We start from the raw sequence: 57671 nt of genomic DNA on the forward strand, positions 1-57671 counted from the left end.
GATCGTGACGATAAAACGGTAAAGTATATACTATCGCACGAACGCGACAATGGTTTTAGTCTTTCCGAAGATAAAGCGCAGTTACTATACCAGACACGTGACCATGTGATATGGATTGGTACGTTTGGTTACGGACTTAATAAGTATAACCCGGATGTGAGCGCATTCTCCTATCTCGGGGAGCAGTCTCCATTGCCGTTATCCACCAACTATATCTCCACTATTTTTACACATGACGACTCCACATTGTTCATAGGAACATCGCGTGGACTAAATCTTGTGGATATGCGGAGGGGCGTAGTGAACACTTTCTTCTCCGACAAGGAGATGAACCTGGTGTATAAGATCAAGGCCGATGCACGAGGTGATATATGGGTATCTACAGCAGCGGGGTTTTATAATTATCGTGATAGCAGATTTATACCAATAGCGTTTAATCCCGGCCCGATGTACGACATTGCCGATTGGGACGAACAGACTATCGCACTGGCTACACGCATGCAGGGTATATATTTGTTCAGCAAAGCGACACATGTATCGGAGTTATTAATCCCGGCTTCTCAATTACCGGATGTAGTATTTGCTATACAGGTAACAAAAAACAATCTGTGGGTTGCCGGTAAAGACGGGCTGCGTGTTTTTACAAGGGATGGTAGATTACAGAAACACTTTAGAAGCCGATCGGGGGAAGTACATGGATTGCCGGTTGATAATGTGAAATGTATATTCTCCGATCACCTGCATAACCTGTGGGTAGGCACCTGGGGAGGCGGGCTGTGTAAATTCAATGAAGGCGACAGTACTTTTACGACTTACGATCTGGGCGATGGTTTACCCAACAATGTGATCTACGGTATTATCGAAGACAACATGGGTATACTCTGGCTGAGCACGAACATGGGAATTTCTGCATTCGATCCGCGCAAGAAAACCTTTCGTAATTTTGATTACCTCGATGGTTTGCAGGGGAATGAATTTAACACGGGTGCATACTTTCGTTCTATCTATGGCAAGATATACTTTGGTGGTATAGATGGCCTTACGTTCTTCGATCCGGAGAAAGTACTGATACCGAGCAATGCACCCACCGTAATGATCAATGAGCTGGCTATAAATGATCACCCGCCACAGGAACACAATTATACCCAGCAGGAAAGTATCCATGTTACAGACGAATTGATTTCTACCTGGCGACTTAATGATATAACACTTGAATTTACTTCGGTAGATTTCAAACAGCCGCGGAAATTGAATTTTCAATATTCCGTTGATAATGGTGAGTGGCATGATATAGGCAACCGCAGAAACCTGGAGTTCATCAATCTTCCGATGGGACGCCACCAGGTAAAGATGCGCGCGCGCAAGCCCGGCAGTTCATGGGGTATAGCGTGTAGCCTTACGATAAATATATCCCCTCCGTTCTGGCGAAAGACTCCGGTGATCGCGTTGTTCTTTATTATTGCACTGGCCGGTATATATGCGACCTATCGCATACGACTCAAGTATCTAACGCATGTAAATCTTACACTGAATAAACTGGTAAAGGAACGGACGCAGGAAGTGGAGATAAAGAATGATCAGATCAGTGCCCAGAATGGAGAGCTTACGCGACAAACCGAATTACTGGTTGATAAGAATCTGCAACTGGAACAGCAGCAATTGCAACTGATGGAGCTAAGCAATGAACTGGAACGCAAGGTAGACGATCGCACCAAAGATATACAGTTGCTTAACCAGGACTTGCTGGAACAAAATGTGCAGCTTGAGCAATTCTCCTTTATAACAGCGCACAATTTCCGAGGACCGGTAGCACGCATTAAAGGACTTACAGAGTTGCTATCGCAGCGGGAGTTGAGTAAAGAAGACCTGAACTCATTTCTTGTACACATGAAGAGTTCTGTAAATGACCTGGATGAAGTAACAAAAGACCTCAATAAAATTCTCAGTATAAAAAAAACTTCTCCCGATTTCTTCGAGGAGGTGGAGTTAAAGCCGGTGCTGGATAAAGCACTGATGCTACTGGAAGAAGAGATACGCACCAGTGGTATATTTGTTGACGTTACAAAGTTTGAGTTCCATACCATCCGTGGATCGAAGTCATACACGCAAAGTATATTTTACAATCTTATTCAAAATGCAATCCGCTACTCTCGACCAAAGGCAGGGCCGTTTATAAAAATAACCTGTACTATCGTTGGCAGCCAGGTAAGAATACAATTTATAGACAATGGTATAGGGATAGATCTGAAGCTGGCCATGAACAAAATATTCCGCCTATACCAGCGCTTCACCTATAACTCCAATGGTCGCGGCCTGGGCTTGTTCCTCGTAAAAACACAGGTAGACATTATGGGCGGAGAAATTTCTGTAGAGTCGTCATTAGGAGAGGGCTCCGTGTTTACGATTACATTTCCACAGTAAGAGAAGCTGAAAGCGTAAAGCAGAAAGTGTAAAGTGAGATGCCGTTCGCTTTCAACTTTCTGCTTATACTTTAAGCTTGCATTTAATCTGCGTTGATCAGCGAGATCTGCGGGAAGCAAAAACTTTACTATATATAGCACAAACTTCTTCCCGACTTCCTGTCTTCCGGACGTTCCGTCTGTTAATGAAACTGTTCGCTCCCCGTTCGCTATCGAACAATCACTCAGCATCCATACGCGATTTCTGCCTCGTATTCCTATACTTTCAATTTGGCATAATTATTATTCCTACATTTAGGAAAATAACCTCGATGCCATGAAGAAATATCAACTGGGTGAATTTGAAGAGATCGTCATCCTCACGATAGGTGTGCTATATAATGAAGCCTATGGCGTTTCTATTAAGAAAGAGATCGAATCACGACTGGCGCGTAAAGTAAGTATGGGTGCCCTGCACACAGCACTCAAACGACTGGAAGACAAAGGCTATATCAAATCGCACGATGGAGAAGCGACAGAAGAGCGTGCCGGTCGCCCCAAGAAATATTTCCAGATAACTGCCCTCGGTAAAAGAGCGATGGAGTATACCAAGAGTACCCGCGATGATCTCTGGCGTGCTATACCAAAGGTCGCGCTGAATCCTATAGTCGTTAATCGTTGACCGCTAATGGTTAATCGTTAACCGTAAAGAACAACGATAATCATTACTTCTGCATTCGGTGTTCCTTGTTCGATATTCGATATTCAGTTTATGGCCTGAGTTTAAAGTTCAAGGTTCTCCTGCTAATAAAGATGATCGGTATATATACTTCTTATAAAAAAAATTCTCCGTCACTCACACTTCCCACACCCACAATTAACTGTTAACGCTTAACCAATAACGGATATGCATCCTCCCAGGCTTTTTCTTCGCTTCTTCCGCTGGTATTGCCATCCGAAGCTGAGAGATTATATAGAGGGTGATCTGATGGAGCTATACTATGAGCGGTATGATGCCCGGAGTAGCAAGCGATATGCAGATATACAGTTCATTATTGATGTGTTATTGCTTTTTCGTCCTGGTATAATACGGCCCGCTGAAAAATACACGCACATAAATCATTATGGTATGTTAAAAAATTACTTTAGAATTGGTTGGAGAAACATCGTCAGAAATAAAGGTTACTCCTTTATTAATATAGGTGGACTGGCGATTGGTATGATGGTGGCTATACTGATTGGCCTCTGGATTTCAGATGAGGTTTCGTTCGATTCATACTTTAAAAATCACAGTAAGCTTTCGCAGGTAATGCTGCTGCAAACCGGAAAGGGGGAAACCTATACCGGTGGAACAATTGCACCTGTCATTGTTGATCCGCTGCGAACAAAATATGGTAACGACTTCAAAGCATTGTCGCTCGTATCGTGGAACGATGAACGAATCGTATCCGTAAAGGATATAAAATTAGCAGAGCCTGGACGATGGGTGGAACACGCGTTTCCTGAAATGTTCACGCTCGATATGTTGTCCGGAAGACGCGATGCGTTGAAGGATGCCTCTACCATGCTGCTGAGTAAATCATTAGCCAAAGCGTTATTTGGTGATGAAGACGCATTGAATAAAACCGTGCGTATTGACAATCATTTTGATATGACCGTGGGAGGTGTTTATGAAGACCTCCCTGCCAACACTACATTTGCCGGAACAAAGTTCCTGCTATCTTGGAACAACCGTCAGAACTGGGTAAATAGTATAACCGAGTGGGACAACCATTCATGCCAGTTGTTTGCCCAGCTGGAAGAACATGCTGATATAGACCAGGTAAACCGGAAGATCAGAAATATACCCACGCCCTATGTGTCGGAAGTAAAAGAAGAACTTTTACTCCACCCGGTGGATAGACTGCATTTATATAGTGAATTTGAGAATGGTGAAGTATCAGGCGGGTTGATTCAATTTGTATGGCTCTTTGGTATCATCGGTATATTTGTATTGCTGCTGGCGTGTATCAACTTCATGAATCTGTCTACCGCCCGCAGCGAGAAGCGCGCAAAAGAAGTTGGTATTCGTAAAACCATTGGTTCGCTTCGTAAGCAGATTATAGGACAGTTTCTTACAGAGTCTGTAGTAGTTGCACTTGCTGCTTTATGTATTGCATTGGTATTGGTGCAGGCTGCGTTGCCCTTTTTCAATACATTGGCAGGTAAGCGAATGTCGGTTCCGTGGAGCAGCCCTGTATTTTGGTTGCTGCTGACAGGCTTCACGTTGTTTTCGGGTATTATATCCGGAAGTTACCCGGCCTTCTACCTCTCCTCGTTCAAACCAGCGAAAGTGCTGAAGGGAACATTCCGTGCAGGACGACTGGCGTCACTTCCGCGCAAGGTATTGGTAGTAGTACAATTCACCGTATCCATTACACTTGTTATCAGTACGATCATCGTATTTCAGCAGATACAGTTTGCGAAAGATCGCCCGGTTGGATATAGCCGCCACGGACTTATATCTTCCAATATCAATACACCCGAGCTCTATAATCATTACGAAGCATTGCGCACAGACCTGATGCAGACAGGTGTGCTGGAGAACATGACGCGTGCATCACAATCACCGGCTAAGTTTGCAAATAATACTTCGATTGATTGGCCGGGCAAGAATGAGCTTACTCCTTTCTTCCGTAATGTGAGTATAACTCCGGAGTTTGGTGTCACGGTTGGCTGGACGGTCAAAGAAGGTCGTGATTTCTCCAATGAAATGGCCAGCGATTCATCGGCTGTGTTGCTCAACGAGACGGCTGCACGCATTATAGCATTTAAGGAGCCCATTGGTAAAACCGTAAAGCATGGAGAGAAAGAGTATACCATTGTCGGTATAGTGAACGATATGGTTACACAGTCTCCGTACGATCCTATCGAGCCCACTATATTTTTTACACGCGGCTGGCTGGGTGTTATAACGATGCGTATCAAACCAGATGCACCCATGCGCGAGGCATTGACGAAGATCGAGAGTATATTTCGAAAACATAATCCCAGTGCACCGTTTGTATTTCGCTTTGTAGACGATGAGTATGAATACAAGTTTGCCGAAGAAGAACGCATCGGTAATCTTGCCAGCTTTTTTTCTATACTCGCTATTTTCATTTCGTCTATGGGTTTGTTCGGGTTGGCGTCATTCGTAACGGAGCAGCGTACCAAAGAGATTGGTATACGTAAAACCATGGGAGCATCCGTAGCCAGCCTCTGGCAGTTGCTGTCGAAAGACTTTATTATACTCGTTATTGTCTCGTGCGCTATCGCTATACCGCTGTCAGTTTCCTTTATGCAACAGTGGCTGCAGCACTATAATTATCGCACAGCATTGCCCTGGTATATATTCGTGCTTACCATAACCGGAGCCTTTATTATAGCGCTGGTAACGGTAAGTTTCCAGTCGATCAAGGCTGCAGTAGCAAGTCCGGTAAAGAGCTTGCGATCCGAGTAATTATTGGCAATGTGTAGTTTACTTTTACATTCGGTGTTCCTAGTTCGATATTCAGTTTATGGTTTACGTTCAATGTTTCAGGTTCACGGTTTATAGTTCACTGCCAATAAAATGTTCAGTATATATACTTTCATAAAAGCTCCATCACTCACACACTCGCGACTAACGCTTAACCAATAACGACTAACGACTATGTCTCCTCCCAGACTTTTTCTTCGCTTCTTCCGCTGGTATTGCCATCCGGATCTGAAGGATCATATAGAAGGTGATCTGATGGAGCTATACTATGAGCGATGCGAAGGATCGGGTAAACGAAAAGCTGACGTTCAATTTATAGCAGATGTACTGCTGCTGTTTCGGCCGGGCATTATCAGGCCGGTAAAAGAATATAATCACGTAAATCAATATGGCATGATCAAAAGTTATTTCAAGATCGGTATCAGGAATCTCCTGAAGAACAAAGGATATTCGGTAATCAATATAGGAGGTCTGGCGGCAGGTATGACGGTCGCTATTATAATAGGACTATGGGTATATGATGAGCTGTCGTTCAATCGCTATTATGAAAACTACGATCGCATAGCGCAGGTAACAAAGGCGGGTAATTTTGATGGTAAATATTATAAAGGTCAGAAGTATCTTCCTTATCCGCTCATAGAGGAACTCGAAACCAGCTATGGATCAAACTTCAAACACGTAGTGCCTATATCCGGCCCGGGCGGATGGAGAGGCGTGTTATCTACTCCTGAGAAGAAAATTACCAAAACCGGTATGTATATAGGAGATGAGGCTCCGGAAATGTTTACGTGGCGAATGAAGTATGGAACTACCACTGGACTGAAAGATCTGCACTCCATTATGATATCAGCGTCTACAGCTGAAGCAATGTTTGGTAATGTAGACCCTGTAGGACAAGCGATGAAGATAAACAACAATACGGATGTTGTAGTTACGGGAGTATATGAAGACTTTCCGAAGAACACGGAGTTCTATGGTATACAATTCTTTGAGCCCTGGGATTTTTATGTAGAGGATGCTTCGTGGATAAAAGACCAGGGATGGGATAATCACTTTTTGTTTGTGTATGTAGAGCTGGCGCCCAATGTTACTATGGAGCAGGCCGGTGCTAATATCCGCAAGGCGGAGATGAAGGTGATTAAAGATATAGACTATATGAAAGATGAGCTGAAGTATGATATGGATATACTGCTGCTCCCGATGGCTGACTGGCATTTGTTTTCGGATTTCAAGGATGGCGAACTGCAGAGTGGCCCCGTGCAGCTTGTGTGGTTCATTGGTGCCATCGGTATATTTGTATTGCTGCTGGCCTGTATCAACTTTATGAACCTGAGCACTGCGCGATCGGAGAAGCGCGCCAGGGAAGTGGGCATTCGTAAAACGATGGGTTCTATACGCAGGCAGCTGGTGAGTCAGTTCTTCAGCGAATCATTCCTGGTGGTGGCGCTTGCCTTTGTAGTGTCTGTCTCGATCGTAATGCTCATGCTTCCCTGGTTTAATGAACTTGCCGGTAAAGATGTGAGCATGCCCTGGCAGCAGTCGTGGTTCTGGGCAAGTGTGGGTATATTTATAGTCATTACAGGTTTGCTTGCCGGGAGCTACCCGGCCTTATACCTCTCCTCGTTTAATCCGGTGAGCATCCTGAAAGGAACATTTCGTGCCAGTCGTTTCTCCTCTGTGCCAAGAAGAATATTGGTAGTAATACAATTTACGGTCTCGGTTGTGTTGATTGTATGTACTGTCTCTATATACCATCAGCTGATGTATGTGAAAGATCGCCCGGTAGGATATAGTCGCGAGGGATTGTTGATGATCCGCAAGAAGTCGAATGACTTCAATACGAAGGGCGATGTATTGCGTGCGGAATTGAAGAATACCGGTATGGTAACAGAAGTAGCAGAATCAGGAGGCGATGTAACAGCGATATGGTCTAACAACGGTGGCTTTACATGGGAAGGCAAAGACCCCGACCTGGAAGAGAGCTTTGCTACATTAAATGTATCTCCGGAGTTTGGCAAGACTGTAGGCTGGCATTTTACAGAGGGGCGCGATTTCTCTGCAGATATAGCCAGCGACTCTTCCGCAATAGTGCTGAACGAATCGGCTGTAAAGTATATGGGACTGAAAGATCCCATTGGTAAAGTTATTCATTGGGATAATCGCGCCTGGGGAACCAATACCAATTTTACGGTGGTAGGTGTAATCAACGATATGGTGATGGGTTCTCCCTTCGAGCCGGTGAAACCTACTATATATTTTACCATCGGGTATGAACGTGTGCTGCTGGTAAAGATCAATCCTGCAGTAAGTGTAAGCGAAGCCTTGCCGAAGATCGGACAAGTGTTTGCCAAGGTAATTCCGGATATACCATTCGATTATACCTTTGCTGATGAAGAATATGCAGCCAAGTTTTCTACGGAAGAACGTGTTGGCAAGCTGGCAGCAGTGTTTACCTGCCTGGCTATTGCTATCAGTTGCCTGGGTTTGTTTGGGCTCGCTTCTTTTGTAGCAGAGCAACGCACCAAAGAGATTGGTATTCGTAAAGTGTTGGGCGCATCAGTAATAAGCCTGTGGCGTATGCTGTCGCGCGAGTTTGTTATACTGGTAATACTTTCATGCATCATTGCTACGCCATTAGCTTACTACATATTGTATAAAGGTCTGGAACACTACGCCTATCGCACCAACATAGGGTGGTGGGTGTTTGCAACGGCAGGCTTAGGCGCATTAAGTATTACGCTGCTTACTGTTAGCTACCAGGCAATTCGCGCAGCGCTGGCCAACCCCATAGAGAGTCTTCGTTCAGAATAACCACTGTTAAACAGCAAGCTCCTGAAAGGCGCAAGGTTCTTTTTCACAAAGAGCTTTGTGCCTTTTTCATTGGGAGATAGTGATAGTTTATAACAGGATCGAGGTATTATAACGGGAGGAATAGTGCTCACTCGGAAGATTTTTTTATGATTTTCTCCAATGAAAGACGGTGCAAGAACATTTTCTGAAAATATTTTTTCATTGGGAAAAACGCAGTCGGCTGCTATGATCAGCATAGTGAAAAGCAAATGTCAGCAAGCATTTGCCGAGAGTGTGATGCACGTTTCTCCAATGAGAAAAGTGATCATTCACCTTGTTTTCATTGGGAAAATCGAGTTTTTCATTGGGAAATGCGCGTTGTAACGACACGTTTGTGGGGTGTGAACAGAAGTTGATAGCATGTGTTTTCCCCTATGAGAACACTTCATTTCTCCAATGAAAACACCGGAAAGTCCTTTGGATATTGACTTTGCCGAAGGTGATATTTATAAAAGTAAAATGATGGTGTTGGTGTAACGATAAAACTTTCATTACTTTAGTGCTGGTTATTTTGAATGTACCATCTTTAAAAACTGAAACGCTATGGCAAAAACAGCGAAGAAGAAAACTGCTAAGAAAGCAGTTAAGAAGGCGGCCCCTAAGAAGGCTGCAAAAAAATCAGCTAAGAAAGCACCAGCAAAAAAGGCCGCTAAGAAGCGCAAGCCTAATGCTGCTTTCATGGCACCTCTTACTCCCAGTGCTACACTTGCTGCAGTGATTGGCAACAAACCTTTACCAAGAACTGAGATCGTGAAGAAGATCTGGGATTATATCAAAAAGAACAATCTCCAGGACAAGAAGAACAGACGCATGATCAACGGAGATGAAAAATTGAAAGCAGTGTTTGGCGGCAAAGGCCAAATCTCCATGTTCGATCTGGCAAAGATCGTAAGCAAACATGTGAAGTAATCGCTGCTGCTTGTTCAGCTATAGCTGAACGAGGAACACATGCTTTGAAAAGCCTTGCATCCGTGCAGGGCTTTTTCATGTATATAGTATTTAGCGTTGACCCGGTGAGCCGAATATAAATCCGCAGTTTACACCAACGAGCGGCTGGAAGGAACGAATAGCATCATGACTGAGTGATCCTCTCACGGAAGTTTCTACATATACACCCCCGATATAAGTATCGATCGTAAGTCTTTCCGCTATTACCCATTGCCAGCCAAGATCCAACCCACCGCCTACCTGGTTAATGTGTGCACTGTTGCCACGGCTGGTGTCAGTAACTTTAAAATCGGAATATATAGCAAAGGGCTGTGCATAGTACCCTGCGGGTGGTTGCCGGTTTTTATTGAGATAATAGCGCAGTGCCGGTTGAAATGATACTCCCTTGAAATCAAATTCTTCATAGGAGAATATATCATATTCGGCAGTAAGCACCAGGCTTCGCGGTGCACGTTGTGCAAGACGCTCGTAAGTAACGTTAAAGTATCCGCTCATAACACCGAGCACATCGCTCTTGATTATATTTCTCTTGCGGGTCAAAGCCAGACTATCCGCTTCACGAAGTCGCTGCCGGTATTTATCGCGATACTCATCATTGCGCGACTGTGCGAATAACTGCGAGGAACAACCATTCCCGAATAACAATACAATGGTAAAAAGCACTGCCGGCAACAGCACTATACCCGAACGACTTTGAGAAACAGACATGGTAAGCAGGGGTTTACTACCGGGTGCAATATAAGGTAATTCGGCTAATGTGCCGGATGATTGATACGCCCGCAAGGTATATAAAGAGGAAATGACTGTTGTTGCTGACGCCCCGGCTGATAACGGTGGGCCTATTGCCGGGAAGTACAGAAGCTGCTTCCGGAAACTATATTGTATGCTTCGGAAGATCAGGTTTGTCTATCGCCATATTCCCGGCAGTTTTGGTTCACGTTAAGTATACTATAACGAGCGCAACAAGCTATGGGCTTCTGGTTTCAAAGGCGAATCAATCTGGGGAAGGGTGTTGGTGTTAACATCAATAATACCGGTGTGTCTGCCAGTTATAGAACACGTTACGGTTCTATAGGCTCGCGTGGGTTTACTTTTAAAACCGGTATACCAGGCCTTCGCTATCGTGGAGGTGGAGGTAAAAATGCGCTTCCGTTTCTATTGGTATTGGGTATAGCCATAGTAGGTGTGTTGATTGTATACAATGTTGTGCGATTAATAATCTTTCTTGTAGCTAAAGCCTGTTATGCGCTGAAGCGAAAATAGTTATTCCTGTTATCTGTAAATATATACTTTGTATGCAGCAATTTTTTACTTCTGTGTTTTTCCTATCTAAACGTTTACAAATCATCAGATCGGTATATATACTGGCCATGGTATATTTGATTACCTCCTGCGGAAATCGGGCAAAAGAACTGGCTCAACAAAAGATGCGCGAAGATTCTATTCGTATAGCTACTGAACATGCTGTGCGTATGCGATTGGATAAAATACAATCGCTGGAAGATTCGCTGGCTGATATTGAATCTGAGCAGGAAGGACTCGACAACCGGCTCATGATCTTTAAAGCAGACCTGGAAGCTGCGAAAGATAAACTGGCTACGATAAAACAATATCAGTTGCTACGAACGGCTGATGAACGCGAACAACAGGTAAGAGATCAGGGTATAATTATTGAAAAACTCGAACGGGAAGTTGAATCTATACTCGACCGGATAGATGCCAATGAAGAAGCGGTAAAAAACATTCGGCTCGAACTTTCAAAAATAAAATAATGGTAGTTATCACAATCACTTATCTTTCATCGACAAGTAGTGATCCCGTTGTTTTTTGCTGAGGTGCTCTATAGAATAGCGAAGCGCAACGCGGGGCATATGCGCAGCGTGCTTATCAAGAAATGCGAGCAGTTGCTTTTGATCTTTTGAACCGGCAAAGCGCAGCATCCAGCCCATGCCTTTGTGCACAAGGTCTTCCGGCTCCTGCATCAATACTTCGGAGATCTGAAATGCATCGGCCAGATCACCTTTACGAATAAAGTGCGCAGTGCTTACAATAGCTGTGCGGCGTTCCCACGTGTTTGCAGATTTAGCCAAGGTATAGAGTATATCCCGTGTTTTATCTTCCAGGTAGCGCCCTACTACGTGATAGGCTGCCAGGTCTACCAGGTCCCAGTTGTTGATGCGATCATGTCGCCTGATATATAGGTTGTATAATTCCTCTAGTGTGTTTACCGGATTTTTACTGCGAGCCTGTTTCTCCATTATACTAAGCGCACCGGCACGTGCTTCGTGAATTTTACTTTCCAGTAATTTTTCCAACTCAGCCAAAGGCATACCGATAAACTCTTTCGCCAATGCAAATACTTGCCCCATGCGTACACCTATAAATACATCATTCTTCAATGGCGCACTCTCGCTGAAACGAAAGTAGCGCTCGTACTTTTTTAATTCTGCCGGTGATTGATAAGTCTTTAATCGTTCAATGAATTGTTTGGCAGTAACAGTTACAGGTGTTGGAGTAATAATCTTTTTACTGGCTGTTTTCTTGCTGGCAATTTTCTTAGTGGCTGTTTTCTTTGCTGCGCGCTTTACAGTTTTACGAGGGGGCATAGGCTGGAGGGTAAATATAGAAGTAATATACAACCTTCGGACGATAGAAACATAATACGCTGCACACTTCGCGTTGTACAGCGCATTATCAAAGTATATATTCGCTATATATTATTTACCATCGAATGCATCCTGCATCGCTTTCATGTCGAGCTTTACCATTTTCATAACAGCCGCCATTACACGATCAGCCTTCTTACGGTCTTTGTTACTGAGCCACTCACCTGTTTTACTGGGCATCACTTGCCAGGAGAGTCCATATTTATCTTTGAGCCATCCGCATTGTTGCAGCGAACCTCCTGCTGATAATTTATCCCAGTAGTAATCGATCTCCTGTTGTGTTTCACAATTTACTGCGAGCGATATAGCTTCGTTAAATTTAACGTATGCTCCACCGTTAAGCGCCATATACTCCTGGCCATTTAATTGAAAGGCAATAACCAATACAGTGTCTTTCGGCATCGGACCACCTTCACCATAATATGAAGTGCTGATGACCTTAGAGTCTTTAAAGATGGAAGTATAAAATTTTACAGCTTCTTCAGCCTGGCTGTCGAACCATAAGAATGGGGTGATCTTTTGCATATCTGTTTGTGTTTATCCGTTATTGATAAAACAAAACTACGCTGCAAACACCACCACGACAGGGTGTGATTCTGACAATATAAAGGGTGAAGCGCGAACAGGATTCGTTAATCGTTAACAGTTATCCGTTAATCGTGATTGAATTCCAGTGACACAAAGTTTCACGGAAAAGACACGAAGAAATACAAAGAGTTAACCGGATAGTATACTCTTTAAGCTTTATGCTTTGCATTTCTTCTGTGAAAATCTGTTCCCGGATAGTTGTATTTCATCTGCGTTCATCCGCGTGATCTGCGGGAAACAAACTTATCTTGCCAGAGTTTTAAACTCAAACGGAACGTCTACCTGTTCTGCATATTCCTTTCCGGCATCGAGAATTTCTTCGTCATCTTCTTCGGAGTACCAGAGTATACGCATGCCTTTAATGTCTTTGAGAAGATAGAGCAGGTCGAGTATAACTTTCGATGACGCTGTGTTGAAGTAATCGAGTTTAAACGTAAATGTAGTGGAGGCATTGGGAGCAGCACCATATACCTTTAACCATTGAAAGATAGGATCATAGAATGCCAGGGCATCTTCCGGCAGCGATCGCCCCGACAATTCAAAAATTGCATCTGCTTTGTTGAGTGTTACCGTGGGCGTATCGTCCGTTCCCGCGATCTTCAAAGTATCCATTTCCAGTAGCGTTATCAAAGTAGTGAACAAACCGCGAAGCTTAAACAATCCCGATTCACAAAAAAATCTTTCAGCTATAAACGGACGAACACATAATTTATTTGCTGATAACCTGCTGGTTGAAGAAATAAAGTTTCTACAAACTGCAACGGGAACCTGCAGACTGCGTGCTACCGGTATTCGCGTTATTATGCGAGTGTGAAATAATAGTGATGTATACTTTTTGAATTTGTAAAGGAGGAGACGGGAAGTCAGGAAAGTCGGGAAGTCCGGAAGCCTGGCTATATATAGTTTTGTTTCCCGCTGAACTCGCAGACAGACGCAGGAATATTTCCCGCAGAAGAAATGCAAAGCTAAAAGTTAAAAGCTTAAAGAGTATGCTTTCTCTTTGAGTTCCTTTGTGTCTTCTCCGTGAAACTTTGTGCCACTGGATTTCTGATTTTGAATGCAAGTTGAAATCTTAGTACATCATGCTTTGTACTTTCTGCTTTCAACTTTACGCTTCTAATTGCACGTAGCGCAACTGATAGGCTCTTCCTCCGGCCTGCGCGGTTCGTAGTATACTCCGGGTTTGCCGCTTAGCTTGTCGCCCAGCAGGCAGCCTTTTACCTGCTTGCGATTAATTACAAAAGCAGTATCCATACCGTTGAGGGTGTACTTTACGTGGATCAGACTATCAGACGAGCAATAGCTGTTCAAGAGCTTCATCGGTTTTTTAGGGTCTTGTGTTCCGGCAGTTACAGTGTATGTTTCGTGTACCTCGCCTGCATCAATGTCGAGCACCATTTTAGAATCGACTGCTACCGACATTACGTTGAAATATACCGGGTGCTCGCAGCGATTACAGCCCGCGAGGCCGAAGGCCAGTAATGCAAAAAGTAGCAGAGAAGTTCTGTATACCGTTACGAGAGAGCTTGTGTATTTCATGATTCTGAAGTCCTTGCAGGTTTGGGGCGGTAAGTTAAAGCGAAAAGCGAATTTTTCCCACATCCCGATAGCTATCGGGAACAGATTTTCACAGAAGCCTGAAGTGAAAATTGAGTTTAGCTCTTTGTGTTCCTTCGTGTCTTCTCTGTGAAACTTTGTGCCATTGGATTTATCCCCCGCGTAACGTTCTGCTTTCAGCTTACACTTTCAGCTTCTTCTCCATCTTGCAACTTCCAAACTTCATATTTATCTTAACATTATGACACCCCTGGAGCAACTCAAAAATATACAGCACGAGAAATATACCACCGAAGAAGGTGATGTATACCAGCTCGAACTAAAACCCGGATTAACCGATGCACAGATCGATGCATTTGCTGCTAAATTACCGGGTGGTAAAATTCCGGAAGATATACGTGAGCTTCTGAAATATACCAGTGGTTTTGCCGTAAACTCTTTACTGGAAGAAGTAATCTTTACCGGTACGGACGAGTTTGGCTTTGAAGAATTTTTCCCCTATACGGTTTCTCTTGCGGGTGATGGTCTCGGTAACTTTTGGGTAGTGAGTATTGATGAGAATGGCCATTGGGGAAATATATACTTTGTGTGTCACGATCCGGCTGTTATAGTAAAGCACTCCGATAACCTGGCGCAATTTCTCTTTCATATAGATGAGTCGGGTAAGAGGGGAGATAAGTCGCACCATGATATCGTGCATGAGAAGACTGTATGGAAGATATGGCGCGAAGAACCTGGTCTTACTGATAAAGCCACTGCTATAAATAGCGAAGATGAAACACTGCGACAGTTCGCAGCATCGTTGCCCGATAACTATTTCATTGCCGACTTGCGTAACAAACCTATAGGAGCTGGTTTTGCCTGGGGTAAATTTGGTGCCGACCTCGGCACAGCCAGAGTACACAATCATGAACCTATATGGGGCGTTGAAAAAAAAGTAAAGAAGGGCCTCTTCTCAAAACTCTTCGGGTGATGCCCGGTATATTTGCTCTTCACGTTTAGTGTTACCTATAAGCTTCGGGCGACTGCCAGAATTACTACCTCGCCAAAAATTCGTTGAAGTTTTAGCCGCTCTGATAGGGAGCGGAAGAGTATTTTGGCTTTACCGTCATTTCGAAGGAGGCACGACTGAGAAATCCCCCGATCGCAGCACCTGTACCTATATATAGCTTTTATTCCTTCGAAGATCAAACTTAGTCCAACTATTCTTCGAAAGATTCTATTAGTATAATGGATGGAGAATATATATTCTCTGAATATAATTCATCAGGCCGTATCGGTGTGTTAATGATATCCTGGTTGAAAGGATTATAGTTATTATTATTAATTGCACTTTTGAGAATGCTCTTTGCGTGTATTGAATGCAATGTAGAGCTAAAGCTTAAGAGCCCGTTATAATCGGAGAAAGTTCTTTTTGGACCGCTTCCTCTTGGAAAACCTGACTTGGCTCGTGAAAAACCATTTTGCAATCCTGTTACGAGTAGATCCCATATCATTTTACTCCAATCATCGGTTTGATTATATAAATCATGCTTATCAAAAGGAGAACCGGTTTCAAACGCGAGTAGATTGACTAGTTCTGTCGAGAGGTTATTTTTTAAAAAGAGTTCACGATTTGCTACAGATGTTCCAAAAGGAAAATCTTTTTGATTTGATGATGATTTACTATCTATCATAAGATACTGGGCGCCCATATGTGGCTGTTTGGGTTTAATATCTCTTTGAGTGCCTACTAAATCAGATTTAAATTTAAAATATTCGAATAAAGGCCAATCTGTGTATATTTTAAGTTGATTTAGGTCTCCTGGCTGAGTAAGCAGATGTATATTGGTAGTCGCGATTTTTGATTGAAAGAGGATACACCTATTTGTAATTGAGCCCTTGTTATGATTGATGTGGCAGAGTAAAAGGTCTCCAATTTCACTCCCTTTGTTGCCAGTTAACGGCTTTACAATCGGTGACTGATGGCAATAGACCGATATTATATTAAAATCTATATTATAAGAATGAAGCATTGTTTGTAGCAGATTTTTGGCATGCATCGGTAAGAATTGCGCAAGCGCCAATATAAAATCAGGTTCTTGCGGTGCTCCTGTGGTTCTCGTTTGAGCGATAGCAAATATGTTTCGTAGAGCGAAATGAAAGACGAATTCTAGGGGGTGCCTTGTAGAATTTATGATTCTATTAATCATATTTAAAATAACACTAACGTTTAACTATTAATCAATTCTTTGGTATTTACTTTCAATGCTTTTGCAATCTCAAATAATACCTCAAGTGAAGGTTGTCTATGATTATTTACATACCTAGTAACAGTAACAAAATCCTTATCTAATTTCTCCGCTAACCAAGTCTGTGTTTTACCTTGCTCTTCCAATACCTCTTTGATACGGTTTAACTTTGGTTTTTCTGATTTGGATTTTCTCTTTGCCATTCTATCCAAATATCTACCTATCCAATTTGGTTATATATAACCGATTTGGTTATATTGGGTCGTTGTTTGAATAGCAGTATGAAAAAGAGTGCATCGAAAGTAAATCTTCGTAAAAAATTAGAAGCCCGCATCCACCATCTCGAACGCACCCTCTCTCAGCACCACGAGGCCCAACTCCAAAATATACCTTATACCAACCAGCGCGAGATATTGGAAGCACTATGCGAGGTATCGGCTGGTGTGGATACGTATGCGTTTCTGGGAGAGCTGTTCTTTGAGTTTCTGGCGCAGGAGGTGCGCAATACGTCACCGTCAGATGAACGGCTCAAACTATATATCAATACCCGCCACGAGATACACGAACTCTATACTATAGCGCGTGCTGCCCGGGCGTTGCGGCAAAAGGGGAGTGGTAAGTGAGGTATAGATAGTGCTTATGGTATAGCGGAGTCCCCGAGGGCGGGAGACGCTGCTCATAATAGAACTTTATCTATGTTCTGGCAGGGTACTTTCTATTCTCCTTTCTCACTATAAAGTATATGATAATACCGGGAAGTTGCAGAGTAAAGATCAACAACAACCACAAAAGCGATTCTTTGTTTTTTACCGCCCGGGTATAAATTAAGTAGGTAGTCAATATCAGGAGTATGGCATATACAATAAAGTAGCTGACCAGTAATGCTTCCATAGTAGTTATGTGTTTTGAATCAGTGAGTAATCTACGAAGTGTATACCTTCGCGTCAATCACCCGGTTGGGAGATGTAGGTGTATTAAAGTTTAGTGGTGCAACCGTTTAAATCATAAGAATTATATATTTGTAATAATCGTCCATGGCCCGGGTATTTGTCCCCGAGGCTGACGCGATTAAAATTTCCCCTTGGTATATGAGAACAATTACGAAGTATAGATTTACCCTGGCAATAGTCTTGTTCATCACTTCACTCAATATCACTTACGCCTGCCTGAATGGAGAAACAATGGTTCTCAAAAATGGTATGCTTCTGTATGAGGATGCACAGACTAATGTTCCCTATGGTCATGATTTTTATTCTTATGATTTAGATATCGAAAACATCCGGGAATTGGATAGCCTTTACCGGGCAACGAATGATCTCGACTATTTATCCGACAAAGGTGTTATTTTGATCATATTTAACAAGTATAAAGAAGCCATCGATCTATACCTTGAAATTGAGAAAATGCAACCTGGCCGATACGCCACTGCTTCTAATATAGGCACTGCTTACGAGCTTATGGGTGATAATGAAAATGCCTTAAAGTGGATTAAACGTGCTGTAGAAATTGACAGCACTTCGCATTACAATTCTGAATGGATCCACGTAAAAATTCTGGAAGCCAAGATCAAAGGCGAAACCTATATCACCACACAACATTTACTGAACGCAGATTTTGGTGATGACGAATTTCCAACATCCGAATTAACTAAAAAGGAACTTGGCGTACTCTCACTTGCTTTATACTATCAGCTAAACGAAAGAATTTCCTTTATTAAATCGAACGACAAGATTGTAGCGCAGTTGCTTTTTGATCTGGGTAATATAGCATACCTGTCAGGTCATTATGAAGATGCGTTGGAAGATTATCGATTGGCCGAGAAGTATGGCTATAACGGGAAATTAATTGAACAAAGAATTGCTCTCGTGCAAGATCCTTTAAGACGAGGTCCTGCCGATGCAGATCATTCGCCCAAGCAAAACAAGCTTTTTGTTTTGATAGGCAGTGCAGGCTTGCTACTCGCTGTTTTGTTTGTAGGTGTCTATATTCATAAACGCAATAGTTGATGGTTATGCGTAGGAATATATACTCCCTATAAATGCAAAGCACCCGACAACAACTCACACTATTTGTTACGCACGGTGCAAAAGAGATTGAAAAGATACGTGCTGCCTTCAATCCACAGCAACATGCGCTGATCGCTGCGCACGTTACGCTTTGCCGTGAGGATGAAATTACCCCGATAGAAAAAGTTATTGATAATATACATGCACTACAGTGGAGCGCTCCGCTTCGTATTGCGTTTAACCCGGTGGAACGATTTGAAGGTGGCAAAGGTGTGTTGATTCCGCCACGTGGTAACAATGAAGCATTCCATACTTTACGAAGAGAAGTATTGAAGGGAATACATCAGCCCCCGCGACTGCATCAACCTCATATAACACTGATGCACCCGCGAAACGCAACGTGTACGGATGCTATATTCGATCAGTTAACGAAATATAGTATACCCTCGGAGTTGATGTTTGATACGATCTCTCTCATCGGGCAACATCAGGGTGGTAAATGGATTGTGCAGGAAGAGTACAGGTTTTTACGTGTTTAGGTGTGTATGTTGATGCGTGTTTATGTTTGGCCTTGTTGCTGGATTTTTCGCCTGATCTTGCTTAGAAACTCGTGGCTTATGCCGAGGTATGCAGCTACCTGCAGGTTGGTTAGGCGTTGAGCAATGCCGGGGTTTGTTTGTATAAAATCTATATAGCGCTCGTATGCAGACTTGCTCATGCTGTCGATCATTCTTCTTTGCAATACAGTGTGCGTCTTTTGCGTCATGGTGCGGAAGAGTTTTTCTATGCCAGCAATGTTCTCGTATGCATACTCCTTATCTTCTTTCGATATCAATAACACTTCCGAATCTTCCAGCGCTTCTATAAATAGTTGTGATGGTGTTTGATTATTGAAACTATCAATGTCGGTAAGCCACCAGTCTTCCATAGCAAAATATAGTATCTGCTCAAAGCCGTTGTGGTCAAGGTGGTATATGCGAAACAATCCTTTTGTAACGAACCCTTCAAATCGGCAAATTTCATCTTTACGCAGTAGAAAACTTTTTTTCTTTACGGTACGCTGCGCAAACAGATCGCAGAATTTATCGGCTTCGCTATTGGAAATAGCAACGCGATTTTGAATATGCTTTTTTAACAACGCTTTCATTCGCTGGTGGGTAATCTCTCTGCGAGTATACATAATTTCTTTATCAGCTATATACCACAGTTGGGCTACAAGGTTTTTTGAGCATAGGCCGGCACTTTATTGAACTTGTTCAATGTGCAGCGTGGCGAAATTCTTTCCCTTTGTAGCGCAAACGGAAAAAAGCTATGAGCTCAAAGAGAATTGTAATACTCACTTTATTATTCAACTTAATACTGATAAATATGCAAGCACAAACTTTTAAAACGATCGATGCCGGGAAGCTAACGCTGCAGGTATATAATGCTGCCGAAACCAGTTTTGGAGTGGCATCAGTTATCGTTGCCGGACCAACGGAAGCCATATTGGTTGATGCACAATTTACATTGGTAGATGCTGAACGTGTAGCGCAACAGGTGAAAGAATCAGGGAAGAAATTAATAGCCATCTATGTATCGCATGGCGACCCTGATTTCTATTTCGGTGCGGAGATATTTAAAAAATATTTTCCAGAGGCAACTATATATGCTACCGTACCCACCATTGAACACATCAAAACTACAGCACAAAAGAAGCTGGATGTGTGGGGAGAACGCCTGGGTAAAGCTATTACTTCTAATGTAGTGCTGCCGCAATTGCTAAAGACAAATACGCTTACGGTAGATGGCGAACGTATTGAGATTATTAATGCCGATGGTGCAGCGGAAAAATCTTTTGTGTGGATACCGGCTATTAAAGCCGTTGTGGGTGGTATAAATGTATTTGGTACTACATTTCATTTATGGATGGCTGATGCACAGACTACGCAGGCACGCAACAACTGGCTGGCTGTGCTGTCAAAAATGGAGAGCCTGCGTCCGGAGATTGTTATACCTGCCCATGCAAAGTCAGATTCACCTTTCGATATGAAAGCTGTGCAGCATACTAAAGAGTATATAAAGTTCTATGAAGAAATTCTCAAGAACTGCAAAACATCAGAAGAACTGATCACCAGGCTAAAGGCAAAATATCCTGCGCTTACATTTGATATAGCTTTACAAATAGGAGCAAAGGTTAATACCGGTGAAATGAAATGGTAAAAAGCAAAGCATTTTTTTATAGTATACTTCTTGTAGCCACATATTGCTTGTGTGGCTGCGAGGCTACGGATATAGCTATGACAAACCTGGAAATTATAAAAAGCACTTACGAAGGAAAGACTTCGGAAGAGAATGGCAGAAATCTGGCGTTGCATGTTTCTAAAGATATCCGCTGGACGGAAGCACAGGGCTTCCCCTATGCTGGCACATATATAGGTATAGATGCTATAACAAAAAATGTGTTCAGTCGTTTAGGCAGCGAGTGGATAGACTATAAACTTACGGTGGAAGATTATGTAGCGTCTGATGATCGCGTGATAGCGTACGGTACATATTCCGGAACATATAAGGCTACCGGTAAATCTTTCAAGGCTCGTGTAGCACATCTCTGGAAACTGGAGCATGGCAGGATTGTGAGCTTCGAACAGATCGTGGATAGTAAACCGGTGGCAGATGTGATGATATAATGTGTTTACGTTTATACGTGGGTACGTTGTGTAGGAGAATGTTCTGCTAAAAATGAATTGGCCTGAAGTTTGGTTGAGCTGAAACGTGAAACTGATAACTTCAGAAGGAATAAAGCTCAGGGAGTTTTATATACCTCCATTTACTATACATCGCGGTGAAATAGTAGTAATAAGGTTGCCGGAAGGTGCATATTTTCGTGAGCTGCTCTTTGAGTTGGTTCCTATATTAACCGGGGAGAGAATTTATCCGGGTGTTGAGCCCGATAAATCTTTTCGTTATGTGCGGCATATAGAGGAGAGCCGTTGGCGTAGCTTGCTTTTCCCGCTGCTGGTTAAGCGGTATATATCGCGTAATGCAAATCCTCATAGTGAAATTTCCAAATTGGCGATCGATGATCGCGTTACTCCGGATACTAAAATCTGTTCACTTGCCTGGACACAGCGGAAAAAGGTAAGCTTATTTACGGAGCTCTCATGGTCTGACAGAATTATTTTTGATTTGATGGGAATAGATCTCGCAGGTGCTGAAGAGATATGTACTTTGATTAAACGCTATACCATTCCATCAGGTGCTGCTATACTGATTGATTATTATGATGAGTTGTCGGATGTGCGCACGCAACTCATAGAATTTCAATACCAACCAGACGCAGGCTAAAACTCTTCCAGCATATTTCAACCGGGCCTCATCCAATCTTCGGTCAGGCAATGGGTGCGTGCGGATTGGATGCAGACCGGGTGGAATATGCGAGGCCTCGCGGCCCCGGAGCGGACTATGGAATGCACTAAAAAACATCAGGTAAATATTCTATCTTATACAGCCTATTGGACTTGAGCAAATATATACCATGAAAAAAAATTATCCGCGAGACTTGAAATGCTCTTTAAGAAACTCAAATACCTCATCAAAATGTTTTAGTGGTTCTGTATGTCTGCCATCTATAGGTATATGTTTATAGGTATAGGGAAAGTTTTGCTGGCAATCGTTCCACTATTTTTTTTTCGTCATTTCGGTTGATGCCACATCTCAGCTGTGTTGTCACACGCTATGCTGCAGAAAGCCGAATGTTTCAAAGTAGTAGTATGACTTGCTTACTACAAAAACAGATGAAGTATACAATCAGAAATTTATCGGCAGCCAATGTGTTCTTTTAGTTAGTAACAAACTCAGCAGAAAAGATGAAAGGCGATTCATAAAAAAAATGAAATTAGCTCAAAGCGCAGGTATAATATCGCTTATGCGGCAGGCATACTCACTGGAATGAACGCATCTATTTTTCTGTTTATATAGGTATAACAACGTATTACCCGTAAATTAACCGTTAAGCACTTTTTTCGCCTGATCTTTGCGCGATTAAAGCATCTTAGTAGAATGGCTGCAAGAGCCTGTGGCATTTTTTCCCCTCGCCCCCTATGCTAAAGAAGATATTATTGGTAGACGATGATCAGGACGATGCTGATCTTTTCTGTGAAGCATTAAAGGATGTTAACCCTGCTGCCATTTGCAGTTGGGCAAACGATGGTTCTGACCTGGTGAAGAAGATTGAGAATAACCGTATCGATAATCCTGATCTTGTTTTTCTGGATATAAACATGCCGCAAATGAATGGCTGGGAAGTGCTCGACTACCTGAAGAAGAACGATCGTTTTGCGGATGTGCCGGTTATTATGTTTTCAACAACATCATCTGTATATGATGGGCGTAAGGCACTGGATAAAGGAGCTTTGTGCTTTTACGAAAAACCTACCAGCTTTCTGGATCTGAAAGATTTTCTACGATCTATTTCCGAAAAGAATGTTAACCGTGCAACCCTGCTATCGGCCATAGAGCTTGTTGCCCGCAATAAGAAGCACCGGATATTTACCGGTCATTGATGCCATGTATATAGCAGCGATGGGCACGGTTATTTACGTTGCGATCGCTTAACCTTCGGAGCTTTTTTATTCGAAAACTTTGTCTCTTCTTCTTCAAAACAAAGGAACGATTCCCTTTTATCTTGAAAAGAAATCAGATGCAGCAATGGTAAAGATGCCCGATCATTTCGCTGTAAAAAAGGAGTTTTGAAATGCTTGTGAAAAATTCTGTTCCCCCTTTTCAAATCAACGATGACAGGTTTGACCGCATGATCGCTGAAGTAGAAGACTATGCCATTATAGTACTGGATAAGGCAGGGATTATATCATCGTGGAACAGGGGTGCCGAAAATATAAAGGGCTATAGGGCTGAAGAAATTATAGGGAAGAGTTTTCGTATTTTTTACCCGGTAGAAGATCAGGAAACCAAATTGCCTGATATACTCTTGGAGCAGGCCCGAACAGTGGGTAAGGCTACACACGAAGGATGGCGCGTAAAGAAAAATGGTGCTCGCTTTTGGGGAAATATTACCATCACCGCTATACATGCCGACAATGGAGAGGTTGAAGGATTTGTAAAAGTAACGCGCGACCTCACCGAGCGAAAGATGCTGGACGACAAGCTCAGCAACTACGTGGAACAACTGCACGTAAAGAATGACGAGCTGCAACGCAGCGAAGAGAAATACCATAAGATGGTTTCGGAGTTACAAGGGTATGCTATTATACTGCTCGATAAAGACGGTAACATTCAGGACTGGAATAAAGGAGCTGAAAAAGTAAAGGGTTATTCGCCAGAAGAAATACTCGGTAAAAACTTTCGGGTGTTTTATACAATAGAAGATAAAGAATCAGATTTGCCGGGGCGCCTGCTGCAACAAGCTATAGCGTGGGGAACCATTACACATGAAGGCTGGCGCATTCGTAAAGATGGCAGTCGCTTTTGGGCCAACGTTGTGGTTACAACACTTCGCAGTGATAATGGAGATATACTCGGATTTTCGAAAGTAACAAAAGACCTTACCGATCAAAAGATAGCACAAGACCGGCTCAATGTAGTAGCAGAGGAATTGCGACAGGCAAACGATGATCTCAAGAAGAGTGAGGAGCGCTATCACAAGATGATCTCGGAAGTGCAAGACTATGCTATATTATTGCTGGATACCAACGGTATAATTCAAAACTGGAATACCGGGGCAGAGTATATTAAAGGATATAAAGAGAGCGAGATTGTAGGGCGAAGTTTTAAAGTGTTTTATACTCCGCAAGATGTAGCCGACCAATTACCTGACAGACTTCTGCAGCAGGCTGCCCGCAACGGCAGGGCTATGCACGAAGGTTGGCGTGTGCGTAAAGATGGTTCCAAATTTTGGGGCAGTATAGTAATTACTGCACTGCACAACAACGAAGGTGCAATTATAGGGTACTCGAAGGTTACCCGCGACCTCACCGAGAAAAAGAAGATAGATGATGAGTTGAGATTCAACGCAGCTGAATTGGAAAAGAAGAACAAGGAACTGCAACGCCTCAACACCGAATTGTCGTCATACGCGTATGTGGTAAGTCACGATCTGAAAGAGCCTGTCCGTAAGATACAGGTATTCGCCAGCAGGCAGCGTGAACCGGATAAACCACTGGAGCAGGTACTGGTGTATTCAGAAAAGATCTCCGGCAGTGCTGCGCGCATGCAAAAGTTAATGGAAGATTTGCTCGCATACTCGCAGCTTGAACAAGGCACCGAATTTTTTACAGAAGTAGACCTTCATAAAATAGTGTATATGGCCTGGAACGATCTTGAACTGATTGTACAGGAAAAATGCGCGCAGATATACGTTGCCGATCTGCCGGTTATCAGCGGTATATCTTTTCAACTGATACAGATATTTCTCAACCTGCTTTCCAATGCCATCAAGTTTAGCAGGGAAAATATACCACCGGTGGTTCGTGTTACTTGTCGGTTGGTTACAAAAGAAGATACAGGTATAGTATTTGACCAGGCGGAATCTGAAATGTATTATGAAATTTCCGTTGTCGATAATGGAATCGGTTTTGACGAACAGCATAAACAAAAGATATTCGAAGTATTTCACCGCCTCAACAAAACCACCTCCAATGGCTCCGGTATAGGCCTCGCCATTGTAAGACGCGTAATGGCCAACCATCACGGCTATGTTACGGCACAAAGTACATTCGGAGAAGGATCTGCTTTTCGCTTGTTTTTCCCAATGAAATAGCTGCTGAAGGTTTATGTGAACAGTTACGGGGCAACCGAATTTATTTTTTAGGTTTATAATCTGCCGACATGTTTACTTTAATATCTTCTGCAATTTTGGAGAAGACCAGTTTGGGTATTTCAATTTTAAAATCGGCTGTATGAACCATCAGTTCGGCATCCAGGTGAATAACATTATTTTTTATAGTTAACGTACCCGGAATAGTTGTTGTCTTCTCAACACCGTGAAGCATAAACGTTCCGGTAGCTGTTACAGAATACACTCCGTCTTTCGCATAATCTATATTCTCATTGATCTTTCCCCGAAAACTGTCAATAGGATACTTTGTACTCTCCATATAGTTTTCATTAAAGTGTTCCTGCATCAATGCATTCTTGAATACAAATGCTGTGTTCTTCATGCGAACCAATACAGAATCGGTATTGGTATTAATCAAAGAAGACACATTTGAGTTGATGGCAGAAATATTTTCGAGAGGGGTTTCTGAGAAGAATTGCACTTTGGCAGTGGTGGTTATAAAGATCTGGCCATGGCCGGAGAGGTAAAGGCACGACAATAGTAAACTAAAACAAAGTGTTTTCATTTTCTGTTAAAAGTTAAATGCTCGCGAAATATTAAAGCCTAAGCGAATGCCACCATCTTTCCACGAAGTGGCTGTGTGAAAAAAGTATTGTGGTTCTACGATACCACTTGAGTTCGTGAGGAACATTTGAAACACGTGGCCTCCGGTTTCGATCTCCCATCCGATACCCATTGTATTATAGTATGTTTGCGCAGTATAGGAATTATACTTTAATCCATACTCCAGTGTAACAGCCATTCGCTTACTGAATTTATAGCGACCTGCAAAGCCTACGGCCAGCGCATTATTTTTGTCGCTGATATTATCCACCAGGTTATAGTGTATGAAGATGGGATTTATCTGTAGCGAGAATACATCCGAGAACTTGCGGGCAATGATCGTTTGAAACGAATAGCTTAAACGGTCGCCAAAATAATGATACTTGTTATAGCCATTAGCAACGGCATCCGGATCTTGTACTGTAGTGCAGTATGTAGCTCCCATCAAAGTCATGCTGATGGGCATTCCTGATCCTTCTGTTTGCCTTAGCAGTCTGTATTTTACATAGCCATCAACAAGCTTCTCATAACTCGTGCGCCCTATACCTACTTCCAGTCTTCCATTTATACTATATCCAAGACCAAAACGTATTGTTGCGCCATTATCTAATCCGAAGAAGGAGTTAGCCCCACCGTTTATATCGCCAAAGCGATGTTGAATCATAAATTCCAAAACACCTTTACCAGGTACTTCTACGCTCTGGAAATTAATAATGCGTGTACCTTTAAATGTAGCACTGACATATTCTTTTACACTGTCTTTTTCTTCTAACAACGCCATGTCGTCTTGTGCCCAGGCCATCAATGGGAAAAGAAAAAGGAGTAAGCCGGTTAAGCATTTCATCGTGCAGGAATTTTTATGATAAGAAGATTTAGTTATTCAATGCACCTGCATCGACCCATTTTTGAATTTTGATAATGTTGCAGGAGTTCATTTTAGAGCCGTTCTCGGGCATCCTGGTGGCAGAGCCTGTCCAGGTTATTGAGCTTATCAGTTTTCCGCTTACGGCAACCGAATAAACGCCTGTATAACTGGATAAATCATACCCGCTGGTATTGTTATGATTGTGACAGGAATTGGAACTCCCGCAATTACTTCTCAGTATAGGAGCAATGTTTACACTATAAGACATCACCCCCGTTGTATCACATGATCCGCCACTTACTCCTGATGATGGTGTTAACTCGGACAGATTATCGTTATAGCAAGAGAAAAGGATGCTAAGTATGAACAGTAGCAGTGCTATTGAATATATTTTTTTCATGACATCAGTTATTAGTAGCCCCTTGCGCAATCCACAAGTAGATAGTTTTGATTTCAGTGTCGGTCATGTGGGGGTTGGGCTTGGGTGGCATGGCTCCTAGAGCATTCGCAGTAATAACTTTGTATAGCTTGCTGCTGTGAGGTTTGCCGGCACTTACCTTGGCGACTATATCATCGTAGGTTATTAATTGAAATTCCCGTCCATTCAGTCCATGGCATCCTGCTTGTGTACAGTTTGAAATTATAAGCGGCTGTACATCATCTTTGAAACTCATAACCGGAGCCTCTTCCAAAGGAGTTAGAGGATCGTGTGTACAGTGCGATAGTATGCCAGCGAAAAGCATAACCGCGCAAAAAAGAATTGTAAACGATTGTTTCGTCATGACTATAGCTATAGTGCTATTGCATTTGCAACAGCAAATAATTTATAGCGCAATAAGAAAAATAGATTCTGAGGAAATTCTGGATTTAGTGTCATGGCATGACACTTCCGAAGTATATTTAATTTATTCCTGCACTCGTAAAATTTGCAGGCTCAAATTTCGTTTTCACCTTTTATTCTATTGTGTTTATCTGTGGTAAACAAAATGGCTGAAGACGAAGTCTTTATAAAGCAGATCGCTGAAAAATAGTTTATATAGCCTGGAGCGATCTGGAATTGGTCCATATGAAAGTATAAATGATTAATAAGTCCGGGTAGATTTTTTTTAGTATAAGCGATCTGTTATATACTAATCATTATACGGATCCATAATGCCATGCGGATAGTATGATTCTTTTCGCCAAAACTGGCCCGGATTTATACTGCCTTCATATTCATTACTATATATTGTGACTGTATTTTGTTCACCGCGTTTTTTCGGTCTGTCTATATAGGTAAGTGCAATGCGAAGCCGGGTTTTGATATCGCCTTCGTATACAGGTGTTGTAAATTCCCAGTAATTATGGGCATCCAGTGTTAACGTGTGGTAACTATTGCCACACCAGCTGCTGGGTAAATATTCAATATCCCTCCATTCGCCATTGGTATCGCGTGCCTGCACCAACATATACAGGCGACTGTCTTGTGCATCAAACAGAACGGATTTCTTCGTTGCATTAACAATATATACTGCTATACCGGGGTAACTGCCAATGGGTCGTTTCTCGTCAGGCCGCACAATAACATGGAGACCGCTCTCCGGGAAATGATTTCCCTTCGCTACTTTTTTGGGAGAATTGTCGGAACCACCAAATCCACCCAAATCGTTTTTATGGCGCTTGGAAAAAGCACAGAAGTAGCCACGATTCATAAAGTCGATATTGAAATTGACAGATTGATTTTGTTCGCCAGATTCCTGCCAGATAATTTTACCTTCCTTGTTGATATAGGTAAACTTTCGGTCTATCACACAAAAAAGTAGTCCGTTACGAAAACCTCTCGAGTCATATTGTTCTAATTGGGGTTCTATTATTATGTTACCGCTGGCATTGGCAACACCGGTAAGTGTTGTATTATTTCCTGTAAAGAAGAAATAATCTTCTATCATGCCGGGAGGTTCTATAGAATTGAATGATGGTTTGATGGTGAAGTTGCCCGATGTATCAATGCGCCCCCACTGATCATTTACTTTTACAAAGGCGAATCCATCTTTAAAGCCGGGATCGAATACATCCTGAAAAACAGTTTTTGTTACAAGCGCTCCCTGGGTGTTGATGAGGTAACTTTCCCAATTGTCATTTTTAACAAAGGCACGGTTATCATAAAAATCACTGGCGTATTTATAGGTTGTATCGTTAATAATGATCTCGCCATTCAGGTTGATATATCCCATATAACTCTTCTCGGTAGTAAACGAAGTTCCGTCTTCTTCCGGCAACCAATTTTTATACAGGTGTATATTTGCTATTCCACAAGACAGGTTGTCTCCGATCCAGGAATTATTTCGATGATCTTTGGCCAGCACCAGAGTATTGTTACGATCTATAAATCCGGTTTGTGCTGTAAATCCTTCAACAGAATCCCATGGCTCTGCCGGTATCTCTACTTTGAAATAGCCATTGGCATAATCTCCAATCTCTTTGTATCGGCCGTATGGTACAACAAAGTTGCCGAGTGAATCGATAACTCCCACTTCAAGGTTTTTCTGTATCCCTTTTTCTTTATCACTATAGAGATGATGATGGATACCTTCTACAACAGCCACGCCCTTTACAAAACTGTTGATTTGTGAATAAACTGTATCAATAAAAAGCTCTCCTTGCTTATTGATAAATCCGGATTTCTTACTGGCGGTTCGCACCATCGCTCTTCCGTTTTTAAAAGATGTTGCATGCGGAAAGGAAAAAGCAAAAGCAGGTATACCCTGGCGATTGATAAAGAAAGGCCGACCGTTTTTATAAACCAGCGCGAGCCCTTCTGCAAAAGGTAAAGCATAGTCAAACTGAGGTTGAATCACGAAGTTGCCGGTTCTGTCTATATATCCGTAGGCTCCATGGATACGGGCAGGGGCAACTCCCTCGGAAAATTCACCTGCATTCAAGAATATAGGTTTAATAATCATGACGCCCGATGCATCCATATAACCTATCTTGTTATACTCTTTGACTTGAAAAAGAGCATTGTCTGCAGAATGAATCGGTTGGCCGTAGCAAAGGCGGATAACAAGTATACATGTTATCGATAATAGATGTCTCATAAAATTGATAGGTAGGTTGCCGATGTAACATTACAAAAGTCTCCTCAAGGGAGTTTCTTTCTATAATGCATACCGGTAAGGATAGTAACGAAGATCGGTTAGATATATTATTTAGAAAGCCGGTTAACATAGAACCCTGGTCTTCTTATCATCCGATATATACTATACATACACTACTGATCCCGCTCTACCTTTATCTGCTGTTTTTCTTCGCGCTTGGGCAGCCGCTTTTTCATTAACAGAATTTGGCCGAGGTGACTGGATTGATGTTCCATAACATGGAACCAGCAGAAATGATTATTGATGTCGGCTCCGGGACGTTCCTGTGCAAGCCATGCATCATTGCGCTTCTGTAACTCCTCAATGGTCTTCTTGCGTACTTCCCGATATATAGCAAGATAGTAGTCGATATCGTGTCCTTTAAATTGTTCGCGGGCTTCTTCTCCCAGATCCAGTGCTACCTGCCACTTCTTTTTTTCTTCTTCATTAAATTCGCGGTTCTCGAAAGTATATACCTGGTAATATGCTTCGGCTGCAGCAAGGTGCATAACCAAAGCTCCTATGCGATTGGCTTTGTCGTCCATCAGGTAATCGGTTTCTTCCTGGTTCAGTAATTTTACTGCATTCTCCACGCGCGAACTCAGATTGTTCAACATCGTAACTAATGTACCTATCTGCGGTGTAAATCCTTTTACCGGACCGATCAGGTAGGTAGTGTCGCGTTGTATACCTTTTCCCTCAACAAGCAGAGAATATTTACCCTGTGTTCCTTCCGGTGCCGCGGTATATGTAAATTCTTTTACACGCACAGGCGTTGTTGCATTTGTACCTTCACTCCAATCGGGTATAACATTTTTGGCAGGCTGCGATTCAAAGCTTGCGTTCTTTACAGGAGCTTTTTGAAATTTACCGGCATCGTTCTGCACGAAGAACTCAAAATTGTCAAAGTAAAATTTCCCATTGTTTTGGCACAGTCCTCCAAAGTATATCTTGTCTGCATTGGCATCCATCTCGCCTTCTACAATATACGTGCGCCATTCCGCTGCGCGTATAGGCCGGGCCGACATGTTTTCGAAAAAACCTACTTCACCATTTTTATTGTCAACCCGAACCCATATACCAGCACTGGAGGTGGAGTCGGCAGTGATAACCCTGGCAGATGCTGATACTTTAAACTTCACTTTCTTCTTTAAGAATGATGCATCGGCCGATTGAAAAAATGAAGTCCAGTTACGGGAGATCTCTTTAGGTTGTGCATACACGTGACTGGCAATAATAGCAATGACGGTGGTGATGATAATTTTTTTCATGGTGGGGAAGGATGATGTTCAACGTTTAAAAATTTATAGATGCTAAGTTAACGAAGGATTACTTCGCAGAGATGTGTGTTACGTTTGATTTTGTCGTGCACTTTTTGAATTACTCATGAATTTACAGTAGCTTTCTTTACTTAACTCCACGAATATGAAATATGGAATGATCGGTATCTTCATTATAGCTTCTTGTTTGTTTGCAAAAGCACAAGATAGCACTGCCACCAAACTGGCTGTGCGGCAATCTTTCCAACCCACTCTGCATCCTCAGCCACTTTATGTAGTGAACAACGTTGTAGAAATTCCGTACGATAGCCTGAAGAAGATTGATCCGGATAAGATCAAATTTATTCAGGTGTTAAAAGATCAGGAAGCCATCAAGCAATATGGAGAGAAGGGCAGGAACGGAGTAGTGGTAATCATTACAAAAGATATAGGTAACGACAGGCCATCTTTCTCAGATGAGTTTCAGAAGAGTCGAAGCAAGCACTAGAGGCTGAAAGCTAAAAGCGTAAAGTAGAAAGTGAGTTTGGGATATACTCCTTATGCTTTTTGCTTTCAACTTTAAGCTCTCAGCTATTGGTGTATTATTAACAGTTAATCATCACGCTTACCGCGCAGTACGATATACATTTCTGTTGTTGCTGCATATAAATCATCTATTCAAAAAAAATTTTTATTGCACAGATATTGCGCAAAACCTGTCTCTCGAAGACTCAAAACATAGGCAGAATATACCCCTCGCAAGTCTCCTTCCAGTGTGTGGATCTATAGGGAGATTTACTGAAATCACGCACTTTTTCAAGGATACTTTATATACTGCGCAAACGGTTGAGAATTGTTGCGCAAAATCACAACATCGGTTTGCAATCGATGTTTCACCATGTTAGAGCAGTAGGGGAAGTAAAAAGTGATTACGTCATACTCTATATGGCAGTACTCTATATCCTGTCATGTATAACCCAAACAAAAAGCGTTTATGACGAAAGCTCTACTCAATCGCAAAGCCTGGCTATCTCCGCTCTTAGCCTTGCTTTTATTGATCCCAGTTGTTGTGCAGGCACAGAACCAAACTATAACAGGTGTGGTAATGGCCGATGACAATTCTCCGCTACCGGGAGTATCTGTGTTGGTAAAGGGTACAACGGTTGGTACCGTGACCGATGCTGACGGTAAATTTTCGATCAGTGCTTCTCCCTCCAGCACACTCGTGTTCACTTTCATTGGTATGAAAACCCTGGAAGTAGCCGTGAATAACCAGTCTACAGTTGATGTTGTTATGCAAGGCGACATCTCACAACTGGATGAAGTTGTTGTTGTTGGTTATGGTACTCAGAAGAAATCGGATGTTACAGGTTCTGTATCATCGGTAACTGCGCGCGACATCAAAGCTATACCAATCACTTCTATGGCGCAGGCTTTACAAGGTCGCGCGGCCGGGGTGCAGGTATCGCAGGCATCGAATGCACCTGGTGGTGGTGTTACCATTCGTATTCGCGGAGGTAACTCTATACAAGGTGGTAACGAACCGCTATATGTACTCGATGGATATCCGATCAGCAATGAAAACGGTCCGAATATAAATCCGAACGACATCGAGTCAATGGAGATATTGAAGGATGCATCTGCCACCGCTATATATGGTTCACGTGGTGCAAACGGTGTGGTGATGATCACTACCAAAAGAGGTAAGCCTGGCAGAAACACATTGCAGTTTGAAACATACTATGGCGTGCAAAAAGTGCGTAAGCAACTCGATATGCTCGATGCAACACAACTTGCTACGCTGGTAAATGAAGGTATAGCAAACGTCAATGCCGATAACGTAGGCAAACCGGGCTTCCCGAAAGCTCCTGCTTTTACAGACGATCAGATCGCAGCACTGGGTAAAGGAACTAACTGGCAGGATGAAATATTCCAGTCGGCTCCACAGCAAAATTACCAGCTATCATTTTCCGGTGGCGATGATAAAAATCAATACTATATATCCGGTAACTATTTTAACCAGGATGGTATCGTAGTAAACTCCGGTTTTGAACGCGGTGCTGTCCGTTTCAATCTCGATCGCCAGATCAACGATAAATTCAAACTGAGCACAAGCTTTGTAGTAAACCGCACAGTAACTAACCTGATCGCTTCAGATGGTGACGGTGGTAGTGGTGCCGGTGTAGTATATGGGGCGCTTAACTTTTCGCCAACCGTGCCGGTATATAATGCGGATGGTTCCTATACCATTGATAACCGCACGGGTGGTATAAAGATCAGTAACCCCGTAGCACTGGCTAAACTTACTACTAACAGAAATACAGCACTTCGTTTATTAGGAACTATATCCGGTGAATATACCATTATAGAAGGGCTTACCTTGAAAGTATTGTTCGGCACAAACCTGTCGCAGGGCAAGATCAACACCTATATACCTCGCACGGTATATGCCGGTGTAGGAACTTCAGGAACGGCAACGATCAACAGCTCACAATATGGTGAGTGGCTGAACGAAAACACGCTTACCTATAGGAAGACTATAAATGATAAGCACAGAGTTACAGCACTGGTAGGATATACCTTGCAGCAAGCACACAACGAAGGCTTCCAGGCCAATGCACAAAATTTTGCAAACGACATTCTTACCTATAACAACCTGGGAACTGCCCAGCAAACCAACCCGGGCTCTTCAAATGCGGATGACTGGGGATTGCGTTCTTACTTAGGACGTGTAAACTATGACTACGATGGTCGTTACCTGGTAACATTAACGGGTCGTGTAGATGGTTCGTCACGTTTTGGTGCCGGTAACAAAAATGCATTCTTCCCTTCCGGCTCTGTTGCGTGGAGAATTTCCAATGAGCAATTCATGACGAACGTATCGGCAGTAAGCGATCTGAAACTTCGCGTGAGCTATGGATATACCGGTAACCAACAGATTCCACAGTATCAATCACTGGGTGCATTGCAGCCGCAGAACTATAACTTTGGTAATGCACTGAGCATCGGTTTTTCTCCTAACCGTATTGCGAACCCGAACCTGAAATGGGAAACCACCGGGCAGCTTGATATAGGATTAGATATAGGGCTGATCAACAACCGCGTTCAGATCACCGCCGATGTATACCAGAAGAAAACAAAAGACCTGCTATACAACGTGTCGCTGCCGATTACCAGTGGCTATAGCACATCGCTGCAAAACATTGGTAAAACACAGAACCGCGGAATTGAATTTGCCGTGAGTACAGTGAATGTTGATAAAGCTTTCCGTTGGACCACCAACTTCAACATCTCGGCAAACCGGAACAAGATCCTTGATCTCGGCAGTGTAACTGGCGATATACCTTCCGGTGGCGCCAGTGGTCACTTGCAGCTTTCCAACTCCGGTATTCTGCGTGTAGGCCAGCAGATAGGTGTGTTCTACGGATTAATAACCGATGGTATATTCCAGAACCAGGCAGAGATAGATGCTTCGGCACAGAAGACTGCCAAACCAGGCGAACGCCGTTTTGTAGATGTAGTGCCCGATGGTGTGATCAATGCCAGCGACCGTGTTATACTCGGCCATGCACAACCAAACTATATCTTTGGTTTTACAAATAACTTCTCCTACAAGGGCTTTGATCTGAGTATATTCTTCCAGGGTGTGCAGGGTAACAGTATATTTAACATAAACCGCTTCGAGCTCGAATCACTCACCGGAGTGAGCAACCAGTCGACAGCCGTGCTTGATCGCTGGACGCCTACTAACCCGAGCAATACTATACCACGTGCTACATCGGTGGGGTATCCTTACCAGGTAACCAGTCGCCAGATCGAAGATGGATCGTATGTACGTATGAGAAATATTCAGCTGGCCTATAATTTCCCGAGTGCATGGCTGGAGCGTTTCAAAATTACCAATGCCAAACTATATGTGAGCGGACAAAACCTGCTCACGTTTACCAACTACTCGGGCTTTGATCCGGAAGTGAGCCGCTATGGTCAGGACAACCTGAGTCTGGGTACAGACTATGGAAGTTACCCTACTGCCAAGATGTACCTGGTAGGATTGAACCTTGGTTTTTAAGTGAGGTATATACAAGAACAAATGATTAGCAACGTATGAAAAAGTTACTATATATAGCAGGTCTTGCGTTCGGGATATTCTCCTGCAATGTGCTGGAAGAAAATCCCCAGTCGTTCATATCACCTGTAAATTTCTATAAAACAAAGAGTGATGCACTGGCTGCACTTACTGCGGCTTATAACCCCGTTCAACAAAACGGGTTCGTATCACGTAACTATGTTATTCTCGGAGAGATCCCTACCGATAACATGTTCCCGCTGAGCAACAATGCAGATCGTGTACAACTCGATAACTATGTGCAAACACCGCAGAACGTAGTGGTGCGCGAAACATGGCAGGACTTCTTCCTGGGTATAACACGCAGCAATATTGTTATAGATCGCGTCCCATTGATCTCGATGGATGAAACGCTTCGCAACCGTATCGTGGCAGAAGCAAAATTCCTCCGTGGATTTTATTACTTCCAGCTGGTGCGCCTCTTTGGTGAAGTGCCGCTGATCACACACGAAGTAGCATCGCTCGATCAGCTCACCTATCCGCAGCGTTCATCTGTAGAAGATGTATACCAGCAGATCATTACCGACTTCACTGATGCTGAAGCTGTATTACCTGCTACCTATGGCAGCGCAGATTTAGGAAGAGCAACGAAAGGTGCAGCAAAGGCATTCCTCGCCAGTGTATACCTTACACGCAAGGAGTATGCAAAAGTACTGGAGAAAACAACCGAGCTGATGAACCCTTCATCGGGCTATGGTTTGTGGGCCGAGTATAAAGATGTATTCCTCATCGCCAATGAATATGGCAAGGAGTATATATTTGATGTAAACTATGTAGGCGGTGCTTCCGGTGGACAAGGTGGCGGATTGATCGCTTTCTTTGCACAGGAAAATAACCCCGTGCAAGGCAGAGGATTCGGTTCGTTCCAGCCAACACCGGAACTATATAGCAGCTTCGATCCTGCTGATAAACGCCTGCCGGTATATTTCACAAAAGGTACCGACAACAAATACTACTGTAACAAGTGGGTGGATGCTACATCTCTTACAGCAAATACTTCGGGTAATAATTATCCGCTGATGCGTTTTGCAGAAGTAGTGCTGGCCCATGCAGAAGCCTATAACAAACTCAATCAACCGGTAGATGGTAACGAAGCATACGAAGCAGTAAACAGTATTCGCCGCAGAGCTGGTCTGCCGGATTTAGCAGGTCTTACACAAGATGCGCTTCATGCCGCTATATTAAATGAAAGAAGACTGGAGCTTTGCTTCGAAGGACAACGCTGGTTCGACCTGGTGCGTACCGATACATTTTTACCGGTGCTAACAGGAAAGGGATACGCAGCAACACAGAAAGATATGCTGATGCCCGTGCCACAGTTTGAGATTGACCTCAACACCAGTCTCAAACCACAGAATACAGGCTACCCGCAATAATTCTAGTCATATTGGTTAATTTGGTTCAAAAGAAGTCCGTGGTAGCACGGCTTCTTTTTTTCATTCTGTAAAAATCCTATAGTATAGATCGCTTATGAATGCACGCAAAATTATACTCGTACTTTTTATCGCAAGCGCATTTGCCTTTGCCGCCAGGGTAAAGCTGGATGTAGCGAAAGATTTTGAAACAATAGCCCGGCAGTTAACAAACAGTTTGAAGACGCACACCGATGTAACGCGCTTTCCGCGTTCAACAAAACCGGATGGTTCGCTCCATGCTGTTCCTTCGCGCGATTGGACCAGTGGCTTCTATGCCGGCAACCTGTGGTATATGTACGACTATAGTAAAGATAAAAAATGGGAAGAGGCCGCACGACAATGGACTGCCGGACTGGAGAATGAAAAATTCAACACGCATACACACGATCTGGGTTTTATACTGTTCTGCTCCTTTGGTAATGGCTACAGACTTACACAAGACCCTGCCTATAAAGATATACTTCTGCAAGGTGCGCGTTCATTGAGTAAACGCTTCAATCCGAAGACCGGTACTATACGTTCGTGGGATCATGGTAAATGGCAGTACCCGGTAATTATCGATAACATGATGAATCTCGAATTACTCTTCTGGGCAACAGCGATGAGTGGCGATTCAAGTTTCTATAAGATAGCCGTAACACATGCCAACACTACGTTGAAAAATCATTTCCGTGCCGATAACAGTAGCTATCACGTTGTAGACTACGATACACTTACCGGTAAAGTAATTGCCCGTGTAACACACCAGGGATATGCTGATGAATCTGCGTGGGCACGCGGGCAGGCGTGGGGCCTCTATGGCTATACGACAACCTATCGCGCTACAAAAGATAAACGTTACCTGGAGCAAGCTGAGAAGATCGCTGCCTTTATACTTCACCATCCGAATTTACCGAAAGACAAAATTCCTTACTGGGATTACAATGCACAGATTCCCAATGAAGAGCGCGATGTTTCGGCTGCGGCGATCACAGCATCGGCTTTACTGGAATTAGGCGGCTATGCAAAGAACGGTGAACCTTACAGAAAGGCAGCCGAAGAAATTCTGATTAATCTGAGCACACCACAATACCTGGCAAAGGTTGGCACCAACAACAATTTTATACTGATGCACAGTGTAGGGCATAAACCCGCCAAGTCGGAAATAGATGTACCGATCATATATGCCGATTATTACTATATTGAAGGATTGTTGCGTTATGATCGGTTGAAGAAAAAGAAATAGAGTATATATATAGCCCGGTATAAAAACTGTGAGTGATTTTATAAACAGCAAATATGAAACGAATCAGTATAATTCTTTTGGCATGCGTTGTGTTCTCCTGCGGGCGCACAGGTAAAGAGGTATCATTTACAGTAAAGAACAGCTTGCCATTAAAGAGAAATGAAGTGGTAACTATATCGGCCGCGCATTTAGCCGCCTTTACCGATGAGGAAAAGAAATCGGTAAAAGTACTCGATGAAAACGGAGCACCCCTGGAGCAGCAGTTCGTAGACAGCAATGGCGATAGTATATCCGATGAACTTTTGTTTGAAGCTATATTTGATAGCGGGCAACAACGCAGTTTCAAACTGGCGGTTACGGATAAAATTCCTGCAGCAACCGAGCAGCGCACCTTCGGAAGATTTGTGCCGGAGCGTATTGACGATTTTGCCTGGGAGAATGAACTCGTAGCATTCAGAACATACGGACCCGAAGCACAACGCCTCGTAGATGAACATGAAAAGGGCGGCACACTTTCCAGTGGTCTGGATTGCTGGCTGAAGCGCGTATCATATCCGGTGATTGATAAATGGTATAAGAAAAATACAGATGGAGGTTCCTATCACAAAGATGATGGCGAAGGATACGATCCGTATCACGTAGGGGCGAGCCGTGGTTGTGGAGGTATAGGCGTATGGGTACATGACTCGCTCTTTGTATCGAAGAACTTTACAACGTACCGGGTACTGGCCAACGGACCACTTCGCACTACCTTCGAGCTTACCTATGCTCCGTGGGCAGCGGATGGAAAAACTGTGAACGAAAAGAAAACGATCTCGATCGACAAAGGAAATCAACTATATAAAGTAACAGTACATATAGACAGTGCCGATGCATTGCCTAACTGCACGATTGGTATAACCTTGCACGAGAAAACAGGTGCCACAAAAGCAGATAGTACCAAAGCGTGGTTTCGCTATTGGGAGACTATAGATGATTCGGAGATCGGTACGGGCGTAGTAATTGATCCTGAATATGTAATCGGTCACCTGGATTATCGCACAACGAAAAAAGATCTCAGTCAGCTATATGTTATTACAAAACCTCAGCAAAACCAAGTAATATACTATACCGGGTTTGCCTGGAAAAAGGCAGGTATACTCACCACGCCTGAAGCATGGGATCAGTACCTGACCGATTTCTCTGCGCGTATAGCCTCGCCACTGGAACCGGTGTTCGCTAAATAGTATATATACCATGCGCCTGTATATCCGTTGGCGAAATATAGCAGCCTGCTTTGTGTTACAGGTTATAGCGCTGCATAGCTATGCTCAGTCGCGCGAGGAAGTAAAGACTGTTTTGCGCGAGCAGGTAATGCAGGAAGCCTCCTGGGCAATGGCGCAGCAGCCGGTAACAGTAACGGCTTCCGTGTGCGAACGCAGTGCTGGTGGTAAACACGATTTTTATTCGGAAGGAGATTATTGGTGGCCGGATACTACTAATCTGTCCGGCCCCTATATTCAGCGCGATGGCATGACGAACCCGAACAACTTCACTGCCCATCGCGAAGCCATGATTCGCTTTAGCAGGATTATAGGAGCGCTCACATCAGCCTATATACTTACACACGATAAAAAATACCTGAACCATGCTATAGCGCATCTCAAAGCCTGGTTTATCAATGCCGATACACGCATGAATCCGAACCTGCAATATGCACAGGCTATAAAAGGACGAGCCACCGGCAGGGGCATTGGTATAATTGATACCATACATCTCATCGAAGTAGCACGGGGCATTGCTATACTGGACAAGGCAGCTATACTGGACGGCAAAACAAAAGAAGGATTGATACAGTGGTTTAGTGATTACCTCACATGGCTTACTACACATGCCTATGGTAAAGATGAGATGAACGCTAAAAATAATCACGGCACATGCTGGGTAATGCAGGTAGCGGCATTTGCAAAACTTACCAACAACGAAACGTTACTTGATTTTTGCCGCGAGCGCTATAGGAGTGTTCTGCTTCCAGAACAGATGGCACAGGACGGCAGCTTCCCGCTGGAGCTTAAACGCACCAAGCCCTACGGCTACTCCATCTTTAACCTCGATGCCATGGCCACGGTCTGCTATATTTTGTCGGACAGTAAACACGATCTCTGGAATTATACTATAGCGGACGGACGATCGATCCGTAAAGGAATTGAATTTTTATACCCCTATATAAAAGACAAATCACAGTGGCCTTATCCGCACGATGTGATGTACGATGAGTACTGGCCCGTGGCACAGCCCTTCTTATTTTTTGGAGCACTGGTATTTAAAAAGCAGGAGTGGTTTGACGTGTGGAAGCACGATGATCACCAGCCGCAGAATGCGGAAGTACTGCGCAATCTGCCCATAAGGCACCCGTTGCTTTGGCTCGAATAGAGCGTAATCAAATCTGCTGAGCGCTCTTCAATGCAGTAATTTGCCTTTTACATAATATCCGGAATAAGATGGAGCGGCACATCTTATTTTGAAAGGTATTAACCTAAACCATTATGACGTATTTTCTTATAAGTAGCTGCAAAAAAGCCTGCACCCGCACGCTTCTGTCCGCAGCCGTTATTCTGTTAAGTATAGCTGCCCATGCGCAGCAGGAAAAAGCCACCAAAGCAAAAGTTATAGACCCGGCCAACATGGACTTTACCACCAGGCCCGGCAATGATTTTATGCAGTATGCCGGAGGTGTATGGTTGCAAAACAATCCGGTGCCCGGTAAAGAAACGCGGTGGGGAAGCTTTACCATTCTTCGTGATTTCAACGTAAAGGCTATACGCGAAATATTGGCCGAAGCTGCTGTTGATAAAAAAGCAACGCCTGGCTCTGTAAAGAAACGCGTAGGAGATTTTTACGCTGCGGCTATGGATAGCCTGGCCGTTGAGCGTGCCGGTTTTACTCCTGCACAACCAGACTTTGTTCGCGCCGGTGCAGTAAAAAGCAGAAATGAAATACTGAATGAAATTATACAGCAGCGTACGCAGGGGACTGGCAATCCGCTGTTTGGATTTTTTATAGCACAGGATCGTAAGCATCCCCAGGTAATGGTAGTACAACTCGCACAAGGCGGTACATCGATGCCTGATCGTGATTATTACCTGAAGAGTGACCCGCGCACACAAAAGATACAGGCTGCTTTTCAAACCTATATCATTTCATTGTTTACCCTTGCCGGTGAACCGGAAGCAACCGCTAAACAAAAAGCAGAAACTATATTTGCATTCGAGAAGAAACTGGCTTCTGCACAGATGACGCGGGTAGAAATGCGCGATCCCTATAAAACCTATAACAAGTTTTCATTGGGAGATTTCAGCAAGAAGAATCCTTCTTTCGAATGGCCGGAAACATTAACCAAGCTGAAAGCCGGTGGTCAGGATAGTATACTGGTAAACTCTCCGCGATTCTTTACAGTTGCCGATAGCTTATTGAAGAATGCTCCCGTAGCAGACTGGCAAACCTATCTGCAATGGAATATACTTCGTTCAGCTGCACCGTACCTGAGCAAGCCATTTGTAGATGCAAGTTTTGCCTATACACAAGCGCTTACCGGACAAAAACTTCAGACACCTCGTTGGCAGCGCATGTCGTCACTCACCGATAATACCATTGGTGAATTGCTCGGCCAGCTATATGTAGAAAAACATTTCAAGCCCGCTGCGAAGGCACGTATGGATGAGATGATCAAGAACCTGGTGAAGGCATACGAGATACGCATCAAGAACCTGGAGTGGATGAGCGATGTAACCAAACAAAAAGCGCTCGATAAACTAAAAGCATTTACTCCTAAAATTGGTTATCCGGTAAAATGGAAAACATACGAAGGGCTTGATATCAGCAGTCAGGCGTTCTTCCAGAATTTACGCAATGCACAGAAGTGGGCATATAACGATATGGTGAGTCAGCTTGGTAAGCCGGTGGATAAGACACGCTTCGCCATGACGCCTCCTACTGTAAATGCATACTATAATCCGGTAAACAACGAGATTGTATTCCCGGCAGGTATATTACAATATCCGTTCTTCCATCCCGATGCAGATGATGCATTTAACTACGGGGCTATTGGTGCCGTGATTGGTCATGAGATATCACACGGCTTTGATGATTCCGGAAGTCAGTATGATAAAGATGGTACATTACGCAACTGGTGGACAGCGGATGACCTTGCTAAATTTAAAGAGCGCGCCAAAAAATTACAGGAGCAGTTTGATGCGTATACCGTGTTAGACAGCCTGCACGTAAATGGTAAACTTACCCTCGGAGAAAATATAGGGGACCTCGGTGGATTGAATGCTGCCTACGAAGCTTTCAAGATGACAGCACAGGGTAAATCCAACAAGAAGATTGATGGTTTTACGCCTGATCAGCGTTTCTTCCTGGCGTGGGCACAAGTATGGAGAAGTAATATCGTTGCTGAATCTGCAGCACAGCTGATCATTACCGATCCGCACTCTCCGGCAGAGTATCGCACCGTTGGTGCACCGGTAAATATGGATGCCTGGTATAAAGCCTTTAACATTCAGCCGGGCGATAAACTGTATAAGAAACCGGAAGATCGTATTCGTATCTGGTAAGCGATAGTATCGCGTATACTATATATACTACCTGGTAGAACTTCTCACTATAAATGCTCCAGGCGTTTGTAGTGCACTTTGGTAATAAAGTGAACGAGTTCTACCAGGTATGTTTTTTGTAAGTGGTCGGTAAATATATAGTCCGACTTCTTTTCTTTTTTGATCTTCCGCAAGATGCTCACAAGTTCCTGCTCCTGTTTGTCGCTGAGCGTATAGGTATATTTGGTTTCGTCAGGAACGTAGAGCGAACAAAGGTGCTGTTGTGTTTTTACCGGCAGCGAGTCTTTATGAAACTGATACGTGATCGCAGCGCTGATCTTACCGGAAGAGTGGCTGATGAAGTAACGATCTTCTGTTTTCTTTAGCGTGAGCATGACGATGCGGTCTGGGCGATTCCTTTCATCACTGTATAGTTTTGGTGTTACCCTCTGTAGGCAGAAGGAGTAACCTTTGTATGTTTCTTGAAAAAGTGATTGAAATGCGCAGGCTCTTCAAACCCGAGGCAATAGCTGATCTCCGCTATATTCCAGTTAGTGTGCTTCAGCAATACTTTGGCTTCGCTGGTGAGGCGATCGAATATATGATCGCTCGTGGTTTTTCCGGTGGTTAATCGTATAGCACGGTTCAGGTGATTAACGTGTACGGAAAGTTGTTCAGCAAAGTCGCGGGCCGAGCGAAGTGTAAAACGTTGCGTAGGCGACTCGATCGGGAACTGTCGTTCCAGTAATTCGGCAAACACCGCGGTGATGCGGGCATTGGCATCCGTATGCTGATATAGCGTTTCCGTAGGCTGTATCTTGATTGCGTAGTGAATGATCTCCATGATATAGTTTCGCAGCAGATCGTATTTATATACATAGTCAGAGCCGATCTCTTCCAGCATCTTGTCAAATATACTACTCACATATTTGTCCTGCTTTTTGTTCAGTAGAAAGCTCGGCTTGTTGCCCGGTATAAACATGGGCAATGCGCTTATACCCCCGCGAAGGCGTTCCGTGAAGAAAGCCTCTTTAAATATAGCGAAGAACCCGGTAGGCTCGGGCGTGAGTTGCTCGAAGGTATACGGCACATGCGGATTAAAGAAGATCAGCGAAGTACCGGAAACCTCCAGGCTTTTATCGGCATAATGGTATATATGGTTGCCGCGGATGAGGGCAACCTTGTAATAATCGCGCCTGCTATATTTCGGAGCCTCTTTGTTGGGGCCCATGCAGTCTTCCAGCCTGAACACGTTAAAGTGCCCTATATCCTGCCGCAGGTTCTCCGGCATCCAGTTAAACTTCTGTCTGTAAAAATCTTCCAGTGTTTCTGTTGTGGCCATGGTATATAGATAGAGGTTGTTTGATTTTTTCAATGCAAAGGTAATGGGGTGTTCTCCATGTCGGATTGCTACATTCAAATGGATACTTGTAAAATTCAAACAATTGCAAAATTGTTCCCACAGATTTCACGGAATTTCACAGAAAAAGGCAAATGCGTTTTTCCACACTCCGATAGCTATCGGAAGCAGATCAGCACAATAAAAAAATCAGTGTTAATCTGTGTATTCCGTGGGAGATTTTTGCATTTATTCTGCGTACATCCGCGAGATCTGCGGGAGATTTATTTTACGTACATTCAACTATGAATAAATTTGTGCGACTGATCAAAACACTGGATCCGATCAGGATAGAAGACCTGCTTCGAAAAGAACCGGAGTGGACGACCTGGTCAGAGCCCGATGGCAAAAACGGATTGCATTATCTCTGCGCACTCGCTATTGCCGGCAATCCCGAGAAAGTCAGCAACAGTCTGAAGATTTTAAAGTTGTTATTGAAGAAAGGAGTGCACATCAACTCCGTTCATCGTATACCCGATCCCGGCTGTGGATATTTTCCGGCAACACCACTGTGGTATGCCTACGCCCGCGGACGAAACGAAAAACTTGTTCGCTACTTGTTGTCAAAAGGAGCCGACCCCGAGCATTGCATGTTTGCTCTTACCTGGAACGATGATGTAAAGCTTGCCAAGCTATTTTTGAAACATGGCGCCACCATAGACGACACCAGCACGACAACCGATACACCTTTTCTCGGAGCCTGTAACTGGAAACGCTTTACTATAGCAGAATGGTTTTTGAAGAACGGAGCGGATGTAAATGCTACAGATTCCGATGGCAACACCGCATTACACCACGCTGTAAGAAAAAAGTATAAAACAGAACACATTGCACTACTGCTTCGCTACGGTGCCGACTATAACAAGCCCAACAAGCAAGGTATATCTGCCAAACAACTTGCAGAGTCCAACCACCAGCGCAAGATTCTAAACCTGTTTCAAGTCTGAACAGTTTTATAGTATATATTAAGGTACCAAAAAAATCTTCCAGCATGTTCAACTGGGCCTCATTCAATCTTTGGCCTGGCAAGGGCATGCGCGGATTGGATGCAGACCAGGTGGAACATGCGGGGCCCCGCGGCCCGGGAGCGGGCTATGAAATGTGCTAAAACAAGCAAAGCGAATAAACCTATCTTACAATCCGAAGAAGATTTCCTTTCCTAGAGGATTCAGCAAATATATAGTTCACCGCTACTTCGCACTCTTCTTATACTCCTCTACATTCCAAACAATACCCCAGCTCTGTGCATAATCAGCGAGTGGTGGAAGCCCCATAGAGGCTCTTCGTTTATCTACATTGTCAGGGTCTTGAAGAGGTGATATATAGTATTTGCCGGTTTCTTCATTCAAACCAATCTGGCTGCCATATATCTGCTTGCCGCCCGTGCGCAGCGCTACACGATCTTCCAGCAGTGCAAGCGATCTCGCTTCGGCATTACCTTTCTTTACAGCATCGCGCATCATCGGTAAATATTTCTGCTGCACAGCAATGTTGGAGTGTTGAATAACCAGGAAGAGTGCTTCATTGGCAGAAGACCCTATTTTATCTTTACCCACCCAGCCGTATTTATCGAGGATCGCTATAACCTTTATCTGGTTTATACTGTCGATGCGATGAATTATTTTGCTGACACTATCAACTTTGGGATTTTTATAGCCATGCGTATTGATCAATTGCATAAAGACACTGCGCTGTGCCTGGTCTTCTTCTAAAATTTTCAGCAGTTCCTGTTGCAGCGGCTTGTTGTAATGACTTTCTGTTTCATCTACTTTTTTCTGGAGCTTCGCCACAGTTTTATTCCATTGCGCATTTGTATATAGCGACTTGAGATCGGTATCTGATTTCAGGTGATTGATATTGAGCCATCCATTGTCGATAGCAGCATTCAGGTATTGAAATGCTTCCGTTGTATGTCCGCTCAATGCAGCCGAGCATGCACCGTTATAGAGATGCGTAGCATTATTTTTTCGCTGGCGAAATGCCTGTCCATAATACCGGGCAGAAACTTCATAACTCTTTGCCTGGTAAGCCGAGTCGCCTTTGGCAATGAGCACATCGTATGTCTGTGCCACGGTAGTGGTACACGCCAGAACATATACCGGGATAAGAACCAATAACCTGAACATTTTGTCTGAATTAATATTTTAAACCACTAATTTGGTTCACGAGTATAATTCTTTCTCCGGAAGAACCCTGCTGGTTCCATAAAATTCACGGAGATTTATTTATATCGTACCTGAACTCCCTTGGCGTATGCGTGTACTTCTGGCTATCATGTTTTGTTTTATATCGGTCACTTTCAGCCTGGCTGCAAGTGCAACGGATAGTTTATTCCAACAACTTGAAAATGCCATTGGCAATCGCGAAGCTATTACAAAAGAAAAGATATCACGTATCAATCATTTGCGCGACCTCGCAGCGAAGACGCCTTACAACAACCGGTTCGATCTATACCAACAATTATACCAGGAGTATAAATCATTTATATACGACTCTGCTTTTACCTATGCGCGTAAGCTGCAGATGCTGGCCTATCACTTACACGATACACCCAAAATTTCGCAGGCCAAAATACAGCTTGGGTTTGTGCAGGTATCGTCCGGTTTATTTAAAGAAGCGATTGATACGTTGAAAACCATCCATGCGCGACCGCTACCGGAAAGTTTGCGTGCAGATTTTTATTACCTGATGGCCCGCACGTATTATGATCTTTGTGATTTTAACCGCGATGATTTTTATAGCAGGCAGTATACCACCATGGGCCACTCCTATATGGATTCGGCCATGGCACTGCTCAATCCTTCTTCTGAGAAATTTCTTTTATATAGTGGTATCAAAAATGTGCGGCTCCGGCATGTAGATGTTGCACGCGAAGCATTTGAGCGCATGATGAAGAACTTTCAGCTTGATGATCGCGACCTGGCCATTGCTGCCAGTACATTAAGTTTTATCTATCAATATACCGATCAGCCACAGCGAGCAAAAGATATGCTGATCGTAGCTGCCATTGCCGATATACATGCATCAACCAAAGAAACACTCGCCATGCTGAACCTGGCAGATATACTATATAAAGAAGGAGACATTGAGCGGGCTTATCAATATGTAAAGATTGCGATGGACGATGCTAATTTTTACGGAGCGCGTCATAGAAAAGTACAGGTGGCAGCCGTGTTCCCCATCATTGAAGGCCAGCGCCTGCGCACACTTGAATCTCAACGCAAGGCACTTATACTATATGCTTCGGTTATTACCATACTCACAATACTCACCATCACCTTTGCTGTAATCAGCTATAAGCAATTTCAGAAGATACAGGCAGCGAAGAAAATTATATCCGAAGCCAACGACAGTTTGCAACACACCAATCACCTGTTGATGGATGCGAACAAGATCAAGGAAGAGTATATCTGGTATTACTTTATGGCCACGGCCGATCACATTACCAAATTGGATGCGCTGAAAAAATCGCTGGAGATAAAATTGCTCACCAAAAAACTGGAAGACATCCGCTTCATTGTCGACTCTATTAATATAAAGCGCGAACGCGAAGAACTCTATAATAACTTCGACAAGGTATTTCTGAAACTCTTCCCCGATTTTGTTACCGCGTTCAATTCCTTGTTCAAGCCGGAAGACCAGGTGCATCTGAAAGAAGATCAGTTGCTCAACACCGAGTTGCGAATCTTTGCACTCATCCGCATGGGCATTCATGATAATGAGAAGATCGCCCGCATCCTCGACTATTCTGTCACCACGATCTATACCTATAAAACACGCCTTCGCAACAAGTCGACCGTGGCCAATGACGAGTTCGATCGCCAGATCATGGGCATCCGCGCTATCGGGTAGCCCTCGCGTTAGTCTGAAACAGTTGAGATTTTGATACCCATTATATATATCTATTTGCTTGATGGTGAAAGATATACCGGTTAGACACAGCCAGATTTTTCTAGATTTTTCTTCGAGAAGTTGATCACCCCTCTGGGCACGTATTCCTTTGTTGCTGCAATCGTTTGTAGCGTTGTAACACACGAATGCACTCAAACCCAAATCAATAACCAAACGACTATGACTAAACTCTATCGGATTCTACAAGGAAGCCTTATGGGGTTGCTCTGCCTGCTGGCCGCACAAGCCTGGGCGCAAAGCCGCACCGTAACCGGAAAAGTTACCTCAGCCGATGATGGCTCGGCACTGCCCGGTGTAAACATCCTGGAAAAAGGAACTTCTAATGGTACTGTATCAGACGCTGAAGGAAACTACAGCCTGCAATTATTGAAAGATGATGCCGTGATCGTATTCTCGTTCGTGGGCTTTACACCACAAGAGGTATCAGTCGGCAATCAGAACGCTGTCAGTATAATTCTTCAACCCGATATAGCTACACTGAACGAAGTAGTCGTGATTGGTTATGGAACGGTAAAAAAATCGGACGCGACTGGTTCTGTTGGCGTAGTAAATGCCGCCTCGTTTAACAGAGGTGTAGTGAACTCCCCGCAGGAATTACTCATGGGTAAAATGGCCGGGGTAAATATTACTACCAACAGTGGTGCTCCGGGTAATGCATCGACCATTCGTATACGCGGAGGTTCTTCGCTCAACGCCAGCAACGATCCGCTGATTGTGATTGATGGTGTAGCCATCAGCAATACCAACCTGGGAGGTTCACCCAATATACTCGCCACGATAAATCCGAATGATATTGAAAGCTATACCGTGTTGAAAGATGCATCGGCTACAGCTATATATGGAGCGCGTGCTGCCAACGGTGTGATTATTATTACCACCAAGCGCGGAGGTAAAGATTTCAAGATCAACTATAATGTTACCGGCACTATGTATACTACACCTAAAAAACTGGATGTATATAGTGGTGATGAATACCGGGCGCTGATCAATCAGCAATATCCCAACAACACAGCCGTGCTCTCGTTACTGGGCACTGCGAATACCGATTGGCAAAAAGAAATTTTCCGCACCGCCTTTGGGCAGGATCATGCCATCAATGCATCGGGCACAGCGGGAAAAACTCCCTACCGTGCTTCAGTTGGGTATAATAATACCAATGGTGTTTTGGATACGTACAACTTTAAGCGCACAACGGTATCGGTAGGCGTAGATCCTTCTCTGCTCAACGACAAGCTGAAAGTAAATATCAATGTGAAGGGCATGATCAACAACAACAACTTTGCTGATCAGGGAGCGATAGGCGATGCTATTGCTTACGATCCTACCAAGCCGGTATATAATGGCAATACACGCTGGCTCGGCTATACCACGTGGACAACCGGAGGTATTAACGGCAACAGTATAAATCTGGCGCCTGGCAACCCCGTTGCACGCCTTGCGCTTACTGACAATACTTCGGAAGTAAAGCGCAGCATTGGTAATATAAAATTGGATTATGAGCTCCCGTTCATCCAGAGTCTGCACGCAACACTCAACCTGGGTTACGACTATGCCGAAACCAAAGGGCACAACAATGTAGCCGACAGCACACAGTGGGTATATTTACCAACTACGGCAGGCGGACGTATTAATCCGTATGAAGCTACCAGCAAAAACCAACTGCTCGATTTTTACCTGAACTACTCGAAAGAACTGAAGTCCATCGATAGTAAAATTGATGTGATGGGTGGTTACTCCTGGGCGCACTTCTATAACTCGGGCAGCGACTCTACCATGAACCAGTTGAGTGAAGGCACCACGCGCAAGAATGTATATGCTACAGAATATTACCTGCTGTCGTTCTTCGGTCGCTTCAACTATACATTCAAGGATAAATATTTGCTCACGGCTACGTTGCGCGATGATGCTACCTCGCGCTTCTCACCGGATAACCGTTGGGGATTGTTCCCGGCTTTTGCCTTTGCCTGGAAGCTGAATGAGGAATCATTCCTGAAGAGCAGCAAGACTATATCTGATCTGAAACTTCGTTTGGGTTATGGTGTAACCGGCCAGCAGGATATAACCGGTAACGATTATCCATACATCGCTACCTATACACGCAGCGATAATGCCGCACGCTATCAATTGGGAAATTCATTTTATAATACATTGCGCCCGGATGGTTACGACAGCAACATAAAATGGGAGTCGACCACGACAACGATCAACGCTGGTTTTGATTTTGGATTTTTACAAAACAGGATCACCGGTTCCATCGATGTATATAGCAAGAAGTCAGACGACCTGATTGCCTATATATCAGTTCCGGTAGGTACCAACTTTACTCCGAAGCTTACTACCAACGTAGGCAGTATAAAGAACCAGGGTGTTGAATTGAACCTGAGTGGGGATGTGATTGACCGCGATGATTTTGAGTGGACGCTTAACTATAACATTACCTATAATAAAAACAAGATTACCAAACTTGATCTCGCCAGCAATCCGGACTTCAGTATACCGGTAGGAAATGTAGGAGGCACAACAGCCGGAACCATTCAGGCACAGAAGGTGGGTTATCCGCGCACCTCATACCTGGTATATCAGCAGGTATACGATGCACAGGGCAAGCCGCTGGAAGATGTATACGTAGATCGTAATAAAGACGGCATCATTAACGATGCAGACCGGTATATCTATAAAAAGCCGGACGCTACAGTGTTCATGGGCATTAACTCGCGCCTGCGCTACAAGCAGTGGGACTTCTCATTCTCCGGCAGAGCAAGCCTCGGTAACTATGTATATAATAACGTAGCCGCTAACAGCACATACGTATCGCTGTATAACTCCATGCAGTATCTCTCCAACGTGAGCACTCAGGCCGATAAAACAAAATTTGTGAGTGCGCAGAACACGCGCTTCTCCGATTACTACATCGAGAACGGATCGTTCTTCCGTATGGATAATATCAACCTGGGTTATCGCTTCGAGAACCTGTATAAAGATAAGCTCAACGTGCGTGTAGGGTTGGGCGTGCAGAATGTATTTGTGATCACCAAATATACCGGGCTTGATCCGGAAGTATCGGGCGGACTGGATAACAATTTCTTCCCGCGCACCCGCTCATTTTTCCTGTCACTCAATTGTGAATTTTAACCTGAAGAAGCTTAGCGTATGAAACTCTATAAATTATCCATCACGCTGGTTATGATGCTTTGTTTGCTCATGACCGCCTGCCTCAATGACCTGGATACAGCTCCGCTGAATCAACAGATCATTACTTCGAAAAATGTATTTGACGATCCGGCCTCCTATAAAGAATTTCTCGCGAAACTATACGGAGTGCTTACACTCACCGGCCAACGCGGTGAATACGGACAGCCCGAGATCTCTGCCGATGATGAAGGTACCACTTCGTTTCTGCGCGGATACTTTGCCATACAGGAACTCACTACCGATGAATGTATCAGCGCCTGGGGCGATGCCGGTCTCAACGATTTTCGTGCGCACACATGGTCAGCACAAAATGGCTATATACAACTTTTGTATCAGCGTGTATTTGTAAACATCGCGTATTGCAACGAGTATATCCGCGAAGTGTCAGCCCGTGTAAATGGTCTTTCGGCCGATATGCAGAAAGATGTGAAGCTATATTTAGCCGAAGCTAAATTTCTGCGTGCACTCTATTATTACTACGCGCTCGATCTGTGGGGTAAAGTTCCATTTGTAACAGAAGCCGATGCACCGGGTGCCTATTTACCCAGGCAGATCAGTCGTGCAGATCTCTTTGTTTATATCGAAAAAGAATTACAGGATGCATTGCCTGAACTTGCTCCTGCCGGAGCCAACGAATACGCGCGGGCCGACCAGGCTGCTGCACACATGCTGCTGGCCAAGTTATACCTGAATGCCGAAGTATATTTAGGCAAAGGCAACCAGCGCTATACCGAATGTATAACCCATTGCAACGCTATACTCAATGCCGGTATATATAGTCTTACCGAGAATTATGCGGATCTGTTTCTGGCCGATAATGCCCGCCTGCGCAATGAAATAATTTTCCCGGTAGCAGAAGATGGTAATTATAGCCGCAGCTACGGAGGTGTAACCTATATTATCCACGCGGCCGTGGGCGGATCGATGGATGCCGATAACGGCTTTGGTATAAAATCGGGTGGCTGGTCGGGCAATCGCTTTACCAAAACCTTTGTAAACAAATTTGCTGATCCATCCGGTGCCACCGATAAGCGTGCCATGTTCTATACCAACGGACAAACGTTGGAGATCGACCATACCATTGTATTTACCGAAGGCTACCTGAGCACCAAGTACAGGAATATTACTTCTACTGGAGCAAAAGGACAGAACGAAACATTTGTCGATACAGACTTTCCACTGTTTCGCCTCGCAGATGTATACCTGATGTATGCAGAAGCGATTGTGCGGGGAGGAAGCGGAGGAGACTTCGCAAAAGCGGTTGGCTATATCAATGACATTCGCGAACGCGCTTATGGAAACACCGATGGAAATATAGCAGCAGCGGATGTAACGCTTGACTTCCTGCTCGATGAACGTGCACGTGAATTATACTGGGAGGCACATCGCAGAACCGACCTGATACGCTTCGGTAAATTTGCTGGCGACTCCTATATATGGGCATGGAAAGGAAATGTAAAAGACGGAGCCGCTACACCTGCGTATGTTACCGTGTTTCCGCTGCCGGCTTCCGATCGTGCTGTGAACACAAACCTTGAGCAGAACTTTGGTTATTAATCCTGTATGTGTATGAAATCAATTTTAAGAATTATACCACTGGCGTTTCTTTTTCTGGTTGCGTGCGAGAAAGACGAAACCATGATGACAATACGCACCGACATTGCTGCCCCGGCTATAACAAGCCAGGCCGATGGCTTTACAAAAACAATTACCGAAGCTTCGCTGGGTGATGCTATCAAATTTCAATGGAGCCCGGCCGATTATGGTGTGGATACAGAAATTACCTATACCCTGCAGATGGATTCTTCCGGCAGAGGATTTGCCAATCCTGTTGTGCTCGGCACCACCACAACGGATACACTGGTGATCAAGCTGAGCGACCTCAATGATAAACTGCTGAATACACTGGGAGTAACACCCAATGTAGCTTCCGCGATCGAGCTTCGTGTAACAGCAGCGATGCATAACAATAAATATCCGGAAGTATCGGAAGTTATACATATACAACTTACTCCGTGGGCAACGCAGATCAAATATCCAGCCGTGCTATATATACCGGGTGGCTATCAACAATCAGGTGGTGATCCTTCCAAAGCTGATGCACTCACATTATATACTTTACCAGGTACCGATTCGCTTAAGGTATATGAAGGCTATGTAACCATTCCGGGCAGTACGTGGATCAAGTTTACTACGGTGGCTAACTGGGGTGGCACAAACTATGGCAGCGGAGGCAGCGGTATTCTTTCACCTGATGGTAATGCCGGTGGTATAGATGTACCGGCAGCAGGTTATTATAAAATACGCGTAGATATAGCAGGACTTACCTATTCCATTACCAGGATCGATTCATGGGGTGTAGTGGGTGATGCCACGCCAGGAAGCTGGTTCGATTCAACACCAATGACCTATAACGCTGCAACCAAAACATGGTCAGTAACGGTAAACCTGGTGAACGGTGCATTGAAATTCCGTGCGAACAATGGCTGGGATGTAAACTATGGTCCGGTAAACAGTAATGTGCTGGCAGGTATACTAACACAGACCGATGCCGGTATTGGTATACCAGCGTCCGGAAGCTATACGGTTACGGCCGACTTCAGCCGAAGCAAGGCACCGTTTGTATATACTTATTCGATCGTTAAAAACTAAACCGCTACAAGGAGAGTCGGAGGTATATACTCCGGCCTCTTCCTTTTATTGAACTAACCGATACAATGCTCAACGCTATTTCAGGATTGATGATGATGAAGAAACTATATTTGATTGCGCTGGTAATGATGGCGTGTAACTCCGGTAATGAGCCGGCAAAACCGGTAGTGCCGCCAGGGGAAGATGAGCCGCAGCAATACGGAGTTCCCTACGCCAATGTTCCGGCAACGGAAAATATTGTACTATACGAAGCAAACATTCGCGCACTTAGTGCGGCCGGTAATTTTCAGGGTGTGATTGATAAACTCGATCATATACAATCGCTGGGTATAAATACGTTGTGGCTGATGCCGATCCATCCTGTAGGACAATTGAAATCTGCCGGTGGGTTAGGATCACCTTATGCTGTGCAGGACTATCTGAAAGTAAACCCGGAGTTTGGTGACCTGGATAAACTTCGTGAGCTGGTACAAAAAGCGCACGATCGAAATATAGCGGTGATTTTGGATTGGGTTGCTAACCACACTGCGTGGGACAACCCGTGGATGCAAAATAAATTATGGTATGTGCAGGATGCTTCCGGTAATGTGATCATTCCTCCCGGAACAAACTGGCAGGATGTAGCCGAGCTGAATTATGCCAACAGCGATATGCGCGCAGCGATGATCCATGCCATGAAGTATTGGATACTCGAAGCCAACGTAGATGGATTTCGATGTGATGCTGTAGATTATGTACCGGCTGATTTCTGGAAGCAGGCACTTGATGAATTGAAAGCAATTAAAAACAGAAACCTGATCTTCCTGGCAGAAGGAGGTAAAGCAGAAAATTTCACGGCAGGTTTTCAGATGAACTATGCCTGGGATTTCTATAACAACCTGCGCGAAGTATATAGTAACAATCGTGCCGCCACTACAATCTTTACCACGCACCAGGCAGAGTATAATGCTATACCGGCAGGAGCAAAGAAACTGCGCTACACTACCAATCACGATCAGTCAGCGTACGATGGCACACCGGTAGAAATGTTTGGTGGTATAAATGGCGCACTGTCAGCTTCGGCTATTACGATCTTTACCAGCACAGTGCCGTTGATATATAGCAGTCAGGAAGTTGGTCAGGAAGAAAAGCTTCCGTTCTTTACACGCCAGCTAATCGATTGGACCGCGCATGCTGATATGTTGCAGCAGTATAAAAAAATGTTTGCGATCTATAATCAGACCAACGCCTTTAAACAGGGCTCGCTGGAATACTACTCGGATAATGATATAGCTGTATTTACCCGAACAGTCACTGATGATAAATACCTGGTAATGGTAAATACACGCAATACCCCGGATACCTATACGATAGCAGCTGCCTTGCAAAACACAACGTGGACGAATGCTGTGGATGGATCGACCGTATCATTGAATTCTACTATATCGCTCGGAGCCTATCAATACCTGATCCTGAAGAAATAATTTATCTCTTAACTATTTTACTCGAACATGAACGCAGTAGTGAAGCGAGGTATATACCTGCTGTTTAGTATTTATTTTTTAGTTACGTTTTATGTGCAGGCGGCTCCGCCAATTCATAACAAGTCATTGGGAAACATGGTCCGTCATACATGGAATGGAAATGTACTGACAGGAATAACCGATCAGGGTAATTTCAGAATCAGTATATATTCTGCCAACATCATTCGCCTGCAGATAAGTCAGGATACAACGTTTGGCAACTTTAGTTATGCCGTGATCAATGGCCCGGTAAATACAAACGTAACTTTTTCAGATAAGGGTGATCATTTGCTTCTGAGTACGGATTCAATAGAACTATATATTTCGCAGAAGCCGGTGCGTTTCCGGATGGTGAACAAGCAAGGGCGCGTAATCAACGAAGACGATGCTGCCTTTGGAACATCGTGGCTGGGCGAAGAAGTTACTACCTATAAGAAATTGCAGGAAGGCGAACGATTTATAGGCTTAGGTGAGAAGACAGGCAATCTCGACAGGAGAGGCCAGGCCTATACCAACTGGAACACGGATTACTTTGCGTACCCCGTAAATGCCGATGCTATATACATGACTACGCCTTTTTACATAGGTATACATCATGGTCTGCAATACGGTATATTCATGGATAACTCCAGCAAATCGCATTTCAATTTTGGAGCATCGAATAATCGTTTCTCATCTTTCACGGCTGAAGAAGGAGAGATGAATTATTATTTTATATACCACACGCACGTTGCCGGCATCATAGAATCTTATACCTCGCTTACAGGACGAATGAAGCTCCCGCCCTTGTGGAGTCTAGGATTGCAGCAGAGCCGCTATAGTTATTATCCCGACAGCGAAGTGCTGCGTGTAGCCCAGACGTTTCGCGACAAGAAAATTCCTGCTGATGTGATCTATCTCGACATTCACTATATGGATGCCTACAAGATTTTTACATGGGATAAAAAACGTTTCCCCGATCCGAAACGCATGACGGATGCTTTGAAGGCTAAAGGCTTTCACACGGCCGTGATACTCGACCCCGGAATAAAAGTGGAGAAGGGCTATGCTCCGTACGATGATGGTATAGCACAGGATGTATTTGTGAAGTATCCGGATCAGTCATACTATACCGGTGAAGTATGGCCGGGCTGGTGCCACTTTCCGGATTTTACTAATCCACGTGTACGCAATTGGTGGGCTGGTGCTTTTCATGGTTATGTGCAAGATGGTATAGAAGGTTTCTGGAACGACATGAATGAGTTTGCCACGTGGGGACAAAGCACTCCAAACCTGTTGGAGTTTGACTTTGACGGACACAAGGCAACGCATCGCACAGCCCGAAATGTATATGGCCTGAATATGACACGCAGTACTTTTGAAGGAACACAAAAACTGCTGAATGGCAAACGTCCTTTCCTGTTAACACGCTCCGGCTATGCGGGTATACAACGTTACTCGGCTGTATGGACAGGTGATAATGTTGCTTCTGACGAACACATGATGACAGGTGTGCGACTGGTAAACAGCATGGGTATATCCGGTATACCGGTAACGGGTATGGATGTAGGTGGTTTTACAGGCGATGGTTCTAAAGAGTTATTCGCACGCTGGATTACGATCGGAGCATTCTCGCCATTCTTCCGTGTACATGCTAAGGAAAATTCACGTTCACAGGAGCCGTGGTCATCCGGAGAATTAGTAGAAGCTACTGCGAGAAACTTTGTTAATCTGCGCTATAGATTGATTCCCTATATATACGTAGCGTTCTACGAAGCTGCCACAACCGGTATACCGGTATCGCGAAGCCTGGCCATTACCAATACACACGATGCTCTTACGTACGATACACGCTATCAGAATCAATTCTTCTTTGGTCCATCCATACTGGTAGCACCAGGCGAGAGTACACGCGACTACTACAAAGTATATTTACCGGATGGTGACTGGTATGATTTCTACAACGATAAATATTTCGCTACACGCGAAGAAATTGTAAGCGAAGCATCGACTAATCATCTGCCATTATTTATAAAAGGCGGAAGCATTGTGCCGATGCAGTCGGTAGTGCAAAATTTGTCAGAGCAACCAGCGGATACGCTATACCTGCATGTATACTTTGGGAAGAACAATAATACCTTTACTTATTACGAAGATGATGGCAGCACGTATAGCTTTGAAAAGGGCGAATACCTGAAGCGTACTATTTCCTATCAGGCCGGTTCGCGTACGCTTACACTGGGAAAAGCTGAAGGCTCTTATACTTCGAAGTTTAGGAAAGTGAAAGTATACCTGCACGGATTTTCGGCATTGCCAAAAGGCATTCGTATTGA

The 57671-nt window shown here is 43.9% G+C and carries 48 protein-coding genes (1 of these 48 running past the window's edge); 31 read left to right on the forward strand and 17 right to left on the reverse strand.

The features are described from left to right. From VIN08_RS08510 to VIN08_RS08535, 6 genes are all read left to right on the forward strand, one after another. On the forward strand, nt 1-2421 hold a 2421-nt coding region (locus VIN08_RS08510), incomplete at its 5' end, for an ATP-binding protein (protein WP_331963120.1). A 315-nt stretch (nt 2422-2736) separates the two neighbouring features. Beyond that, a complete protein-coding gene (locus tag VIN08_RS08515) occupies nt 2737-3081 on the forward strand; it encodes a PadR family transcriptional regulator (protein WP_331963123.1) in 345 nt (114 codons plus the stop codon). A gap of 225 nt (nt 3082-3306) precedes the next feature. Then, entirely contained in the window at nt 3307-5880 is a 2574-nt protein-coding gene (locus VIN08_RS08520) for an ABC transporter permease (RefSeq protein ID WP_331963125.1), read from the forward strand. Between the two features lie 192 nt (nt 5881-6072). Beyond that, entirely contained in the window at nt 6073-8709 is a 2637-nt protein-coding gene (locus tag VIN08_RS08525; protein ID WP_331963128.1) for an ABC transporter permease, read from the forward strand. Between the two features lie 159 nt (nt 8710-8868). Further along, the gene (locus VIN08_RS08530) at nt 8869-9072 is read left to right on the forward strand and encodes a hypothetical protein (protein WP_331963131.1); all 204 of its coding nucleotides are present in this window, start codon (nt 8869-8871) and stop codon (nt 9070-9072) included. Nucleotides 9073-9291: 219 nt separating this feature from the next. Next, a complete protein-coding gene (locus tag VIN08_RS08535) occupies nt 9292-9657 on the forward strand; it encodes an SWIB/MDM2 domain-containing protein (protein WP_331963134.1) in 366 nt (121 codons plus the stop codon). 90 nt (nt 9658-9747) lie between these two features. On the opposite strand, the gene VIN08_RS08540 is transcribed toward VIN08_RS08535, so the two are convergent. Next, nucleotides 9748-10404 carry a DUF3575 domain-containing protein gene (locus VIN08_RS08540; protein WP_331963137.1) on the reverse strand — a complete coding sequence of 219 codons (657 nt, stop codon included), beginning with the start codon at nt 10402-10404 and terminating at the stop codon, nt 9748-9750. A 261-nt stretch (nt 10405-10665) separates the two neighbouring features. Here VIN08_RS08540 and VIN08_RS08545 point away from each other — a divergent pair, with 261 nt between their 5' ends. Next, a complete protein-coding gene (locus VIN08_RS08545) occupies nt 10666-10959 on the forward strand; it encodes a DUF4236 domain-containing protein (protein ID WP_331963139.1) in 294 nt (97 codons plus the stop codon). A 53-nt stretch (nt 10960-11012) separates the two neighbouring features. Then, on the forward strand, nt 11013-11468 hold the full coding sequence (locus VIN08_RS08550; RefSeq protein ID WP_331963141.1) for a hypothetical protein: 456 nt from the start codon (nt 11013-11015) through the stop codon (nt 11466-11468). A gap of 15 nt (nt 11469-11483) precedes the next feature. Here VIN08_RS08550 and VIN08_RS08555 read toward each other — a convergent pair whose 3' ends face one another. From VIN08_RS08555 to VIN08_RS08570, 4 genes are all read right to left on the reverse strand, one after another. After that, nucleotides 11484-12302, reverse strand: a complete 819-nt coding sequence (locus VIN08_RS08555) for a DNA alkylation repair protein (RefSeq protein ID WP_331963144.1) — start codon at nt 12300-12302, stop codon at nt 11484-11486. 111 nt (nt 12303-12413) lie between these two features. After that, complete coding sequence (locus VIN08_RS08560) at nt 12414-12887, reverse strand: VOC family protein (protein ID WP_331963146.1); 474 nt, start codon at nt 12885-12887, stop codon at nt 12414-12416. 306 nt (nt 12888-13193) lie between these two features. After that, nucleotides 13194-13562, reverse strand: a complete 369-nt coding sequence (locus tag VIN08_RS08565; protein WP_331963149.1) for a DUF1987 domain-containing protein — start codon at nt 13560-13562, stop codon at nt 13194-13196. A gap of 504 nt (nt 13563-14066) precedes the next feature. Then, nucleotides 14067-14489: a hypothetical protein gene (locus tag VIN08_RS08570; protein ID WP_331963155.1), complete on the reverse strand. Its 423-nt coding sequence runs from the start codon at nt 14487-14489 to the stop codon at nt 14067-14069. Between the two features lie 259 nt (nt 14490-14748). Between VIN08_RS08570 and VIN08_RS08575 the strand changes: the two genes are divergently transcribed. Next, nucleotides 14749-15480, forward strand: a complete 732-nt coding sequence (locus VIN08_RS08575) for an SMI1/KNR4 family protein (protein ID WP_331963158.1) — start codon at nt 14749-14751, stop codon at nt 15478-15480. A gap of 229 nt (nt 15481-15709) precedes the next feature. On the opposite strand, the gene VIN08_RS08580 is transcribed toward VIN08_RS08575, so the two are convergent. Both VIN08_RS08580 and VIN08_RS08585 read right to left on the reverse strand, forming a co-directional pair. Then, nucleotides 15710-16699 carry a hypothetical protein gene (locus VIN08_RS08580; RefSeq protein ID WP_331963161.1) on the reverse strand — a complete coding sequence of 330 codons (990 nt, stop codon included), beginning with the start codon at nt 16697-16699 and terminating at the stop codon, nt 15710-15712. 20 nt (nt 16700-16719) lie between these two features. Beyond that, nucleotides 16720-16941 (reverse strand): helix-turn-helix transcriptional regulator, encoded by a 222-nt coding sequence (locus VIN08_RS08585; RefSeq protein ID WP_331963164.1) that lies wholly within the window; start codon nt 16939-16941, stop codon nt 16720-16722. Between the two features lie 78 nt (nt 16942-17019). On the opposite strand from VIN08_RS08585, the gene VIN08_RS08590 reads away from it, so the two are divergent. From VIN08_RS08590 to VIN08_RS08600, 3 genes are all read left to right on the forward strand, one after another. After that, nucleotides 17020-17361 (forward strand): hypothetical protein, encoded by a 342-nt coding sequence (locus VIN08_RS08590; RefSeq protein ID WP_331963167.1) that lies wholly within the window; start codon nt 17020-17022, stop codon nt 17359-17361. Nucleotides 17362-17826: 465 nt separating this feature from the next. Continuing rightward, nucleotides 17827-18744, forward strand: a complete 918-nt coding sequence (locus VIN08_RS08595) for a hypothetical protein (protein ID WP_331963170.1) — start codon at nt 17827-17829, stop codon at nt 18742-18744. A gap of 32 nt (nt 18745-18776) precedes the next feature. After that, a complete protein-coding gene (locus VIN08_RS08600; RefSeq protein ID WP_331963173.1) occupies nt 18777-19283 on the forward strand; it encodes a 2'-5' RNA ligase family protein in 507 nt (168 codons plus the stop codon). A 20-nt stretch (nt 19284-19303) separates the two neighbouring features. Here the strand turns inward: VIN08_RS08600 and VIN08_RS08605 are convergent, their stop codons facing one another. Next, nucleotides 19304-19924 carry a Crp/Fnr family transcriptional regulator gene (locus VIN08_RS08605; RefSeq protein ID WP_331963176.1) on the reverse strand — a complete coding sequence of 207 codons (621 nt, stop codon included), beginning with the start codon at nt 19922-19924 and terminating at the stop codon, nt 19304-19306. 188 nt (nt 19925-20112) lie between these two features. On the opposite strand from VIN08_RS08605, the gene VIN08_RS08610 reads away from it, so the two are divergent. The 5 genes from VIN08_RS08610 to VIN08_RS08630 all read left to right on the forward strand — a co-directional run bounded on the left by VIN08_RS08610 (nt 20113) and on the right by VIN08_RS08630 (nt 25501). Continuing rightward, nucleotides 20113-20946 (forward strand): MBL fold metallo-hydrolase, encoded by an 834-nt coding sequence (locus tag VIN08_RS08610; protein ID WP_331963179.1) that lies wholly within the window; start codon nt 20113-20115, stop codon nt 20944-20946. A 77-nt stretch (nt 20947-21023) separates the two neighbouring features. Then, nucleotides 21024-21413 (forward strand): nuclear transport factor 2 family protein, encoded by a 390-nt coding sequence (locus tag VIN08_RS08615; protein ID WP_331963182.1) that lies wholly within the window; start codon nt 21024-21026, stop codon nt 21411-21413. 85 nt (nt 21414-21498) lie between these two features. After that, nucleotides 21499-22071 carry a hypothetical protein gene (locus VIN08_RS08620; protein ID WP_331963185.1) on the forward strand — a complete coding sequence of 191 codons (573 nt, stop codon included), beginning with the start codon at nt 21499-21501 and terminating at the stop codon, nt 22069-22071. 755 nt (nt 22072-22826) lie between these two features. Continuing rightward, nucleotides 22827-23288 carry a response regulator gene (locus VIN08_RS08625; RefSeq protein WP_331963188.1) on the forward strand — a complete coding sequence of 154 codons (462 nt, stop codon included), beginning with the start codon at nt 22827-22829 and terminating at the stop codon, nt 23286-23288. Nucleotides 23289-23536: 248 nt separating this feature from the next. Next, nucleotides 23537-25501 (forward strand): PAS domain S-box protein, encoded by a 1965-nt coding sequence (locus VIN08_RS08630; RefSeq protein WP_331963191.1) that lies wholly within the window; start codon nt 23537-23539, stop codon nt 25499-25501. A gap of 40 nt (nt 25502-25541) precedes the next feature. Here the strand turns inward: VIN08_RS08630 and VIN08_RS08635 are convergent, their stop codons facing one another. The 6 genes from VIN08_RS08635 to VIN08_RS08660 all read right to left on the reverse strand — a co-directional run bounded on the left by VIN08_RS08635 (nt 25542) and on the right by VIN08_RS08660 (nt 31374). Beyond that, nucleotides 25542-26084: a YceI family protein gene (locus tag VIN08_RS08635; protein WP_331963194.1), complete on the reverse strand. Its 543-nt coding sequence runs from the start codon at nt 26082-26084 to the stop codon at nt 25542-25544. A gap of 6 nt (nt 26085-26090) precedes the next feature. After that, nucleotides 26091-26966, reverse strand: a complete 876-nt coding sequence (locus tag VIN08_RS08640) for a DUF5777 family beta-barrel protein (RefSeq protein ID WP_331963197.1) — start codon at nt 26964-26966, stop codon at nt 26091-26093. Nucleotides 26967-26994: 28 nt separating this feature from the next. Next, the gene (locus VIN08_RS08645; RefSeq protein ID WP_331963200.1) at nt 26995-27387 is read right to left on the reverse strand and encodes a hypothetical protein; all 393 of its coding nucleotides are present in this window, start codon (nt 27385-27387) and stop codon (nt 26995-26997) included. A gap of 4 nt (nt 27388-27391) precedes the next feature. Further along, nucleotides 27392-27730: a hypothetical protein gene (locus VIN08_RS08650; RefSeq protein ID WP_331963204.1), complete on the reverse strand. Its 339-nt coding sequence runs from the start codon at nt 27728-27730 to the stop codon at nt 27392-27394. A 387-nt stretch (nt 27731-28117) separates the two neighbouring features. Beyond that, complete coding sequence (locus tag VIN08_RS08655; protein ID WP_331963207.1) at nt 28118-29947, reverse strand: WG repeat-containing protein; 1830 nt, start codon at nt 29945-29947, stop codon at nt 28118-28120. Nucleotides 29948-30237: 290 nt separating this feature from the next. Next, on the reverse strand, nt 30238-31374 hold the full coding sequence (locus VIN08_RS08660) for a DinB family protein (RefSeq protein ID WP_331963210.1): 1137 nt from the start codon (nt 31372-31374) through the stop codon (nt 30238-30240). A 154-nt stretch (nt 31375-31528) separates the two neighbouring features. Here VIN08_RS08660 and VIN08_RS08665 point away from each other — a divergent pair, with 154 nt between their 5' ends. The 7 genes from VIN08_RS08665 (at nt 31529) to VIN08_RS08695 (ending at nt 42723) form a co-directional block, all read left to right on the forward strand. Further along, nucleotides 31529-31870: a hypothetical protein gene (locus VIN08_RS08665; RefSeq protein ID WP_331963212.1), complete on the forward strand. Its 342-nt coding sequence runs from the start codon at nt 31529-31531 to the stop codon at nt 31868-31870. A 486-nt stretch (nt 31871-32356) separates the two neighbouring features. Then, nucleotides 32357-35431: a TonB-dependent receptor gene (locus VIN08_RS08670; protein ID WP_331963215.1), complete on the forward strand. Its 3075-nt coding sequence runs from the start codon at nt 32357-32359 to the stop codon at nt 35429-35431. Between the two features lie 35 nt (nt 35432-35466). After that, entirely contained in the window at nt 35467-36864 is a 1398-nt protein-coding gene (locus tag VIN08_RS08675; RefSeq protein ID WP_331963218.1) for a RagB/SusD family nutrient uptake outer membrane protein, read from the forward strand. A 94-nt stretch (nt 36865-36958) separates the two neighbouring features. Then, on the forward strand, nt 36959-38128 hold the full coding sequence (locus VIN08_RS08680; RefSeq protein ID WP_331963220.1) for a glycoside hydrolase family 88 protein: 1170 nt from the start codon (nt 36959-36961) through the stop codon (nt 38126-38128). 53 nt (nt 38129-38181) lie between these two features. After that, the gene (locus tag VIN08_RS08685; protein ID WP_331963222.1) at nt 38182-39354 is read left to right on the forward strand and encodes a DUF4861 domain-containing protein; all 1173 of its coding nucleotides are present in this window, start codon (nt 38182-38184) and stop codon (nt 39352-39354) included. Nucleotides 39355-39364: 10 nt separating this feature from the next. Next, nucleotides 39365-40540 (forward strand): alginate lyase family protein, encoded by a 1176-nt coding sequence (locus tag VIN08_RS08690; protein WP_331963225.1) that lies wholly within the window; start codon nt 39365-39367, stop codon nt 40538-40540. A 113-nt stretch (nt 40541-40653) separates the two neighbouring features. After that, nucleotides 40654-42723: a M13 family metallopeptidase gene (locus VIN08_RS08695; RefSeq protein WP_331963228.1), complete on the forward strand. Its 2070-nt coding sequence runs from the start codon at nt 40654-40656 to the stop codon at nt 42721-42723. A 47-nt stretch (nt 42724-42770) separates the two neighbouring features. Here the strand turns inward: VIN08_RS08695 and VIN08_RS08700 are convergent, their stop codons facing one another. Next, the gene (locus tag VIN08_RS08700) at nt 42771-43097 is read right to left on the reverse strand and encodes a hypothetical protein (RefSeq protein ID WP_331963231.1); all 327 of its coding nucleotides are present in this window, start codon (nt 43095-43097) and stop codon (nt 42771-42773) included. Nucleotides 43098-43144: 47 nt separating this feature from the next. Then, nucleotides 43145-44044, reverse strand: a complete 900-nt coding sequence (locus VIN08_RS08705; protein WP_331963234.1) for an AraC family transcriptional regulator — start codon at nt 44042-44044, stop codon at nt 43145-43147. Nucleotides 44045-44346: 302 nt separating this feature from the next. Here VIN08_RS08705 and VIN08_RS08710 point away from each other — a divergent pair, with 302 nt between their 5' ends. Then, nucleotides 44347-45048, forward strand: a complete 702-nt coding sequence (locus VIN08_RS08710) for an ankyrin repeat domain-containing protein (RefSeq protein WP_331963237.1) — start codon at nt 44347-44349, stop codon at nt 45046-45048. Nucleotides 45049-45291: 243 nt separating this feature from the next. Here the strand turns inward: VIN08_RS08710 and VIN08_RS08715 are convergent, their stop codons facing one another. Continuing rightward, entirely contained in the window at nt 45292-46227 is a 936-nt protein-coding gene (locus VIN08_RS08715) for a DUF6624 domain-containing protein (protein ID WP_331963240.1), read from the reverse strand. A 127-nt stretch (nt 46228-46354) separates the two neighbouring features. Between VIN08_RS08715 and VIN08_RS08720 the strand changes: the two genes are divergently transcribed. The 6 genes from VIN08_RS08720 to VIN08_RS08745 all read left to right on the forward strand — a co-directional run. Continuing rightward, nucleotides 46355-47953, forward strand: a complete 1599-nt coding sequence (locus VIN08_RS08720; RefSeq protein WP_331963243.1) for a DUF6377 domain-containing protein — start codon at nt 46355-46357, stop codon at nt 47951-47953. A gap of 219 nt (nt 47954-48172) precedes the next feature. After that, nucleotides 48173-51145, forward strand: a complete 2973-nt coding sequence (locus VIN08_RS08725; RefSeq protein ID WP_331963246.1) for a TonB-dependent receptor — start codon at nt 48173-48175, stop codon at nt 51143-51145. An 18-nt stretch (nt 51146-51163) separates the two neighbouring features. Next, entirely contained in the window at nt 51164-52762 is a 1599-nt protein-coding gene (locus tag VIN08_RS08730) for a RagB/SusD family nutrient uptake outer membrane protein (protein WP_331963249.1), read from the forward strand. 12 nt (nt 52763-52774) lie between these two features. Beyond that, complete coding sequence (locus tag VIN08_RS08735) at nt 52775-53857, forward strand: SusE domain-containing protein (RefSeq protein ID WP_331963252.1); 1083 nt, start codon at nt 52775-52777, stop codon at nt 53855-53857. A 65-nt stretch (nt 53858-53922) separates the two neighbouring features. Then, nucleotides 53923-55320 carry an alpha-amylase family glycosyl hydrolase gene (locus tag VIN08_RS08740; RefSeq protein WP_331963255.1) on the forward strand — a complete coding sequence of 466 codons (1398 nt, stop codon included), beginning with the start codon at nt 53923-53925 and terminating at the stop codon, nt 55318-55320. A gap of 27 nt (nt 55321-55347) precedes the next feature. Beyond that, on the forward strand, nt 55348-57671 hold the 5' portion of the coding sequence (locus VIN08_RS08745; RefSeq protein WP_331963258.1) for a glycoside hydrolase family 31 protein. 112 nt of this gene lie beyond the right edge of the window; the window shows 2324 of its 2436 coding nt (coding positions 1-2324); it begins with the start codon at nt 55348-55350; its stop codon lies beyond the right edge, outside the window.

This window comes from Ohtaekwangia sp., assembly GCF_036568665.1.
In the GTDB taxonomy this organism is placed as follows: domain Bacteria; phylum Bacteroidota; class Bacteroidia; order Cytophagales; family Cyclobacteriaceae; genus Ohtaekwangia.

Coding starts and splice junctions, on each gene's coding strand:
- VIN08_RS08530 (WP_331963131.1), top strand. CDS start 8,869: ATGAAAGACGGTGCAAGAACATTTTCTGAAAATATTTTTTCATTGGGA.
- VIN08_RS08625 (WP_331963188.1), top strand. CDS start 22,827: ATGCTAAAGAAGATATTATTGGTAGACGATGATCAGGACGATGCTGAT.
- VIN08_RS08615 (WP_331963182.1), top strand. CDS start 21,024: ATGACAAACCTGGAAATTATAAAAAGCACTTACGAAGGAAAGACTTCG.
- VIN08_RS08630 (WP_331963191.1), top strand. CDS start 23,537: ATGATCGCTGAAGTAGAAGACTATGCCATTATAGTACTGGATAAGGCA.
- VIN08_RS08515 (WP_331963123.1), top strand. CDS start 2,737: ATGAAGAAATATCAACTGGGTGAATTTGAAGAGATCGTCATCCTCACG.
- VIN08_RS08610 (WP_331963179.1), top strand. CDS start 20,113: ATGCAAGCACAAACTTTTAAAACGATCGATGCCGGGAAGCTAACGCTG.
- VIN08_RS08575 (WP_331963158.1), top strand. CDS start 14,749: ATGACACCCCTGGAGCAACTCAAAAATATACAGCACGAGAAATATACC.
- VIN08_RS08565 (WP_331963149.1), bottom strand. CDS start 13,562: ATGGATACTTTGAAGATCGCGGGAACGGACGATACGCCCACGGTAACA.
- VIN08_RS08730 (WP_331963249.1), top strand. CDS start 51,164: ATGAAACTCTATAAATTATCCATCACGCTGGTTATGATGCTTTGTTTG.
- VIN08_RS08560 (WP_331963146.1), bottom strand. CDS start 12,887: ATGCAAAAGATCACCCCATTCTTATGGTTCGACAGCCAGGCTGAAGAA.
- VIN08_RS08640 (WP_331963197.1), bottom strand. CDS start 26,966: ATGAAATGCTTAACCGGCTTACTCCTTTTTCTTTTCCCATTGATGGCC.
- VIN08_RS08690 (WP_331963225.1), top strand. CDS start 39,365: ATGCGCCTGTATATCCGTTGGCGAAATATAGCAGCCTGCTTTGTGTTA.
- VIN08_RS08570 (WP_331963155.1), bottom strand. CDS start 14,489: ATGAAATACACAAGCTCTCTCGTAACGGTATACAGAACTTCTCTGCTA.
- VIN08_RS08600 (WP_331963173.1), top strand. CDS start 18,777: ATGCAAAGCACCCGACAACAACTCACACTATTTGTTACGCACGGTGCA.
- VIN08_RS08580 (WP_331963161.1), bottom strand. CDS start 16,699: ATGATTAATAGAATCATAAATTCTACAAGGCACCCCCTAGAATTCGTC.
- VIN08_RS08605 (WP_331963176.1), bottom strand. CDS start 19,924: ATGTATACTCGCAGAGAGATTACCCACCAGCGAATGAAAGCGTTGTTA.
- VIN08_RS08595 (WP_331963170.1), top strand. CDS start 17,827: ATGAGAACAATTACGAAGTATAGATTTACCCTGGCAATAGTCTTGTTC.
- VIN08_RS08635 (WP_331963194.1), bottom strand. CDS start 26,084: ATGAAAACACTTTGTTTTAGTTTACTATTGTCGTGCCTTTACCTCTCC.
- VIN08_RS08685 (WP_331963222.1), top strand. CDS start 38,182: ATGAAACGAATCAGTATAATTCTTTTGGCATGCGTTGTGTTCTCCTGC.
- VIN08_RS08520 (WP_331963125.1), top strand. CDS start 3,307: ATGCATCCTCCCAGGCTTTTTCTTCGCTTCTTCCGCTGGTATTGCCAT.
- VIN08_RS08715 (WP_331963240.1), bottom strand. CDS start 46,227: ATGTTCAGGTTATTGGTTCTTATCCCGGTATATGTTCTGGCGTGTACC.
- VIN08_RS08590 (WP_331963167.1), top strand. CDS start 17,020: ATGAAAAAGAGTGCATCGAAAGTAAATCTTCGTAAAAAATTAGAAGCC.
- VIN08_RS08545 (WP_331963139.1), top strand. CDS start 10,666: ATGGGCTTCTGGTTTCAAAGGCGAATCAATCTGGGGAAGGGTGTTGGT.
- VIN08_RS08555 (WP_331963144.1), bottom strand. CDS start 12,302: ATGCCCCCTCGTAAAACTGTAAAGCGCGCAGCAAAGAAAACAGCCACT.
- VIN08_RS08720 (WP_331963243.1), top strand. CDS start 46,355: ATGCGTGTACTTCTGGCTATCATGTTTTGTTTTATATCGGTCACTTTC.
- VIN08_RS08585 (WP_331963164.1), bottom strand. CDS start 16,941: ATGGCAAAGAGAAAATCCAAATCAGAAAAACCAAAGTTAAACCGTATC.
- VIN08_RS08680 (WP_331963220.1), top strand. CDS start 36,959: ATGAATGCACGCAAAATTATACTCGTACTTTTTATCGCAAGCGCATTT.
- VIN08_RS08710 (WP_331963237.1), top strand. CDS start 44,347: ATGAATAAATTTGTGCGACTGATCAAAACACTGGATCCGATCAGGATA.
- VIN08_RS08645 (WP_331963200.1), bottom strand. CDS start 27,387: ATGAAAAAAATATATTCAATAGCACTGCTACTGTTCATACTTAGCATC.
- VIN08_RS08735 (WP_331963252.1), top strand. CDS start 52,775: ATGAAATCAATTTTAAGAATTATACCACTGGCGTTTCTTTTTCTGGTT.
- VIN08_RS08725 (WP_331963246.1), top strand. CDS start 48,173: ATGACTAAACTCTATCGGATTCTACAAGGAAGCCTTATGGGGTTGCTC.
- VIN08_RS08700 (WP_331963231.1), bottom strand. CDS start 43,097: ATGCTCACGCTAAAGAAAACAGAAGATCGTTACTTCATCAGCCACTCT.
- VIN08_RS08660 (WP_331963210.1), bottom strand. CDS start 31,374: ATGAAAAAAATTATCATCACCACCGTCATTGCTATTATTGCCAGTCAC.
- VIN08_RS08740 (WP_331963255.1), top strand. CDS start 53,923: ATGCTCAACGCTATTTCAGGATTGATGATGATGAAGAAACTATATTTG.
- VIN08_RS08695 (WP_331963228.1), top strand. CDS start 40,654: ATGACGTATTTTCTTATAAGTAGCTGCAAAAAAGCCTGCACCCGCACG.
- VIN08_RS08675 (WP_331963218.1), top strand. CDS start 35,467: ATGAAAAAGTTACTATATATAGCAGGTCTTGCGTTCGGGATATTCTCC.
- VIN08_RS08705 (WP_331963234.1), bottom strand. CDS start 44,044: ATGGCCACAACAGAAACACTGGAAGATTTTTACAGACAGAAGTTTAAC.
- VIN08_RS08540 (WP_331963137.1), bottom strand. CDS start 10,404: ATGTCTGTTTCTCAAAGTCGTTCGGGTATAGTGCTGTTGCCGGCAGTG.
- VIN08_RS08525 (WP_331963128.1), top strand. CDS start 6,073: ATGTCTCCTCCCAGACTTTTTCTTCGCTTCTTCCGCTGGTATTGCCAT.
- VIN08_RS08665 (WP_331963212.1), top strand. CDS start 31,529: ATGAAATATGGAATGATCGGTATCTTCATTATAGCTTCTTGTTTGTTT.
- VIN08_RS08650 (WP_331963204.1), bottom strand. CDS start 27,730: ATGCTTTTCGCTGGCATACTATCGCACTGTACACACGATCCTCTAACT.
- VIN08_RS08535 (WP_331963134.1), top strand. CDS start 9,292: ATGGCAAAAACAGCGAAGAAGAAAACTGCTAAGAAAGCAGTTAAGAAG.
- VIN08_RS08655 (WP_331963207.1), bottom strand. CDS start 29,947: ATGGATGCATCGGGCGTCATGATTATTAAACCTATATTCTTGAATGCA.
- VIN08_RS08670 (WP_331963215.1), top strand. CDS start 32,357: ATGACGAAAGCTCTACTCAATCGCAAAGCCTGGCTATCTCCGCTCTTA.